A 57,671-nucleotide genomic window follows, 5' to 3' on the forward strand; every position below is an offset into this window, starting at 1 on the left:
CCTTGGCGCAAAACATTTACAAATGGTTGAAACCGAACGGACATTTTGTGTTTTCAGTGGAACATCCTGTTTTTACAGCACAGGGAAATCAGGATTGGGCTTATAATGAAAATGGAGAAAAGCTGCATTGGCCTGTGGATAATTATTTCATAGAAGGAAAAAGAAATACTACTTTTTTAGGTGAAGACGTTGTAAAATACCACAGAACTTTAACAACGTATCTCAACAGCCTTTTACGACAAGGTTTTAAAATCAAAGAAGTAATTGAACCAGAACCGAGTGAAGAAATGCTGAAAGAGTTTTCAGAAATGAAAGATGAATTGCGCAGACCGATGATGCTATTGATTTCTGTAGAAAAGTAACTCAGTTTTTAAAATTAACTTACACTGAAAAAAACTATATTTATCTAAAAAAACGTAACTATTATGTTCAACTTCTTAAAGAAAAAGAAAGCTAAAGTACATATTAATTCTGTTTCTATTCCTCATTTCGGATGGGATAAAGTAGAAGAAAATGAGTCTAGAATTATTTGGGTAAATCCTGAACAAAATGCTTTAATTTCATTATATTTTTTTGACCTTCAGCCTGATCTACCTACCATAAAAGATACTAATCATCTGAGAGATTTTCATAGGAAATCTATTGCTGCATCAGGCGGTGGAATTATTGAAGTAAATACTTTCAAAGTACAAAATATCCCTAGTGTAAAAACTATTTTTAAAATTCCTCAAGCCGAAAGTGGAATGACTTATATTGCTTCCGTGACAATTCCTTTTAAAAACTGCAGTTTCGTGATCAAAGTACAAGCAGTTGAAGCGGGAACAACCGGAATTCGAGATACCGTTATTTTAAGTAAATTATTAGAAAGCGAAGAAGTTTCTTTTGATAATGATGATCTTCAAAACTGGTTCGAAGATCCTTATGATCCTACTTTTAAAGAAGGAACTTTAATGAACAAATCTGAGCAGGAAAAATATGATGCAGAATTCCCTCAGCATCCTTTGACTATTGCACGGATTTCAATTAGCAAAGCCATCCAGGAAGTCGTTTTCAAACCTGAAATAAAAGATCTTCCTGCTTTTAAATAATTTTAAAGACCTATGAACTTCTCACTTATAAAGAGAGCCAAATATCATGTGTAAACAAGAACCGCTACATACGCTATAGAATAATATCATCAACAAGCTTTTGAGTTTTCAAAGGCTTTCTTTTTTTTTTAATGAATATATCCTGATTTTTTCATACTTTTATTTCAACAATCTGTCAACACAAACAGGTGAAAATCTAACCCATGAAAACAATCAAAAAGCTATTCCCTATATTTTTTATTTCTTTCCTTTTATTATCCTGCAATACCGTTTCTGAAAAGAATATAAGTGAAAACGAAAAACTGATTACCAATTATTTTGAGCTTTTCAACAAGCATCAATGGGAAAATTTATCCAATCTATATATTGACAATGCTGAATTCAAAGATCCTTCATTAGGAACCGGAATTGTAAAACAGACCAAGAAAGATTTTGTGAAAAAATATTCAGAACTAAACCAACTTTTTCCTGATTTAAAAGATAAAATCATTCAGATTTATCCATCCGGAGAAAATAACATCATCGTAGAGTTTATTTCTACGGGATCAGGTCCTGGTAATTCAAAATTTGAGCTTCCCATTTGTACCATATTCACTATAGAGAATGGGAAAATTACCAAAGATTTTACGTATTATGACAATATTGAATAATTAAAAAATATCAAAAAAACAATCTGAAATTTATCCCTAATTTTTATGAACAGTATGCATACAAGAAAACTTGAACAGAATATAATCATCCTTTTGATGATCTTCACCATCAATCCAATTTTTGGACAAAAAAAAGAATTTCGGGATACAAAAGTTGATACACTTACTTTTTTAAACAATAGAAAAATATTAAACAGCTTAAACACCAATAAATTTCAAAAGAAAATATTCATAGATAATGACATTCAAATTCCTTACAGATTTTTAACGCCTAAAAATAATCTCGTAAACAAAAAATATCCGTTGGTTATTACATTTCATAACTCTTCAAGAATTGGCAATGATAATGAAAATCAGCTTGAGCCCTTTGCTAAAATCTGGTTACGCGATGAAATTTATGAGAAATACCCTTGTTATGTTGTTGCACCACAATTCAATACACGATCCACAAATTATGAGATCAATGGAGAAGGTATTCAAGTTTCAAAACCATCCAACGAGGTTTTTGCTTTATTGAAATTGATTACAAATCTTAAAAAAGAATATCCCAATATAGATACCAACAGAATCTATCTGATTGGTTATTCAATGGGAGGTTCCACAGCTCAAAATTTAATGAGTTTACAACCTAATACATTTGCTGCGATGGTTTCTGTTGCCTCCGTTCCGGATTTGTCGAATCTTAATGCAATTAAAGAAAAAAACATCTGGTTAATCCACGGCAAAAATGATGATGAAAACCCATATATTGGCAGCGTAGAATTATTCAATAAACTTCCTTCCGACAAAAAATTGATTTTCACAACATTCACCAATCTTAATCATAACAATATTGTGATTCCGTTTTTGATTACAGATGAAATTCCGAAATGGTTATTTGAAAAACGCAAATAAAAAATATTTTACTTATTACGATAATTTTGACGAAAAAAAACTGCATAAAAAGATAAGTAATGATTGATTACCAATTATTGGACTGTAAGTAAAATTGCATATCAACTAAGATTTGAATATCAGCCGTCAATTACTCAAATATTAATGGGTTGCTTCAGGAGATTGTTTTTCCTACCTTCGTTTTTAATAACAAAGGAAATTTATTACATCATAAAATGTAATATAAAAAAGCATTGAACTGTCTTATACAAAACCCCCATAACCAATTGATTATGAAAACACTGATATCCTTTCTTGCTTTTTTTTATTCCGTACATACTTTTTCTCAAAATAATAACAATTATGAACAAAAATTAGACGAGTATTTCTTAGCTTTAACGGAAATTAAAAATTTCAATGGAAATGTAATTGTAGCAAAAAACGGGGCAAAAGTTCTCGACAAAACATATAATATTACTGGAGAAAATGATAGTTTAAAAATAAATCATAACAGTAAATTTATTATTGCATCAGTGTCTAAGATCTTTATACGTTACGGGATATTAAAACTTTTAGAACAGGGGAAAATAAATTTGTCAGACAAAATAACTAAATTCATTCCAGATTTTCCAAACGGCAATAAAATTTCGATCGAACAATTGATGGATCATAAATCTGGCCTGCCCAGAGAAATTAAAGATTATGAAAAGTACGATCATCTTAAGCTAGACAAAATCATAGAACTTGCAAAGCGAGAATCTTTAGAGTTTGAACCTGGTACTAAAACTTTATATTCTAACGTTGGATACTTCGTTTTACATTATATTATTGATAAAGTTTCTAATAATGGATATTGGGATTTTATGCAGTATGAGATTATTAAAAAATATAAGCTGAATCATACCGGAGAGTTCAATAACACCCAATCTATTTCTGATTTTGCATATGGCTTCTCAACTGAAAATGGCAAAATAGTTCCTGTTTCCCGAAATAGTATCAATAGATTTGAAACCGGAAATTATTTTTCTACCATTGATGATCTTTATCTCTTCAGTCAACAACTCCTTACAGGAAAATACATTAAAAAATCTCTAGCTCTTAAAATGTTTGGAGAAAAAGGCGTGTTGATACAGGCTGGAGGAAGACCAGGCTACAGAGCATATTATTATCAAAATATTACTTCTAAGATTACGTTTATCTTTGTATCAAATTATACTGATATTCCATTCCAGGAAGTTACTGGTGATGTCATCAATATATTGGATGATAAGCCGTATGAAGTTCCAAAGAAAATTTATAAAAATGCCATTGCTCTTTCTCCTGAAGTTTTAAAAAGATATCTCGGGAAATTTGAATTGGAAGCAGACAAAACGCAAACCTTTACTGTTTCTTTAGAGAATGAGCAGTTAAGCATTACAGATAGTGACGGCGAAAAGACAAAGATCTATCCGGAATCAGAATTTTCTTTTTTTGATAATCCTGAATCTAAAGACAGTTATAATTTCATTAATCATGATGGAAAGTATAATCTCGTTATTATTTCAACTGGGATTACATTGAAAACTATAAAAATTGAATAATAAATACATCTATATTTTTAAATAATGAATATAATTTCAAGACTAGAAAACGTAAAAAAACTTCAGGCAAAAAGATGGGAAAATGAAGATCACTGGGATGACATCAATGATCTTTTAGTTAAAGAATTAGATGAAATTTTACTCATCGAACCTGAAAATACAGCAGCTTTAATTAATATCGGCGCAGTCTATTCTGATATGGGAGAAAATGAAAAAGCCATAGAATATTTGAAGACCGCCCTCAACTTAGGTTCAGTAGATAAAAACTTATACATCAACTTGGCCATTGTCATGGTTTACATGGAAATGCATCAGGAAGAGTATCACGAATACCTTGAAACGGCTGAAAATAAAATGGAAGATCCGTTGACTTTTAAAGCATATTTCGACCCTAACTCTCAGTAAGAATTTATTTTAACTATTAAAAAAAATTACTTATTTTTATTTATAATTTAAATTCTAAAAACCATGTTACTAGCTATTTTATTACCCTTTTTATCCTTCATCGTTCGTGGAAAAGTCTTAACAGGAATTATCTGTTTAATTTTACAAATTACTTTAATTGGTTGGATTCCGGCTGCAGCCTGGGCAGTATTATCATTGAACAACGAAAGAGCAGAAGAGCGAAATGATAAATTGATTAAGGCCATGCGAAATAATCAGAGATAATTAAATGCTCGATTTTTATTCCATAAAAGATCATCAGCCTACTCCCAGCTTTCCTGAAAAACTGGAATTGCAATTCGTTGGAGATCTTGATGATAAAACATTCGGTAATTTACAAAATAAAAATATTATTGAAGAGAAATTTTACTATTATTCAGATTTCAGATGGAATACTGCAGAAATAAAAATGATCCACCAAAATATTTTAAAACATCAATTACAAAAAGATATCGAAGTACAAAAGTTGATTAAAATATTAGAGGTAGCCGACAAAGAAAAAAGCGGGCTCATTGCCTATGGAGATTAAACGGAATCTACTTTTTCACAGGCAAAATACTTTCTGGGACTTTCACAATCAAAACGATAACTGCAATCAAGCATATAATATTGGTGGCTAAAGCAATTTTGAAGGCTTTTTGATAATCTGAGACTAAAGGCTGTTGTCCTAAAAAATAATAGAACAGACTTCCAACGATGATAATTCCGATAATCGCCGCCGTCTGCTGCAATGTAATATATACACCTGAAGCATTTCCCATAAGATCTTTCGGAATTCCTGACAAGGCAATATTGGCTAAGGACGGGATTATACTTCCCACACCTACTCCATGCATAAAGAGTAACAAATAGAGGATAGGAATTGAGGGAGTTTCTGTAAAAAAATATCCTTGAAGCATTAAAACAGTAATGATTAATATTAATCCCAAGATCAAAACTTTTTTGCCATATCGTAAAATGAGTTTTGCAGAGAAAACAGATGCGAGAATAAAACCAAATCCCTGAAAAACAATAATTTCTCCGGAATCTAAAGGATTAATTTTCAATCCTTCCTGAAAGAAAATAGACAAGACATAGAAATAAGAATCCAACATAATAAAGAAAAAAGAAACGGCAAGAATTCCTATGTTGAAGTTTTTAAATGTAAATAATTTGAAATCAATCAAATAAGGTTTATTTTTCAATATTCTATTTTTTTGATTTTTAATAAAGTAAGCCAAAAGTATTACAGAAATCACCATCAAAACAATACTTTCAATACCAAAGCTTCCATGCTCTGAAATGGTTAATGCATACGTAAAGCAAAATAATCCTATCGCTAATAAAGCAACGCCTAAAAAATCAAACCTTTCTGTAATCGTTATTTTAGATTCATCTAATAACTTAAAACCTAGAACAACAGCGAAAAGGCAAATAGGAATATTAATAAAGAAAATCAACCTCCAAGCTTCATTGATGAATGTTAGAGATGAAAAATAGCCACCCAAAAATTGTCCTAAAATCGTTCCGATTCCAATCGTTATTCCGTACCAGCTCATTGCTTTTGTACGTTCATGATGTTCGGGAAATAAAATCTGAATCATTGATAAAACCTGCGGCGACATCAAGGCTGCACTAAACCCTTGCATAAACCGAGAGATAATAAGAAATAAAGAATTCGTTGAGAATCCACAAGTGATGGAACTAATCATAAAAAGAATCAACCCTACAATAAACAATCGCTTTCTACCATAGAGATCTCCCAATCTTCCTCCAGTAATGAGAAAGGAAGCAAAACCGATAAGATAAGCAGCAATGATTAATTGCATTTGTCCGTTGGAAGCATGAATATCCCGCTGAATAGACGGTATGGAAACATTAATAATAAAAATATCCATGATGCTCAGAAGCTGGGCGAAAAGGATAACGGTTAGTTTCAGATAATTTGATCTCATTTTTATATAGAGTTATCTATTTATTTCGGAGTAAAAAAAATTAGGAAACAATTTCCTGAATTATTTTTTTAGCATGGTCAAAGCCTTTTGTATTTTTATTAATTGTTGAAATCACCAATGCTCCTTCCAATACTATAAAAATGGTTTCCGTGACTTCATCAATATCGATAGATTCTTGTTCAGGCAATTCACGTACAATATCATTAATTAATGTTTTCTGTTTTTCTTTATGCTTCTTCACAAAATCGCTTATCGCAGGATTGCTCTCTCCCACTTCAGAAATGATCTTTATAAAATGGCAACCTGCAAAATTTGTAGAATCTTGAAGTTTTTTGCGGTAATCAACTAACGCCAACAATTTATCTTTTGCAGATGAAAGGTTTACAGCATGCTCTTCGAATCCATTGAACCATTCCAATTCTTCCTTGATAAGATACGCCTGAAGAAGTTCATTTTTAGATGAGAAATGGTTGTACAAAGAACCAATTGCAATATCAGCTTCGGCAATAATCTGATTAATTCCGGTTGAATTAAAACCTTGCTTATAAAACAAATCTGAGGCAACTCTAATGATCCTTTCTTTAACTTTTTCAGTCTTCATCTTAAATTTTTTACAAATCTACATTAAAAATAGATAAGTCTATCTATTTTTATATTTTAGAAAGAACTAATTAAGTCAAAGCCTTATTTATCAATATTTTAAATTGACATAGGGAATAATCAATCAACAAGAGAAAAATTAAAACAACCTTTATACCACCAACAGATTAAAATAAACAACGTAATTTTAGGGTCGTAAGAATGTATCCCATAAAATAACGATATGAATTTAAGAAAAACCATTCACCCAAAAGTAATTATAGGGCAAATTACAGGCTTTTTAATGATCTGTATATTACTAAATCTTTATAGCTGTAAGGCAACAAAAAAAGAAGCATCAACAGATATTAAAACTTTAATAGACAGCCTTGCCAAACCTCTCATGAGCGAAAATAAGATTCCCGGTATGAGTATCGCCATAACGGTAGATGGTAAACATTCTTTTTTCAATTATGGAATACTCTCTAAAGAAAGTAACCAACCCGTTACTAATCAATCTTTATTTGAACTTGGTTCGATAAGTAAAACGTTTACCGTAACCTTGGCGAGCCTCTCCCAAATTAATGGCAAGCTGGATATGCAAGCTCCTGTAAGTAAATATTTACCTTATCTAAAAAACACAGTGTTTGATTCTGTAAAATTGTATTATTTAGGAACGCATATAGCAGGAGGACTTCCTTTGCAACTACCGGATAATATTACCACTGATGAACAATTAATGAACTACTATAAAACTTGGATTCCCCTGTATGCTCCAAACACCAAAAGGGTATATTCAAATCCCAGTATCGGCTTATTGGGAGTTATAGCCGGAAAAACAATGAATGAGCCTTTTACTAAAGCCATGACAGATCATGTTTTTTCAAAAATAGGAATGACCAACACTTTTTATGACGTTCCTCAAAATAAAATGGGTGATTATGCACAAGGTTATAATAAAGAAGATCAACCTGTAAGGCTAAACCCTGCTGTATTGGCTAATGAAGCTTATGGTATAAAATCATGTACACAAGACATGCTGAAATTTGTAGATCGCAATATGGGAGTTGGTACTACAGATACTCCATTGTCTAAAGCTTTACAGGCAACCCATACAGGCTATTTTACAACGGGATCAATGACACAGGATCTTATTTGGGAGCAATACAATTATCCGGCATCTCTATCTCAACTGCTTGAAGGAAATGCAGCTGAGATGGCATACAAAGCCAGTGATATCAAGCCATTAACCCCTCCTATGAAGCCACAGCCTAATGTGGTGATCAATAAAACAGGTTCAACAAATGGTTTTGCATCATACGTCATCTATATTCCATCAAAAAAGATTGGTATTGTGATACTGGCGAATAAAAATTATCCCATCAAGCCAAGAGTGGAAACCGCCTATAAAATTCTTTCATATCTGGATAATCCCAAAAACAAGCTTTAATAAATTCATATTTTTTATCAATCAACAAATGACAACTTAGCGGTTGTCATTTTTCTTATAAGAACAGTCTAATACAGACTTTATTACATTTTAGAAAATAGTATTTTTGTTATATGACATCCAACAAAAATATCCTACTCACCTCAGCTTGCTTACTATTACTATTCTTTTATTCATGCCAACCAACCGAAAAACAAATACCAATAAAAAATATGAATACATCTAATCCTGTTATCTATTTTGAAATTCCGATGAATGATCTGGAACGTGCCCAGAAATTTTATACATCCGTTTTCAATTTTAGTTTTGAAAAAGAAATCATTGATGAGTATGAAATGGCATTATTTCCCTTTGAAGAAAAAAATAGCGGAATCACAGGCGCTTTGGCAAAAGGTGATGTTTATAAACCCACTAAAGAAGGTGTAATCATTTATTTTAAAACAGAAAATATTGATCATACTTTGCTGCAAGTGATACAAAACGGTGGGACCATTTTATATCCTAAAAAAATCAATGAAAAACTCGGTTTTGCTGTAGCCGAATTTGAAGATTCAGAAGGAAACAGGATTGCAATACATGCAACTCTTCCGACTCAATAAAAATCCAACGTATAGCATATTATTTTTTTAATTGAAATGGATACATATTTTGTATCTTTATTAGCCGTTATACCAGTTTTAACAACATAATTGGCAAAAATATATGCCAGAAGAACTTTATTTTATAAAGACCAATCCTACTATTGCGAAAATAAATTTGTATAATAAGCTATGTCGTGAAGAAAAAAACATATTAGATTTCTTACCTGACGACAAACAAACGAGCCTGGAAATTATTAAAAATAAATTAACAGATTCTCTTGAAACCCTTACCAGAGAAGAATTGTTACCCATTTTTTCATGGTTTAACAATCAATATAAAGCAGATCGCGAAGAATTAAAAACTCAACTCTTTATTAACGGGTTTGATTTTTTTTATGAAATTTTATCCGAGAATCATGTTAAAAATTTTCATCAAATACTTTCAGATTACGAAAAACATTCTAAACATCATTTAAATTACGTTACCGACTCTCAAAAATTTAATCAGTTTCTGATCTACGGAATTTTTTATACAGATATGATAAAACGGGACGAGAAAAATATCCTCAGAGATTTTCTAAAATCAGATTATAAAGACCTTTATGCTTTTGCTGAAAGTCAGTTCAATGCAAATGAAGGAAATTTAGCCATTGAAGATGATGCTTCTACGATTTACACTTACTTCTCCGATTTATATGATATGACTAAATATTACAAAGGATCTATTATCAAACTTCATATCCCAAAATAAAAAGAGACCTTTTGTGGCCTCTTTACAGTAATTCTTTATGTTCCATTAAATACTCCAACGCTTCTTTTACAGCGTACTCAGGTTTTTTAGGGTTAAAACCTAATTCATTTCTGGATTTAGAAATGTCAAAATTCTGCTGCAATCCTGAAAACATGGCAATATCTTTTCTGGTAAGAACGGGAGCTTTGCCATTTAATTTTGCAGAAAATTCCATAATTCCGGCAATCGTATAAAGCAAAAATTTGGGTACAGCACTCGGAACTTTTAGATCGAGCTCCGGATATAGTTTATGTGCCAAAATCGTTGTATCGGTAATCGTCATGCAGTTTTCATTCGCAAGAATATACCGTTCTCCGCTACGTCCTTTTTGTGCAGCAAGATAACAGCCTTCAGCAACATCTTTTACATCAATCCAGTTCAGGGTTATTTTGGTATCAACAGGAATTTGTTTGTTGATGATTAATTTTAAAACACCATAAGACACATTCAAAGGAAGAGAAGCTTCACTTCCGATCATCGCAGAAGGCATTACGGCAACTAATTCTATTCCCAGTTTTTTTGCCAATTCAAAAGCCAGTTTTTCGCCGTCATTTTTAGAGTTATAATACATATCTCTTCGGTCCGGATTATATCCATTGCTTTCCTTCGTTGGAAGTTTTGTATAATCTAATGCAGCAATTGAACTTACATAAACAATTCTTTTCACACCGGCTTCAGCGGCTGCCTCAATGGTGTTACGCGTTCCTTCGATATTTACATCGTAAATTTCTTTCTTAGGATCTTTTGCCCACAACTTGAAAGAAGCGCCAACAGCATAGAACGTTTCCACGCCTTGAAGCGCTTTTACAAATGATGCTTTATCAGTAATATCAGCCTGTACCACTTCACAGTCTAATCCTTCAAAAGGCTTTCTATTATTAATATTTCTCACCGTTGCACGAACAGGAATACCTTTTTGTAATAAAAATCGTACTAAATTATTTCCTAAATGTCCGTTTGCACCTGAAACTAAACTTAAATTATCTCGTATCATTTTACTTAATTTTTGATGATACAAAGTTCATTCTCACAGGATAAAAAGCACTTGACTTTTGTTAGTTAATTAATTTTCTTCGGATTCGGCTGAGACTTTCAGGTTTCATTCCTAAAAATGAAGCAATGTATTGGATAGGGACATTCTGAATAATTCCGGGATAGTTTTTAATGAGTTTTACATACCGCTGTTCAGCATTTAAAGTAGATAATTCTTTGGACCGATTTTCATTATACGTAATCGATTCCTGGAATACCGAAATACTAAAATCCTTCATTCCAGGGCTTTCATTGGTGAGTTTATCCAGATTTCCTTTTGTTATCCTTAATAGTTCACACGCTGTAATACACTCTACATTTTCCTCAGACTTGGTTTGATTGATAAAATTAAAATAAGAGGTGAAAAATCCTGGTGGACAATTAATATGGGTCGTTATTTCATTTCCAAGTTCGTCAAAATGAAACAACCTCAAATAGCCTGAAACAATGTAATACAAATACTGCGGAATATCTCCTTCGGCTTCAATAATTGTATTCTTGGGAAATTCAACGGGTTCAAAATAAATTTTGAGTCTCTCAACCTCATCAGCGTTGAAGTGGTAACCAGATTCTATGAATTTCAAAAGCTTATCGTGCATTGTTTTTTGGAATTATGTACAAATTTACTCAAAGTGTTTTTAAGCTATTTAAAATTTAATCACAAAAGGGAATACAAAAGTTTTATTTTAACACTTTAGAACACTTTAGTTTTTAAATACTTTGAAAATAAAAATTTTACATAAGAAGAAAATCAAAGATTTTCAAAAAACTTAAGTGTTCTTGTCAACAGCATGATTTTTACTTAAATAAATCTTAAGTGTTAAAGTCTGTTGTAACTTTTGTGGTTAAAATAAAGTCTATTCAAACTAATTTTAAATTTAACTGCAAAAGAGTCAAAAGATGTTTTCACAATTGTTAATAGATGACTAAAAGTTTTCAAAAGAATAATATTTCGACTCCGCTCAATATACAAAGATTTTTAAAGGCTATGTTTTCTTTTTTTTACTTTAAGGATAAGCTTTATATTATATCATCTGATCTTTTGTGCCTTTTGTGGTTAAATAAAATGTTTAAACAAGTTTATAAATAACGTAAAACTAAATTTTAAAATTTTTCACTCAATCATGTAATATTTCTCATTGATTAACTGTCATTAGAGTAAAGCATTACCATGAATCAAAAAATATTATTTCTATTAAGTCTCGTTTTCTCTTCATTTCTGTTTTCCCAAAGCATTGAAGGAACGATCACCAACAAAGAAAATAAACCGGTTGCAGATACAGAAGTTCTTATTACAAAAAACAATGTGAAATTTTCTACCATCACGGATGAGAAAGGAATGTTTAAGATTGCGCTTAAAGAAAATGGTAATTATGTATTGGAGATCATCAAAGATGGCGTTAAAACCAACAGCGAAAATATATCTGTAAAAGGAAACGAAAAGAAAGATATTCAGATTAAGGAAGAAGCTCCTGTTACAGAACAAAAAATAGATGGCGTAACAGTTACCGTTAAGAAAAAACTATTTGAAAGAAAAGTTGACAGATTGGTTTTTAATGTTGAAAATTCTGTGGCTTCACAAGGAATTGATGTTATAGAAGCTTTGGCAAAAACTCCGATGGTGCGTACCACAGATGACGCCATTACCATTGCAGGAAAAAGCAATGTTGCCATTATGGTGAATGATCGGTTACTAAATTTATCGGGTCAGGAACTTATCAATTATTTAAAAACATTGCGTTCCGATGATGTTGCAAAAATCGAGGTCATCACAACTCCACCCGCCAAATATGAAGCAGAAGGGAAAAGTGGATTAATTAATATTATTTTAAAGAAAAATACGAGCCTTGGCTGGAACGGATCTATCCAAACTTCAGGAAGTTATTATGGTGGAAGACCTGCCACTTCTACAAGAAGCGGACTAGCTTTTAATTATCAAGGAAGCAAATTATCCCTTACCGCAAATTTATCGGTGGGTGATAATTACTGGGAAAATACCTCTTACAATTATTTAACAGGAAACGGAAATTCCGATTACTGGAAAACAGACAGCAAAAGCTCAAACAACTACAAGTATAAAGGCGGAAATGTAAAAGCAGAATATAAAATCAATGATAAAAATCTGATAGGAATTAATTATAATTACTCGTTTAGCAATCCGCTTGAGCAAGCACAAAATTACACGTCTATTTCCAATGAAGAAGGAATGACTAATTTATTCTCAGACAGTAAAAACAGAAACCGTAGAAACGTTCATAATACCATCGCTTTCTATGATATAAAACTTGATACGCTGGGAAGCAAACTGAGTATTTCTGCCAATTTATTAATGAACGACGCCAATGCCCGAAACTTTTATAATACCGTAACCTCAAACACCATTTCTACTTTTGCCAATCCTATCAGTAAATACAGAATTTATTCAGGGCAGGCAGATTTAGAGAAAAATTTTGCTAAAATAAAAACAGAAGCCGGATTAAAATATACCAAGATCAAAAATGATTCTGAGTTTAATTTTTTCAACATCAACAACGGAGAATATATTGTAAACAAAGACAGAACGAATACTTTCTTCTACAATGAAGAAAACTACGCGGCGTATGTTTCTACCAGCTTCAAGATCAATGATAAATGGGATGCAAAAGCCGGACTTCGTTATGAATACACCAATCTTGAAGGAATTTCTTTAAATGATGATACTTCTGCAAAATTCAAATACGGAAAGTTTTTTCCAACAGCTTATGTGAGCTATAAACCGAATGAAAACAATACATTCTCATTAAATTACTCAAGAAGAATTAAACGTCCGTATTTCGGAAACCTGAATCCCTTCAGATATTACACATCCGAATTTGAATACAACACAGGAAATCCTTACCTGCTTCCCTCATTTTCTGATAATTTTGAATTTGGATATGTCATCAAAAACAACTTCAATATTACCTTATACTACAACAGAAATAAAGACGATTGGGACAGGATTCAAATGGTGGAAGGCAATCTAAAATACAGCATTGTAAAGAATTTCTACAATGAAGATCAAGCCGGAATCAACATCAGTTATAATTACAACAAGCTGAAATGGCTGGAATCTAATATTTTCGTGAATGGGTTTTATGCTAAATCAAAATCTTATCTGCCGGAAGCAGTTTCGGCGCCTGCAGGATATAGCGCTAACTTTAATCTTGATAACAATTTCTTCCTCAACAAAGATAAAACAGTTACGCTCATGCTTGGTTTGTGGAGTAACATTCCAAACAGAGACGGAAATACCTACTATTATGGAAATGCTTCCTTGTACACTGGAGTGAAACTGAATCTGATGAAGAAAAATCTTTTGATCAATTTATATGTCAATGATTTTCTGAATACCAACCGATCCAAAGGCATAGAATATTATCCCAACTATAATGTAGAATATTATTACAAAGGCATCACAAGGAATATCTATCTTTCTGTAACCTACAAATTCGGGAATAATGATGTAAAAGGAAGTACGAAAGAAGTGAAATTTGAGGAATCTAACAGAGCTGGAGGTGGAAATTAAAAATACGTCTTTTTAAATTCATTAAAAATTCAACCATAAAAGGTACAACAGACTTCAACACTTAAATAGCTTCCTATTTAAAAATTAGCTGTTTCAGAATTCCATTGTTTATCTTTAAAATATAATAGATTATTCCTCCCACAGCATAAGCCACAACATCCAAAATATCTCCTGTAAACCGAGTGGATATCGAAGGGCAAACCACTTCAAATAATAAAGACAAATACAAAACTGAGGTTAATACAAATTGAAAATTGGGTTTCCATTGGAAGCCCAATACTGTATTCATGACGTATTCTATCAGATAACAATACATTGGAACTGTGATAAGATCTGTAAAATAATTGTTCACATAAGGAATGATGATTTCCTTGCGTCTCAGCACAATAATTAAAAGCCAAGCCAGCAATCCCAGTAAAAACAAATAGGAAATTTTATATTTCTTAAGCATGTAAAATAGCCATCAAAATTCCTAAAAGAACCTGTAAAACTTTCACAACCGTTTCCTGCATATCTTTTTTTGCAGGATTCTTTTTAGCTTCTTCATAATCAAACATTTTTTTCCCTTCCATTTTATTTGATTTAATCATGCAAATATACTTAAATTAGAACAATTGTTCTAATTTTTAAAATATTATCTAAAACTCTCTTATATTTGAATCATGAAAACCAAAGATAAAATAGTATCAAAAGCACTTAAACTATTTAATGAAAAAGGCTACAACAATATAACGACAAGACATATTGCTGCGGAACTGAATATCAGTCCCGGAAACCTTCATTATCACTTTAAGCATTCTGAAGATATCATCAAGCAACTCTTTCTGGAATTAATTTCCCAGATGGATCAAATGATGACAGATTTGAAAAAGAATGAATCTAAAGATCTCGAAAGTCTTTATAATTTCACATACGCAACTTTTGGAATATTTTATTCTTATCAGTTTATATTCCTGAATTTTCTTGATATTTTAAACAAACTTCCTGAAATAGAAGCTCAATACGAAATATTGAATATCAGAAGAAAGGAAGAATTTAATATTATTTTTGAAGGTTTTCAGAAAAATGCAATTTTCAGAACAGATATTCCAGATTTTATAATGGATCATCTATTGACCCAAATGTTTATATTTGGAAATAGCTGGATTCTCCACAACAAAATCACTTTGCAGCTCAACAAAGAAGAAGCCGTAAAACATTACACCTTGGTACAAATGAATTTATTTTATCCGTTGCTGAATGATGAACAACAGAAATTGTATGAATCGAAATATATCAGATAGAAAATGATAACCATTAGAAAAGGGAATAAAAATGATCTTGCCCAGCTCCAACAACTCTTTGTAGATACAATCCATTTTGTGTGTCATAAAGACTATAATCAAAAGCAAATTGAAGCATGGAGTTCAGGCATTGAAAATAAAGAAAGATGGCAGCAAGTCATACATCACCAATATATTTTAGTGGCTACTGAACAAGATAAAATACTTGGTTTTTGCAGTTTGGATAATGGTAATTATATCGATTTATTATTTGTACATAAAAATCACCAGCATCAAGGAATTGCATTACAATTATACACCCTTATAGAACAAGAAGCAAGACAACAGAATCAGAAATATCTGACCGCCGATGTAAGCAAAACTGCTCAACCTTTTTTTGAGAAAATAGGTTTCAAATTGATAAAAGAACAAATAGTAACAGTAAAAGGAGTTGAGCTCACTAATTTTAAAATGAAAAAAGATTTAATATAAAAAATCAAGATAATGCAAGAATTACAGCCAGAATACAATCAGTTCAGGATTTCAGTCCCCATAGAATTTGAAAGTATATTCTCGCATTTCTACTTTGCCGAAAACAATTCTGATCAACCTGTTACAAAAACATTATTACCTACTTTTCAAACCATTTTATTATTCTGTTTCGGAAAAAATGCGTCTATGAAAACTAAAGAAAAGACAATCATTTCAGTAGATAAATGCATTACTTTTGGTCCCATAAGACATTCCTTTGAATATACGTTACCTTCAAAAACTTCCATTTTAGTTGCTAATTTTAAAGATGATGCTTTCTATCGGTTTTTTGGAAAAGCCATGATCTCCAATCATTTTGCCATACATCCTGATCAACTTTTAACGGAAAACTGTTTTACAGATCTTTGGTATGAGCTATCCCAAATAAACTCGACGCAGGAACAGGTTAATCACATTCTCAAATTTTCTCAGCCTTACGTTCAAGATCAGGATTCTACGAGTCAGCTTTTAAGTAATTTTAAAGATGAAAATGTAAATCCGATCAAAGCTATTGCAGAAAAAACCAATCAGTCTGAACGGAATATTCAACTCAAACAAAAGGAAAAATTTGGATATTCTTCAAAAGAAATCAATCGCTACAACCGCTTTCTAAAAGCCATCCACCTCATTGAAAAGGAAATAGAAAATCAGCATAAAGTTGAATGGTTCAATATCATCAATGAATGTAATTACTACGACCAAAGTCAGCTCATTCATGATTTCAAACATTTCCTAAGCATTCCACCTTCTCAATATGTAAAGTTCCAGCAAGACATTTGTAATCCGAGGTCTGAATAATCTCATTTCGTTTTCTTACAATTTTTGCGACCTCAACTCCTCTACTTTTGTCTTATAAAATTTAAAAAGTAGAAACAATGAGACACTTAATTATTTACGCACATCCGAACGAAAACAGTTTAAATCATCAACTTTTACAAACCGTTACTCAAACTCTGGAAACTGAGAAACATGAAATTGTAATACGGGATTTAAACAAAATTAATTTCAATCCGGTTTTCTCCTTAGAAGATATGGAAGGCCAAAGAATGGGTAAGGTTTCTGATGATGTAAAAGCAGAGCAGGATTTTATTTCTTGGGCAGAACACATTACTTTTATTTATCCAATTTGGTGGACAGGAATGCCGGCAATCATGAAAGGTTATATTGACCGAGTTTTCAGTTATGGCTTTGCCTATCGCTATGATCAGGGAATTCAAAAAGGGTTATTAACCGGCAAGCAAACCGTTATCATCAATACCCACGGAAAATCTAACGAAGAATATGAACGCATCGGAATGGATAAAGCTCTTTCTCTAACTTCCGACAAAGGAATCTTTACGTATTGTGGTTTTAAGATCAATCAACATTTCTTTTTTGATAAAGCAGATAAGGCAACTTCCAATGATCTTGAAATTTGGAAAGAACAGATTAGAAATACGTATTTGGAAAAAATTTTTACCTTTGCAAAGCAATGAAGCATTTAAATAACATATTACGTCTTCCGTTTTTTAACGAGTATTACTACCCGACTTATCGTTCGGGAAGACTTCTATATCTGTAATTCAATAAAAATAATTCAAAATATTATAGAGCCCGAACAGTTTTGTTCGGGCTTTTTTATGCTAAAAATTCAACAACAATGATCAATCAATTAAAAGAAAACGTAGAAATTATTCTACCAGAAAACGGTTTGGAACACAAATTAAAACAAGCCGAAGAAGAGAACCGAAAACTTACCATCAAACTAGGCTTTGATCCCACTGCACCAGATTTACATTTGGGTCATGCTGTTGTACTTAAAAAGCTGAAACAGTTTCAAGATCTCGGACATCAAATCATTATTATTGTCGGAAGTTTTACCGCAAGAATTGGTGATCCGACAGGGAAAAACAAAGCCAGAAAACCTTTAAGTACAGAAGATGTTCAACATAATGCACAGACTTACATCAATCAACTTTCAAAAATAATCGATGTTGAAAAAACTAAAATTGTATTCAATTCTGATTGGTTGGATGGACTGAGTTTTTCGGAAGTCATTCAACTGATGTCTAAAGTTACAGTTGCTCAGTTGATGCATCGAAATGACTTCAACAAAAGGTTTACAGAGAATACTCCGATTGCCATGCATGAGCTTGTTTACCCTATTTTACAAGGTTTTGATTCTGTGAAAATTGAATGTGATATTGAAATGGGCGGAACTGATCAGCTATTCAATTGTACGATGGGAAGGCAGTTGCAGGAAACTCACAGTATCTCGCCACAGATCGTCATGTGTATGCCTTTACTGAAAGGACTTGACGGAAAAGAAAAGATGAGTAAATCTTTGAATAATACCATTGGCCTGACGGATGAACCGAATGAAATGTTTGGGAAAACCATGTCAATTCCCGATGCTTTAATCGATGAATTTATTGAGCTGACCACCGATTTTTCACTGGAACAAAAACAAGACTTAAAATTAAGAATACAACATGGTGAAAACCCTATGAACATTAAAAAATTGATCGCTAAAAATATTATCAAGCAATACCATGATTTAGAATCAGCAGAAAATGCAGAACAGTTTTTTATCAATCAGTTTCAGAATAAAAATTTTGAAGAGAAAGCTTTTGAACCCGTTCTTATTGCTTCTTTACATCACACTAAAAATAAAATACTATTAATTGAACTCTGTCATCAGCTTAAAAATGATGTAAGTAAATCTGCTGTTAAAAGATTAATTGAAAGTGGCGGAATACAAATCAATACTTTAAAAATAATAAATCCTAATCAAGAAATTGATTTAAAACCAAACCTGAAAATAAAGATTGGCAGAAGAAATTTCTTTGAATTGGTGTGAGGATGATAGGGTAAAGAATAATTTTTTGATATATTCGTTTTGCATAAAATAATTTAAACAGAAACAGCGTCAATTAATTTTCTTACCCGCTAACCACATGAACACTGAAATACAATATAGAAAAGCCTCAGTAAGCGATCTCGATTTCTTACTTAATCTGAGAATGAAAACCATGAATGAGCATTATGCAAATTCCAGTCTTCCCACAGATAGAGAATCTACTTTACAAAGAGTCCTTTATCAGTTTGAGAAGGCTAATATTATTCTTTTAAATAATGAACCTATCGGGTTATTAAAAATCGACAAAAGTGAAGATAAAATTGAGGTACTTCAACTTCAGGTTGATCCCAGCCAACAAGGAAAAGGACTTGGAAAAATGATTTTAAAAGAAATTATTGCGGAAGCATTATCTTCTCAAAAAACTGTTGTATTAAGTGTTTTAAAAACCAATAAAGCGCAAAACCTATATTCCAGCTTAGGCTTTATAACCATTGAAGAAAATGAACATTCTTATATCATGGAATTTCCAAACTAAAAAGTATGCCCAAAAGCATACTTTTCTTTATTTATAGGTATATGGAACAAGAACATCCATAAAATTATCGGTCTGAAGTGGCTCTCCTAATGCCCGGAATTTCCAGTCTCCATTATGACGGTAAGCTTCTGCAAATACCATAGAACACATTCCGTTCATGCTAGAATCTCCAGAAAGGCTGTATTTTGTAATTTCTTTTCCATTAGCGTCTACTGCTCTAATGAATGCATTGTCTATCATGCCGAAATGTTGGTTATTTTTTCGCCCCATATAAATAGAAACTACAAATAATATTTTTTGATAACTCTGGTCCAGTTGGTCAAGCTTTACAATAATCTGTTCGTCATCTCCATCTCCTGCTCCGGTTCTGTTGTCTCCGGTAAGCCAAACATTTCCACTTGAATGCTGCATTGAATTAAAATAAACAACATCCCCTTTGTAAAGAGCGATCTGTCTACCATCATTGGTCATACCAGTTTTTCCTAAGTTAGCCACCTTCCCGTTAGCATCTAAAAGGAATGCAATGGCATCTAGATCATATTCTGCTTCTTTACTGAATATTTTACTAAGAAAACCACCTTGCTTTCTTACGTCCCATCCCAAGCCAATTGTTACTTTGGATAGATCATAAACACTTTCTCCACGGTCGTTTTTCCTTAAATCGATCGTTTGACCTTTCTGTAAGTTAATTGCCATAGTTATCGTTTTTTTATTTTGTATATCTCTTTTATTTAATGATTTGCCCTTTATAATATTTTTCTAAAAAGAATCCAAGATCTGCTCTGTATCCAATTCCTGATGCTTCAAATTTCCAACTTCCATTTCTTTTATAGAGCCTTCCGAATTCTACACCCGTTTCAATAGAAAAATCTTCATCAAGCTCATATTTTGCAATTTCCTGATGGTTTGAATTGTCCACTACTCTGATATAAGAATTTCTTACCTGCCCGAAATTTTGTTTTCTTCTTTCAAAATCTTCAATGGTTACTACAAATAAAATTTCTTGAACTCTGGGATCCACTTTCTCTAAATCTACAATAATTGCCTCATCATCATCTCCGTCGCTACTTTTACCATTTGGATCATCTCCTGTATGACTTAAGGCTCCATCCGGAGAATATAAATTATTATAAAAAACAAAACATTCTTCGCTTACCAATTTTCTGTCAGAATCTATCATGATTGCAGAAGCATCAAGGTCAAAATCATATCCTGTTCCCTCATTTGGGTCCCAACCTAAACCAATGGTCATTTTAGTAAGTCCTAATTCAATTTTTTGCCCTTTTTGTAAATTAATCGCCATAGTGTATATAATTATTTTCCCTTAAGTTAAATTTGATTTATGAAATAACCAAATATATTAATAAAAATAATTTGTTATGTATGATGTATCAAAAATTGAATTCTTTATATAAACCAAAAAAATCTCAACTATTTAAAGTTGAGATTGTATATTATTAAAGTTAAAGTATCAAATGAAATTATTATTCCTTCTCAACCACTTCATTTCTGGCTTTGGCTAACATCGGAATGGAGATCAGCCCCATTACTAACATAATTGTTATCTGCAGTGGCAATGAGATAAATGAATAGGTTAATCCAATCTCTCCGCCAACTTCTCCACTTTTCCCCATAGAAATAAATAAAGCCATAAAGCCGAATTTCATTGCTAAGTTAAAAGCTCCTATTCCTCCGCTTGCAGGAATAATCATCCCGAACGTTCCTACTACCAAAATCAAAAATCCATCCGCAATAGTAAAATTTGAAGTTTCAGGAAGAGCAAAACATACTAAATAGGCTGCAAAATAATAAGAAACCCAAATTCCTATCGTGTAAAGAATAAATTTCTTCTTTTGTTTAAGATTAAAAATTGTTTTTAAACCTTCACCAATTCCTAATAGAATACTAATGACCTTTTTATAAAAAATATTACTTTTTATTTTAGACTTAAAAATGAAAAAAACAATCAATAGTATTACTATAGAAATTAAAAAAACATAGAAATAAAAAACCAAATGTTCAATTTTCTTTAAGAATTCTTTTTCTATGTATTTCCAAAAAGAAGCAATAGTATTAAATTTAAAAATCAATGTTAGCCCTAAAAACCCAACCATACACATCAGGTCTACTACCCTTTCAAGAATAATTGTTCCAATAGATTTATCAACCGGAACTTTTTCTACTCCGTATAAAGCTGTAGCTCTAGCTACTTCCCCACTTCTTGGAATGGTAAGATTCATTAAATATCCAAAAGATATAGACCAAAGCGCATTAGAATTTGAAATACGGTGACCCATTGGTTCCAACATCAGATTCCAGCGAATTGCTCTGAACCAATACGCTAAAAGTCCAAATACAGAGGCAAACAAAACCCAAAAATAATTGGCTTTTGCCAGAGATTTTTGAATTACTTTAAAATCGAGCCCTCTAAGAGCAAGCCACAAAAAAAAACCTGCAAAAGCAAGAGAAACTGCTATTGTAATTATTGATTTTAATGGATTTGGTGATTTTTTTGCCATGAATTAAGTAAGAAGGTTAGTTTTTTCGTCCGGGAAAACAATCTTCGGCTGAAAATCCTTCGCTTCTTCAGGTGTCATCTGAGCATATGCTATAATGATAATAATGTCGTCCTTCTGAACTTTTCTGGCAGCAGGACCATTCAGACAAACTTCTCCTGATTTTCTTTTTCCTTTAATAACGTAGGTATCAAAACGCTCACCGTTATTCACATTTACGATATACACTCTCTCTCCAACTACCAAACCGGCACCTTCAATAAGATCTTCATCTATCGTTATACTTCCAATATAATTAAGGTCTGAAGCCGTAACTCTTACCCTGTGTATCTTAGACTTGAAAACTTCTATTAACATACTGCAAATTTATTAATAAAAATTAAATAAAATAAGGTTTTATACCATTTTTCAAACTCTCAGATACACAGTTATTTAATTTTAAATTATTAAAATATCTTCAGTTTAATTGCAGAATTTACAAACATATTATCAAAAATTTAATTCTTTTCATCCAATTTTGGATTTGATAAACACAAAAAATAATATTAACTTTTCGCTAAAGTCAATACACATAAGCATTTGGCATGATTTTAGTAACGGGTAACGTAGATTTTACGTGAAACATCAAATTATCATATTTTAACTGATTTCACCCAAAATCAAAAAAATTATACATATTTTTATAAAAAAATTGCACAATTAGAAAATAGTATTATATTTGCTATAATTACGAACTAACTTTAATATTAAAAATTATGAACAAGTCTGAATTAATCGACGCAATTGCAAAAGATGCAGGTATTACTAAAGTAGCAGCTAAAGCGGCTCTAGAATCTTTCATCAGTAACGTAACTTCTACTTTAAAGAAAAAAGACGGAAAAGTTTCTTTAGTAGGTTTTGGTACTTTCTCAGTAGCTGAGAGAGCGGCTAGACAAGGTATCAACCCTGCAACTAAAAAGCCAATCAATATTGAAGCTAAAACTGTTGCTAAGTTCAAAGCTGGAGCTGATCTATCTACTGCTGTAGCTACTGCAAACGTTCCTGCTGCCGCTGCTAAAAAGAAAAAATAATCATTCAGATTATACAAAATTCAAACCTCACCGATTGATGAGGTTTTTTTATGTCTTATTGTTTAAAGATGCTTTGAATATGCTCAGCATTACATTCCTAATAACAACCGCTTTATTCTAATCATTTTTTAGCGATATCCATACACTAAAAATATATTCAAATTATGGTGCTAAACGGGAAATTTTCCAGTCTAGATCATCTAAAGTATAGATAATTCTATCATGTAACCTGTTGGGTCTCCCTTGCCAGAATTCAATTTCATAAGGTTTTGCGATGTAACCGCCCCAATTTTCAGGTCTTGGAACTTCACTATTCTCAAACTCCTTTTCCAAGTCTTTTAATTTTTCTTCCAAAAATTCTCTGTTAGGAATAATCTCACTCTGGGGCGAAACTGCGGCTCCAAGCTGACTTCCTTTGGGTCTGGAATGAAAATATCCATCACTTAAGTTTTCAGCAATTCTTTCCAGATTCGCTTTAATGATAATTTGTCTTTCCATATTTGGCCAGAAAAAATGAAGACAAGCTTTATGGGTTTTCTCTATTGCTTTACCTTTTCGGCTGTCGTAGTTGGTATAAAAAATGAAACCTTCAAATGTATATGCTTTCAGCAGAACCATTCTTGTTCGCGGGCAACTATCATCCTCTATTGTTGAAACAGCCATAGCATTGGATTCGGAAATAGCCGGATTCTCACTTGCTTCCAAAAACCAGTTCCTAAATTGTTCTATTGGATTTTGTTTTATCTCACTTTCAATAAGTTGGGATTTATCGTAAACTTTTCTTTGGTCGTGCAGGTTTTCCATAAATATTTTTTATTAAATTTGAGTATGAATTACTCATACAAAGGTAAAATATTAATTTCCACACCTGACATTTCCGGGGATATTTTTTCCAGATCTGTAGTACTCATCGTTGAACATAACGAAGGCGGTGCATTTGGGTTGATATTAAACAAGAAAAACAACCAGATGAGTGGTAAGTTCAAAAACTTTTTTGACTTTAAAATTGAGGTCTATGATGGCGGTCCTGTGGAAAACGACAAGGTCTTCTTTATTGTGAAAGGTAAAAAAGTTACAGAACTCTATTCTGACATCTCGGATGAGTTTTATTTAACGGAAGATATAGAGAATATCATAAGCTCCGTTCTTAGTGGAGAACTGAATATTGATGATGTTAAGATTTTCTCTGGCTATTCAGGTTGGGCAGCTGATCAGTTGGATCAAGAAGTTGAAAGAAAAATGTGGACTGTGGTTGACATCTATAATTTAGATTACACATTACCTAATGATCAAACCTTATGGAAATCTATCATGCAAAATTTAGGCGGAGAATATCTTCTTTGGGCCAATTCACCTGAAGATATTTCACTGAATTAAATCATACTATTATTCTAATAAACAAGAGATAAAACATTAACAAACTTTAAGATTCTCTTAACCAATTTTTTGGAAAATAATCCCGTTATTTGATAAACCAAAAACAAGAAAATGAAAGTACTTACAAACCTTATTTTATTTTTCTTTCCAAGAGTGAATGTCGCTCTAATTCCTATTAAAACAAGACGAAAATTTAAATAAGCAAAAAAAATTGCTCAATAATTCGTGGAGTAATTCCAGTGAATTATTAAACAATACAATTTCTGATTTATTCAGAATAAAACCCGGTAAAGGACTTTGGAACTTTTGTTGTTTACCGGGTTTGTCAATTTAAAAACTTTTCTTCCAGCTTTCTACTAATTCTAAGAAGCGAGCGTTTCCAAAAGTCTTATTTCTTATTTTACCTACAGAAAATATGCCTTTCTCATCAGAAATCATTAATATTTCTTCTGCCTTCTGAGATTCAAATGCAATAATCTCGTGTTCTTGGGTATCTGCAAGTTTATTTTTATGTAAAAAAGTTACAAAATTCTCTAATAAAGGAGAAATGTAAGCCCCTTCAGATTGCTTTGGAACTTTTATCACATCACCTTCTAAAAATAATAAATTTCCAGATGTGGAACGTGCAATTCTTTTATTAGGATTAAGCAGGATCACATCATCCAGATCATTTTCCTGAGCGTAAATTTCACCATAGATATTTTCCGAGCTATGAACTCTGATATTGCTCAACAAATTATTATTAACATTGATTTCTTTAATTAAATCAAGATCCAATGGTCTTTGATGTACAGACAGGATATCATCCATTTCATCAACTTCATAAAAATATGAAACTGATGACTTGGACAATGTAATACCGTCTGTATTTCTGAAAACCTGGAAGTTAATAATTCCGTTATTTATTCCTTTTTCTTCAATAATATCTTTTTGAAAAAGCGACTGAAAAAATTCCAACGTGTACGTTAGTGGAATATTCAGTCTCATTTTTCTCATGGAAGCCATCAAATAAAAATAACATTCTTCATCCATGATCAGTTTTCCTTCTCTTATAAAAAAAGAAACCTTCACCGCGTCTCCCATAAGAAACGCTCTATTCTTTACATTTAAGTCGTCTGATGTAAAATATTGATTTTCCAATGCCAATCTGAATTTATTATAAAAAAAATAATGAACGATAAATCGTTCATCAGTTTTATCATGGAGTACAGCTTACATTAAGCTGCACCTAATTTAATTTTAAGGTTCTCAATAAGGTTCTCCCAATACATTGCGTTTTCCTCTTCATCTCCTTCTTCACAGAAATCTGTAATATTCAAGGCTAAGTCCTCAGTAATATCGTCAATAGTAATGGTCATTTCAAAGAAATGCTTAGTTCCTTCATCTTCTTCCCATCTGAAACGAACGAAGCCTTCAGGCTTATATCTTATCAAAGTGGCCTTTTCTTCAGGACCCCCACCCCAACTGAAAAAGAAATCGTCGCCTTTCTCTACTACCTCATCCGCAAACCATTCAGACAACCCCTCCGCAGTCGCCAGATATTCATATAAAATCTCTGAAAGACAATGCATTGGAAATTCGTAATGGACTTTATGTTTAGCCATATAATCTTTGTTTTAATCGTCCCGCAATATATAAATTAATTTTTTTATTACACAAAAAACTAAATACATTTTTGTGCAATCTTCATGATATTTATCACAAAAATTAAATGCTTGTTTAACTTGTTCTTTAAACTGATACTTAAAGCATTAAAAACAATGGTATATTTTCTGTTGAGAGCCTTTTTTTGTTTTACTTTCCGTCTAAAACCTGTAAAATAATACCACATCCTTCTCTAATCTCATCAAGTGAAAGGGTAAGTGGTGGAGATATTCTTAAATATTCATTTCTGTATAATTGCCAGAAAACAATAAGCCCTTTATCCATACATTTTTTAGCTACTTCCAGTGTATATTCCGGTGAACCTAGATTTACAGCCAGCATCAATCCTTTCCCATTGATATTTTTAATTTTCGGATGAACTAACAGCTCTCTGAATAACCTTTCTTTTTCATCCACTTCATTCATCAAACCACTTTCCAACACTTCTTTTAAAGTGGCGTGACTTGAAGCCGCAATTAAAGGATTCCCTCCAAACGTTGTAATATGGCCAAGTTTAGGAGAATGAGATAATGACTCCATAATTTCTCTTGAACTCATAAAAGCCCCCACGGGAACTCCACCTCCCATTCCTTTTCCCATCACCAAAATATCCGGAACAATACCGAAATGCTCAAAAGAAAATAACTTTCCTGTTCTTCCGAATCCCGGTTGAATTTCATCTAAAATTAAAAGTGCCCCAACTTCTTCACATCTCTTCTTTAGCTTAATTAAATAATCATCATTCGGAACTAAAAATCCGGCAGCTCCTTGAATGGTTTCCAAGATAACGCAAGCTGTTTTTTCGGTGATCTTATCAAAATCATTTTCATTATTGAACTCGATAAAAGAAATCATAGGCAACAACGGACGAAATTCTCTTTTATGCGTTTCATTTCCTGAAACACTTAAAGCACCGTGTGTATTTCCATGATAAGAATCTTTAAAAGAAACAATTTCTTCTCTTCCCGTATATCTTTTAGCTAATTTCAAACTTCCATCAATAGCTTCTGCTCCACTATTAACCAAATAGGTAATCTCCAACGGATCCGGAGTAGCTTCTGCTAATAATTTACATAATGCTACCGGCTTTTCCTGAGCATATTCTCCATACACCATGACATGAAGATATTTATCTGCCTGTTCTTTGATTGCATTAACAATTTTAGGATGAGAATGTCCCAATGTATTGGCAGAGACACCCGCTACAAAATCAAGGTATTTTTTTCCGTTTTTTCCATAGATATAACTCCCTTCAGCTTTTTCAACCTCAAAACCTGCTGCAAATTTTGTGGTTTGCGCTTGGTATGTAAAAAAATCCTTTTGTATTTCCATTTTGTAAAATTTTAGCAAAGCTAAAAAACATTCATTAAACGCCGAAATTATCGTGACAGAATAAAAAAATCACTCTTAATTTTTCATTAAGAGTGACCCACCAAATCACAAAATATTAATATATATTTCCACTAATCACAGTGAAAAAAAACTCAAAAAAGGATCTTGCTCAAATGCTTGTTACAAGACTCTTTCATTGCATTAAATATATAAAATAATATCATTCATTATAAGAATAACTCAAACTTTAACATCAAATTTTAAAAACAATATATCTCATTATCATTTGAAATAAAAAATCACCAATAGAAAAGCCCGTATTAATAAATGTTTTTCATTCACAAAATTTTGAATAATTATAAAAAATAAATTTTGAAAATATTTGAAATCGTTTATATTTTATACAGAAAAAAGCCCATTTCCGAGATGAAAATGGGCTTTTTTTAATTGTAAGGTCTTCACCTTTTTATCTTTCAGTAGTTATTTTCTGGTACGTTTAGGTTTTTTAGCTTCTTCTTTAGCTTTCTCTTTGTCTATAGCTTCTTGAGCCTTATCATAAAGAGAACTTTCAGTTTCGTACTTTATTTCCTCATAATTTGGCGTATCTACCAATATATCCTGCCATTTCCTTATCTTATCCTTTGTATTCCAGTTAAAATCTGGGAACTTACGTTTGGATGGCTCAATCTTACTCATCGGATAGGTATCTGAAGTAGCTCCGATATTACAGGAAACAATCTGCATTACTTTTTCCTCAAATAAAGCATCTATAATCCCGCAAGACGTAAGAGAGATCCCGATTCTTTCAGGTTGCTTTGTAGCCTGATCAACATCATCAGCATAGCTTATTGCCTGTGCATTTCCTATTACCGTAGCTTCTTTAATATCATTATTCTGATAATGAACAGTCATTAACCTTCCTTTTACTTGGTTAAATTCATCTTTCATACTTAATGAATCAACCTTGCTAATTGCAAAGGCATTTCCTTTTACTTTTAATGAATCTATATTTTCATTTTGAGTGTTAAAATAGGCTTCAATTTTATCTCCTGTCACTTGCTTTTCTCCACTCCAAAGAATAGGTTTTGTAAACATGTGCATAACACCGTCGGTTTCATTAAAAGCAAGAGAATCTGCTCTTCCCTGAGCGTTAGATTTATAGAATCGTCCTTTTCTGAAAGCCCTTAAGAAGCTTTTTTTAACTTTGATATCTAAAGAATCAGGTCTTTGGTAAGAAATAATTTTTTCTGCCGCAAAATACATTGAGTCTTTTTCAAACGCTTTTACTGCATAAGGATTCTTGGTCATCATCGCAGAATCTTTCTTTTCAAAAATTTCTCCATAACCTCCTTTTATCCATCTTCTTTCTTTTGGATCATCTAAGGTTACATTACCTGTAGCTTTTCCAAAACCTGTCAGCTGATTAAAATACATATCATCACCGGTAAGAATCTTATCATTATAAAAAATCTTAGAATTTTTATTAAGAAAAGCTTCTTTGGTGTTCATTTTATAAGTCCCTCTTTCAGTGTAAACACGGTTTTTGGGATTTGCACGATTGGTAATCGTAGTAGGTCCAAAGAACTCTGCGATCTTCGTAAGCTGATTTTGTTTGATATTGGGTCCTTCTATGATATAATCCGGACTATCAATTTTCACATTCCCAACAAAGTCTATTAGTTTTGTATCTAAAAAATACGTTGCAGATTTTGTGTACATTGTATTCTGGGCATCAGAAATAGTACCTCCTGTATTAAAATATGCCTGATTAGCAAGCTTATCATAATACAAAATCTCTGTTTTAATTGTCTGTTTAGGATCGGTAAGTATTACATTTTTTCTGGCAACCCCTTTTTGAGTGTTTCCATCATACTCCATCTCACCTGCAGTAATTACAGAACCATCTGGGTTTTGAAGCCTTGCATTTCCTATTGCTTTTACAAAATTTTCTTCATCATATAAAATCACTTCATCAGCAGTAAGAATAGAACCTTGATGCTCTAATTTTACATTACCCTTCATATAACGGTTACCGTCATACATTTTAGGATCTTTAATAATTTCATCAGCATTGATGATTTTTACCTTATCCTCAGGCTTTGCTTGCTGAACCTGTTGTGGGTTCTTGACTGGATTTTGTAAATACGGATCCCTTTGCGCAGGCTTTTGTTTGTCTTGCGCAAGAGTAATCGTTGAAATAAAAATGAATAGGAAAAAAAACAGTCTCATTGATTAATCATTCTTAGTGCCATAAAAATATAGCGAATGAGAATCAATTTTTACGCCAAATGCACCTTCAATTGCTTCTTTAATTCCCTGAATTCTTGGATCACAAAATTCTATGATCTCTTCTATTTCCTTATCTGAATCTTTTTTGTAGATCACCAAATGGTCATGCTGCTTATCAAAATAAGACTTCTCGTAAGATGAGGACGTTAATGTTTTTTCTCCAAACTGATGTTTACGAATCAGCCCTGCATCAAGGAAAATTTCGATTGTGTTGTAAATGGTAGCTTTAGAAACATGATATTTCTTTTGCATCATCAAAAGATACAGATCATCCACATTAAAGTGATGATCCATACCATAAATCTCTTCTAATATTGTATATCTTTCAGGTGTGTTTCTGAAACCCTTTTCTAATAAGTAGTTTCTTAAAACATCTTTTATTAAAGCAATATTTTTTTCTTTTTGTAAAGTATCCATTAAAAAAATTATCTACAAATTTATCGATTTTTATTTAAACAAAATATCAGACTCTTTCGTTAAAGGATATTAACTATTGTGGCGTAAAAATTCTGCCTGTTCAATTTTATTATCATAAACCGTTAATTCTGTAATCGGTGCAGATTCCACCACTACATTGTGTGAGGTAACTCCCCATGATTTGAAATCATCACTTCCAATATACTTCACAAAGTTGTATATATTAAGTGTAATTTTCTGTTTAACAGTTAAAAGTATATCGTTGATATAGGTATTGTCTATTACCACATATTTTAAATCTGGCGGGATATTATGAGCTCTTAGAGAAGGGTGGCTACTTTTTGACGGAATTACACCATCCGCCATCAAATCCTTTAAAACCATATGGAAATAGTCATTAATTCTTCGGTCAACCTTAAACCCTAAAAGGAAGTTCACTTTATAAACCGTTCCTGGTAAAATCTCATCAACTGTATATTTAAAAGTAAATGGATCTTCCTGATTTACAATACTTAGAATAAAATAATGATCTGCTCTTTTCGGCTGTTTCTTAATGATAGAATAAATAATTTTAGATTCTACTTCATCATTTCTTTTAGCTCTGCTTAAATAGGCAAGATTGGTAGCATATTTAGGAATAGTTTCATCCAATTTCATATCCTTAATAATTGAAACATAGCTGTCTATCTTTACAAAGTTGATGAACTTAGTTTTAATTAATCTTCCGTTATACCAAGCGTACATACAAACTCCGATGAATCCTGCTAAGATAACTGTGATCCAACCTCCTTCGAAGAATTTGATAATATTAGCACTAAAGAATCCTAATTCGATAGATAAATAAACTAAAGCGAAAAATAAAATTAACAATTTATTTATTCTGTGTTTTAGCAACCAGAAAATTAACAATATGGTTGTCATTAGCATCGTTACTGTAATGGAAAGACCATAAGCCGCTTCCATTTTCCCCGATTCTCTAAAGTGAAGAACCACAATGATACAAAGAATAAGAAGTCCCCAATTGATTCTTGGGATATACATTTGTCCTTTAACTCCGGAAGGATAATCAATTTTTTGATTAGGCCATAGGTTAAGTGACATAGCCTCAGAAAATATGGTAAACGAACCTGTAATCAAAGCCTGACTCGCAATAATTGCTGCAGCAGTCGCTAAAATTACTCCCGGAACGATCATCCATTCTTCCATAATTCCAAAAAACGGATTTACTACAGAGAAACCAGGTTTCGCATAATTCGTTAAAAGCCAAGCCCCTTGCCCAAGATAATTTAAAATAAGCATGATCTTAACGAAGGCCCAACTCACTCTAATATTTTTAGCACCACAGTGCCCTAAATCTGAATAAAGAGCTTCTGCACCAGTTGTACAAAGGAAAACAGCTCCAAGAATAACAATTGCACTCGGAGAGTTTACAATAAGCTTGTAAGCATAATATGGATTGAAAGATCTTAAGATCTCAAAATTCTCAGTTAAATGCATAACTCCTAAACCTCCCAACACCAAGAACCAAACCACCATTACAGGGCCAAAAAACTTCCCAATAAAGCTTGTTCCAAATTGTTGCACAACAAAGATTAGAATCAGAATTCCAATAGTAATTGTAACAACAGGTGTATGAGGGTTATATATCTCTAGACCTTCAATAGCCGACATTACGGTAAGTGAAGGTGTGATGACACCGTCTGCAACCAATGCGGCGGCACCAACAATTGCTACAAGGTATAGCCAGCCTTTTTTAAGATTTTTAACTAATGAAAATAAAGCTAAAATACCTCCTTCCCCTTTATTATCTGCCCTTAAGGCAATGATAACATATTTTACGGTAGTTTGAAGGGTAAGCGTCCAGATGATACAAGAAAGAGCGCCTTCTATATATTCATTGAAAGGCATATTACTACTTGCACCTCTTGCATTCACAATTGCTTTCATTACGTAAAGCGGTGATGTTCCAATATCTCCAAAAACAATTCCTAAAGAAACTAGAACCCCAAAAAAAGAAAGTTTTTTAATGTCAAAATGATGACCACCTTCTGTAACTTCTGCCATATCAGCTTATATATTTTAAGTGCGCAAATTTATACTAAATTTATGACCTTAGGTGCTTTTCTTCATGCATAGAATAAATGAAAAAGCTTCCTTTCGGAAGCTTTTTTCTATTATATCTATTTAACGTACATCGCATTTTTGATCTCCTCTTTCACTTTTTCAAGTTTAGGGAACCATTCTGCAAATAATGCAGCTGAGTATGGTGCAGGAGCATCAGGAGTAGTAATTCTCTTGATTGGCGCATCTAAATAATCAAATGCTTTCTGTTGTACCATATAGGTAATCTCAGAAGAAATAGACGCAAACGGCCAAGCTTCTTCTAAAATAACTAATCTATTTGTTTTCTTTACAGACGTTAAGATGGTATCAAAGTCTAAAGGACGAACTGTTCTAAGGTCAATAACCTCTACAGAGATTCCTTCTTTAGCCATATCTTCAGCAGCCTGAATAGCCAACTTCATGATTTTTCCGAAAGAAACTAAAGTTACATCTGTACCTTCTCTCTTGATATCTGCTTTTCCGATTGGTAAATAGTACTCTTCTTCAGGAATTTCCATTTTATCACCATACATCTGCTCAGATTCCATGAAAATGATCGGGTCATTATCCTGAATAGCTGTTTTCAACAATCCTTTCGCATCGTAAGGATTTGAAGGAACTACTACTTTAAGACCAGGAACGTTTGCAAACCAGTTTTCGAAAGCCTGAGAGTGTGTAGCTCCCAATTGTCCTGCAGAAGCCGTAGGACCTCTGAAAACGATCGGACAGTTCCACTGACCACCACTCATCTGACGGATCTTAGCCGCGTTATTGATAATCTGATCAATACCTACTAATGAGAAATTGAACGTCATATACTCTACAATTGGTCTGTTACCATTCATCGCAGCACCTACAGCAATCCCTGTAAAACCAAGCTCAGCGATTGGTGTATCGATTACTCTCTTAGGACCAAATTCATCCAACATTCCTTTTGAAGCCTTATACGCACCATTGTATTCTGCAACTTCCTCCCCCATTAAAAAGATGGATTCGTCTTTACGCATTTCCTCGCTCATTGCTTGCGCAATTACCTCACGAAAAGTATATTCTGCCATATTTATTTGAAAAATTTAGACTACAAAAATAGTGTTTTTTTATTATTAACATAACAAAATTGAAATCTCATTGAGTGAAATATGGCTTTATTCATTTTATTTAAACCTCGTTTTCCTCTACTTTACTCAATTCTTTATAATTTTTCTGGAGATCAACGAGTATTTTCCCGTATGTTTTTTTGTAAATTATATATAATAAGTATGTCGTAATAATTAAAACCACTCCAAAGACTATATAATTTCCAAGTTCAGGAGTCATGCGTTCAGAATTCGTAGTATGAAGATTATTATGATTATATCCATCATTAAGCCCAGCCATGAAATCTTTGGTATTATGTTTAAAATCAATACTATTCATCAAAATAATCAAAAGGAAAGAAATTCCGGCATATCCAAAAATTATTTTTCTGGTATTTAAAATACTTTTCATTAGTGATATTGAGCTTTCTTCAGTTTTCATTTTAAAATAAAAATAAATAATCAAAGCAAAAAATACGGCAAACAAAACAATTCTGAGGATAGGAAGTTCTTCGTCAATATATCCGTAAATTGCCCAAAGAACAATTTCTATTAAGCCTATTAAACATAAAACTCTGGTAACCGAAACAGATTTTTGTTTTATCATTTCATAAAGTTCTTTTTCTGAATAGTTTTTAAATTCATCAGATTCTTTATTCCAGTCTTTCTTTAAAAGTTCTAATTCTTCCATCTTATTTTGTGTTGAGTTTTAATTTTAAATTGTTTTTGGCTCTATTCATTTTCACTCTAGCATTTCCTTCTGTTATTCCGAGAATCTCCCCAATTTCTCGATAAGGTTTATCCTCCAGATACATCATGATTAATGCTTTTTCAATATCTGAAAGTTCATAAATTGCCTTGTACATCTTTTTAAGTTTATATTCATCATCTTCATAGGTTTCATATTCTATTTTTAATGATGAAATATCTATATCCGAATGTTGAACATCTTTTTTCTTAGGCTTTTTAAATAATGTAATTGCTGTATTCAAGGCTACACGATACATCCATGTTGAAAATTTTGCTTCCCCTTTAAAACCCGGGAAGGACTTCCAAAGCTGAATGGTAATTTCCTGAAAAAGATCTTCATGATCTTGTACATTATCGGTGTATATCCTGCATATCTTATGTACAAGCCTTTGATTTTCTTTCAAAAAATGTATGAATGTCTTTTCCAAATTTGTGGTCATATACTATAAGTGTGCACTTTATTTTTTCGTTACAGATTTTTGCAAAATAAAAACGGCATCTCAATAATGAAATGCCGTTGTAAATTGTATAATAAACTTGATTAGTTAACTTTCTGCCAAGTTTGAGATCTTCCCATTAAAGATATTCCTACATATCCTCTCACATTTAACAGATCTCCGCTTTTTGTGATTGTACATTTATAAGTTTTCCCGGTTTTAGGATCTGTAATTGTTCCTCCCGTGAACTCATCACCATCTTTTTTCAAACCTCTAATGATTTCCATCCCTAAAATTGGTTTGTTTTTTCTGTCGTCTTTACAATCTACACAATTAGGATTTGCTGGTTTTATTAACAATTGAGAAACCTTCCCATAATATTGATCTCCTTTTTTATAGATCTCTACGATAGATTTTGGCTGTTTAGTTTCATCGTCAATTGTTTTCCACTTCCCTTCAATTTGTGCAAAAGATAATACACCAAATAAAGAAAATACTAATGTTAATAATAATTTTTTCATATTTCTTATCGTTTTAATTCCAATACAATATTTTGTTGTCTATATTAATGCTAAAAATATAAATTAATTTCAAACAAACAAAAATTTTTATTATCCAAAGCATATATAACAATATAGATACCAATTTTCAGAATTAAACACGTATTAAACGTTAATATAATTTTCTATTGATAATCTTATTCATGTAATCCTGATACCATGCTTTAGCAATCTGTTGACCTTTTTCAGCCTCTGGATTATTCTTCAACTGATCCATCAGATTCTTTTCTAAACCAAGATCTGATTTATCAAAAATTCCCACTACGTTTTTACCATCAAAGCGGTAAATGTAATTTCCAATCATAAACTGTTCTACAGTACCATCTGAATTCGCAATAATAGCAGGATATTTTTTATCGCTTACCAAACTTCTTCCCCAACTTCTTATTCTTTTATTATATCCTATAAGATCAGCCAAAGTTGGATAGATGTCAATCTGTTGTGCTTCTTCAGTATTTACTCCTTTTAAATTATATTCAGGGTTTGGCGAATACAAAATAAGCGGAACTGCGAAACGATTCATTGCCTTCTCGTATTCAGGATAGTAAATTTCATTAGGATGATCTCCTGTGAAAACAAAGATCGTATTGTTATACCAAGGTTGTTTTTTAGCCGTTTCAAAATACTTTTTAATGGAATAATCAGTATATTGAATAGGCTCATGCATTTGATTTTTCCCTTTTTTGAATTTACCATGATATTTTTCAGGAATTTTGAACGGATGGTGAGAAGATGCTGTAAAAACTGTCGCCATGAATGGTTGAGTTTTTCCCACATTTTTAGCAAAATACTGTAAAAAAGGTTCATCCCAAATAGCCCACATTCCATCGAAATCTTCATCGTGATTATATTCTGTTTTTCCGAAGTAATGTTTAAAACCCAAAATATTTCCAAAGCCTAAAAAGCCCATAGAACCGTTGGGTGCGCCATGATAAAATGATGTATCATAGCCTAAATCATTACAAACCGAAACAATGGACTGTATTTTCTGATTAGAATACGGTGAACTCGTAAACGCATCCGTAAGACTAGGAATACTCGCCAGAACACTACTCATCCCATGAATAGATTGTCTCCCGTTCGCAAACATATTAGGAAAAATCAAACTTTGACTTGCCAGACTATCAATAAACGGAGTATAAGAAACATAATCTTTTATATTTTTATCTTTATTAAAAGCTCCGGAATATTCTCTACCGAAAGATTCAACAATGAAAATTACAATATTAGGCTTATTAGCCACTTTTCTATCGTAAATTTTATAAGGCTGAATATTTTCATCAATAAATTTTTCATCTACAAAATGAACTTCCTTAAAATTATTTGTATTTAGGGTTCTGAAAAATGAAAAAGTACTATTCAGAACAAGATTTCCCTGTGATGGAACTTTTACAAAGCGGTTTGCATCCACCAAATTGATTGGCCTTGTACTATGTTTGAAATCCCCACGAATTCCACCAACACATAAAACCGCAGTCAAACAAAGCGTAACGATTGATAAAATAAAATAAGGAATTAATTTTACAGGTTTGCGTTCTTCAATTTTTACTTTTTTGTAAAGGAAAATCCACAGCCACATCAACACAACAAACCATATTAATATAAAAGGATTTTGAACAATCGAAGCTGTAAAAACTTTGAAAATATTAGATTCGTGTTGCGCTACCTGAAGCGCAGCAGAAGTCAACCTTGTCTGCGCAAACTTAAAATACACAAAATCACCAAAATTCATGGCATAAGCAATACCGTTTGTTACAAAATACAACCAGAAAAGCACTTTCTGATAGCCTTTCTTGGTATTAATAACAATCGGAACCAAACTTAGCAGAATAAACAGTGCATTCACATATAAAATCGCCGTTGTATCAAACGCAATCCCGTGAAATGCCAAGCCGAAATAATCGGATACAGAATCAACTTTTATCAGTTCTTTATTGAAATACCAAAATAAAAATCTTGCAATCTGATAAAAAAAGTATGCTAAAAAAATCCGGTATAAAAGTACCAGAACTTCCTGTTTTCTAAATTCTTTAAAAAATTTCATTTGGCAAATTTACATCAAATTCATATTAATCTATTTTTTAGTGCATAAAATTTTGAGTTAGAATTTTCAAAAACAGTAATTTTGCGATTATGAATTTCATTAAAAATAATCTGGCCAATGCATTAACGCTAGCCAATCTATTTGCTGGTTGTGTGGGTGCCATTCATCTTATTTTAGGTGATTATCAGACGACTGCGATCTGCCTTATTCTTTCTTCAATATTTGATTTTTTTGACGGATTTGTGTCAAGAGCCTTAAAATCAAATTCAAATCTAGGACTTCAGCTGGATTCTCTTGCTGATATGGTGAGCTTTGGTTTGATTCCCGGGTTAACAATGTATAAAGCATTAGAACCTTTCGGAACCGAATTATTAGGGCTTCACCTTCCTTTTGAAATCAAATATTTCGGATTGCTTGTTACTCTTTTTTCTTGTTTAAGACTTGCCATTTTCAATCTGGATGAAGAACAACGCTATTATTTCAAAGGATTAAATACACCAACCAATACCGTTTTACTTTTTGGCCTGTATTATGCATTCAAAGAAACCAATTCTTTCAGTTTCCTTTTTGAAAATGAACTGTTATTGGTTCTGTTAACCATTATTACTTCTTGGTTGTTGATCAGCCCAATAAAAATGATGGCAATGAAATTCAAATCAAAAAAGATTCAGGATAATTATGCTAAACTCATATTAGTCGTAGGCGGAATTGCTATTTTGGCTATCTTTCAGATCGTTGGAATTCCAATGCTTGTTATTTATTATATATTAGTATCATTAGTATTTCAAAAACAACTTAGTTAGAAATTAGATGCTAGAAGCTTTTAATCACATCATTTCAAATTAAATATATTATCAAATTTTCAAATTAAACAAAATGAATTTAAAACTATATAAACCTCTTTGTATTTTTGACTTAGAAACAACAGGAACCAATATTGCTAAAGACAGAATTGTTGAAATCTGTATTTTAAAAGTAAATCCTGATGCTTCAAGAGAAAGCAAAACATGGAAAGTAAATCCTGAAATGCCAATTCCCGTAGAATCTAGCCAAATTCACGGAATTTATGATGAAGATGTAAAAGATGCTCCAACTTTCAAAGAAATCGCTTCAAAAGTAATGGAAATGATTTCAGGTGCTGATTTGGGTGGTTTTAATTCAAACAGATTTGATGTTCCTTTATTGGCAGAAGAACTTTTAAGAGCTGAACTTGATTTTGATTTAAGTAAATTTAAACTTGTTGATGCTCAAACCATCTTCCATAAAAAAGAGCCTAGAAATTTAGGCGCTGCTTACCAATTCTATTGTGGAAAAGTTCTTGAAAATGCACATTCGGCTGAAGCTGATGTAATGGCAACTTTCGAAGTTTTAGATGCTCAGATAGGAAAATATGATGATATTCCGAATGAAATTGCTCCTTTAAGTGAATTCACTTTCCATAATAAGAATGCAGATTTAGCAGGTTTCATCGGTTATAATGATAAAATGGAACCCGTTTTCAATTTCGGAAAATATAAAGGTCAGGGGGTAAAAGCAGTATTCCAAAAAGATCTTGGATATTACGGATGGCTTCAAAATGCCGATTTCCCTCTTTACACCAAGAAGGTTTTCACCAAAATACAATTGTCAGGTAAATTCTAATCATATGTCAGAATTAGTTAAGTTTAAATTTTACGAGACTGCTCTTGAAGCCAATAGAGATAAACAGATCTTGACTGAAAATGAGATCAACAGCTTCATTGCTAATGAAAATCTTATTCAATCGGATTGGTTGCTTTCGCAGGCTGTAGGTGGAATTCAGTTGCAGGTTTTTGAGGAAGATGTAGAAAAAGCAAAAGAAGCTTTACAGAATTATGCAGAAAATGAAAAAATTTCACTAGAAGTAGAACATACCATTGCAGATCCTAAGTTTGATTTTGTATGCCCAAAATGTGGTTCCAACCATATTTACAGAGACGACAGCGCAACAAGCTTTTTTGGTGTTTCTCTTTTAACAAGTCATAAATTCATCTGCTATTATTGCGAGAACGAGTTTACGCATTAACATAAAAGTATGAAGATTGCTAAGCGAATCTTTATGTATATCTTAATAGGTGTTTTATCGATACCTATTTTTGTTATTGCTTACTTTTACATCACATGGAAAAGTATTATCATTGATGAAAACTTACCTAAACAAGCAATTTATAAAACGTTTGATCACCAAAAGCAAGAATCTATTTTTGGAGGAGAAAGTGATAAAAATAAAACAAATAATTTTAGAATAAAAATAGATAGTTTAGAGGGCCAATATTTCAGTTGTTCAGTCTATAATTATAGGCCTTTTTTGAAAATATATCTTTCGATAGGAGATGGATTTAGTGGTGGTGGATATGATATTGACATTGTAAATAACAGATATAAATTATCTCCTTATTATTATACGGATGTTATAAAACCTTTTGATTTTTTTGAAAGCGAAGAATATTATAAAATTCTAAATAAAAAGCTAATTCTTAACAAAGATTCTTATAAAAAAGGGGATAGTATTTTTGGATACATCGAGCTAAAGATCCAGAAAAGATACGGACCAGAAAAATATTTCGAAGAAGGGAAAGGATATTTTAAAGCAGTTGTTGAATAAAATCATTAACATTAAATAAAGTTGAGATTCATTTACTTCGGCAAACTCAGTACAGGTCTTCACAATATCCTTACTGCTCTCTACTTCTTTTGTTTAGGTACTCTTTTCAATATGACAAACGAAATGATGATTTGATGGTGATAGACTGAAATAAAGACTAAAACCCTAGCCCCGATTGCAGCGGCATCCTTTTGTGTAGCGCAGCGGAACAAAAGATAAAGCGGAAAGCGGGAAATTGCTTCAAAAATAAATAAAACAGCTATTCAAAAAAATAGTTCAATAGCTAAAAAATAAAGTAAAAATAATTGTGAGATTGCTTTACTTCGACAAGCTCAGCATAAACTTGCATTCGCTTCTCGCAATGACCTAAATAAAAAGTTATGAAAATAATCTGCATCGGAAGAAATTACAGTGAACACGCGAAAGAATTAGGAAACGAAATTCCTGAGAAACCCGTTATTTTTATGAAGCCCGATACCGCGGTTTTGAAAGGAAATGATTTCTATATTCCTGAATTTTCAAATGACGTTCATTATGAACTGGAAGTTGTTTTGAAAATTTCAAAAGGGGGAAAATACATCCAGAAAGAAACAGCTCATAAACATTATGAAGAAATTGGGTTGGGAATAGATTTTACGGCTAGAGATCTTCAAAGCGAGTTAAAATCTAAAGGTCTTCCATGGGAGCTTGCCAAAGGTTTTGACGGTTCTGCTGTGGTTGGAAACTTCTTTAAAAAAGAGAATTATAATCTTGACGGTCTTCAATTTTCATTATTAAAAAATAAAGAAAAAGTTCAGGACGGGAATACAAAAGATATGATCTTTTCATTTGATGATATCATTGCATTTGCTTCTCAATATTTCACGTTAAGAGTGGGTGACCTTATTTTCACAGGTACTCCAAAAGGGGTTGGAAAAGTAGATGAAAATGATATTTTGGAAGCTTATCTTGAAGATGAAAAAATTCTGGATATCCGAATATTATAAGTAATTTAATACCAGGTCTAACAATTTTTTGCTATCTTTAGATAACAAAATTAAAGGTTATGATAAATATTGTACTGCCCGTAGATTTTGGGGATAAAACAGAACAGCTTGTAGATGGGGCTATAAAATTCGCAAAAGAAATCAACGGTAAAATTTTTCTAATTCATGTTGCACCTTCAGATATTGGTTTTGCCATCGGAGATATGGGATTTCAGTATTTTCCTGAAGTGGAAGCTAATGAAATAAGGGAAGAATTGGTTCAACTAAATACAATTGAGCAAAGAATTATCGCCCATAATGTAGATTGTGAACACCTTTTGAAGCAAGGAATTGCAAAAGATATTATTCTGGAATACTGTAAAACAAAAAATGCCAATTACATTGTAATGGGATCACACGGAAGAAGTGGCATCTATGATGTATTTGTAGGAAGTTTAACCAAAGGATTGACGAAAGATTCTCATATTCCTGTTTTGGTACTTCCAATCCACGAGCACACTCATTAAATTTTAATCGTTACTCATAAAAAAACCGACCAAACACTTACGTTTTGATCGGTTTTTTACTATATAACCAATTAATTAACCTTCTTTTTTGTAGATCGTAGGATCATAATAAGGGTTTTTACCCTCTGTTGGAGAATAGTAGTCTTTATCTTTATCACCACCTAGTGTCGCTACTAGTACATAGCACCAATATGTGAACATCACACAGCAAACAGCAAATAAGATCCAGTTTAAAACATTTCCGAAAGACTCAAAAAAGCCGAAAGACCATTTGAAAACTTTGCTTAAGAATAGAAAGAAAGACGTCATTATTTTCCTTTTTTAAATTAACTTTGTACAAATTTATAAAAAATGTTTAAATTACTTTCAAAAGAAAGCAATATTTTTTCAATTCCTGTTTATATTGGTTTTCTTCTTTTAATCGTAATCGTATTTAACATATTGAATTTCAACACAAAAGAGACAATTACAGCAGGGATAACATTTCTGGGAATTGCCTTGGGATATTTTTGCTTTCATAGCATTGCTCTTAATTATCAGACACACCTGCCTTTATTTTTATATACATTCTTTATTTTCGGGTTGTATCCCGGCAATTTAGATATTGGAATTGCAGTTGCACTTCTTACCAATTCTTTTCTTTTATTACTTTTAACAAGCACAGATGAAGATCTTAGAAAGAAATCTTATGTATTGGTGGGCTCCATTATCGCATTGAATTTTATTTTTCTGCCAACAACATGGCCAATGGCGGTTTTTGTGATCATTCACCTTATTGCTACCTCGCAGAAGATTGTATTAAATATTTTCAGGTTTATTTTTGGGGTGTTACTAATAGCATTCAGTTACTTTTGCATCATGTATTTCTTTAGATTTACCTCTTGGAATCTTGATTATTTCCCATTTGGAAAAATGAGAATCATAACAGATTATACTCAACTGTTACCTTTAATCCCGATTGCTTTAATGCTGATTTACGCAGTATATGACCATTTCCAAAACTATAATAAAAAAAGCCCGATAAGCAGATATAAGTATACTTTTCTACTGGTCTTTTCATTAGCTCAGCTTGTTACTATTATATTTTATATGAATACGAGCTATGAATATTTATTACTATTGGCATTTCCTGCAAGTATTATTTTGAGCAGGATGCTAAAGTTTTTACCTAAATATTGGATGCAGGAAGTAAGCATATGGCTTATCCTTATTAGTTTAGTTACTTTTAAAGTAGTAAGTTACCTTTAAAACAGGTATTTATTTCGATTGAATAAAAAAAGATTATGATTCAGATAGACGAAAAATTGATTTCCGAGGATATATTTTCCGAAGAATTTGTTTGCAACCTTAGCAAATGCAAGGGTGCATGTTGTGTGGAAGGAGATGTAGGTGCTCCGTTAGATAAAGATGAGCTGGAAATTTTAGATTCAATTTTTGATAAAATAAAGCCCTACCTTACTCCAGAAGGGATCAAAGCTGTTGAAGAGCAAGGAACTTGGACAACAGATCCTTCGGACGGAATGTACGTAACGCCAATGGTTGAAGACCGTGAATGTGCTTATGTAACATATGATATACGAGGAATTACAAAATGTGGAATTGAAAAGGCTTACGAAGATGGCGCTGTAGATTGGCAAAAACCAATCTCATGCCACCTCTATCCTATCCGTGTCACAGAATATTCTGCATTTACTGCTTTGAATTATCATGAGTGGAATGTATGCAGCGATGCTTGTACACTAGGAAAAGAACTTCAGGTTCCTATTTACAAATTCTTAAAAACACCATTAATAAGAAAGTATGGTGAAGAATTCTACGGTGTTCTAAGTGAAGCTGCCGATGAATGGAAGAAAGAATATGGCAACTAAAAATAAAAGCCGCAAATCAGTGATTTGCGGCTTTTTTATCGTTAAAAATTAAATATTTCTATTTAAAATCTGCATCTGTAACTCCAGAATTGATTACAATTTTTGTTGTTTTAATTGTAATCTTCTGACCTTTTCCTTCAGCTTCAATTTCAGATGGGAATTGGATACCATCTACTGTCATATAGCTTTTGATTGTTGCTGTTCCTTCCTCAGAACTAGATTTATGCAATAAAGAAGTAGAAGCATCAAAATAATATTTTCCTTTATCTGAAGCTAAAACATTGTAATCTTTTCCATCTATTTTTTCTACTGTAACATTTGGAAATTTAGCAGGATCATACCCTAATGCATCAATTGTCTTGCTTTTTTTAAGTTCAACAACTTTGTCTGCAGGAATATCATTTTTTTGTCCCATTTGGTCAAAATATCCTTTCTCTCCATCAAAAAGCTGAGTCATTGTCTGTCCCATTACTGTTTGTACAGATTTGAATTTATTACCCATTTTTTTAGTCGTCATAGAGATTTCCATCCCTTGTACAGAAAGCGTATTATCTGTGATGGTACTTTTTACGCCTTCTAATTTATCTTTTCCACCCAAAACTTTAAGATAATTATCTATAACTTCTTTGGAGGTTAGTTTTGATTTTACAGCTTCCGTTTTAGCGGGAGCAGCAGTTGTTTTTTGCGCAGCTACTGATGTGGAAAATAGTACAGCACAGAAAAACGGGATGATGATCTTTTTCATATACGAATTTTAAAGCGTAAATATAGGAATATTGACTGATATAAAATCTGCTTGTTTTGTAATAAAAAAGTGTTAAAAATCTGTCTTATTAAACCAATTAAAATGATAATTTCCCCTATCTTCTTAAAACAATATAATAAAATCTTAAATTTGTTTGCATGAATATACTGGTAATAGAAGATGACTTACGCGTTGCAGATCTCATTCACAGAGGGCTGCAGGAGCATGGTTTTACTGCAACCCTGGCTTACGATGGGCTTTCAGGCAAAAAATTGGCTCTGCAAAACGATTATGATCTCATTATTACAGATATTATCCTACCCAAAATGGATGGCCTTGATCTTTGCAAACAGGTTCGCCAGACCAAGCCTGAACTTCCTATCATTATGCTCACCGCCTTAGGAACTACAGATGATAAAGTAGAAGGTTTTGACGCCGGAGCTGATGATTATCTGGTAAAGCCTTTTGAGATGCGTGAATTGTTAGTCCGTATCCGAGCTTTGCTTAAACGCAATCATAAAACCGTAAACAACACCGGTTTTATCCTCCGCTTTGCTGATCTTGAAATGAACTTAAGTACTAAAATTGTAAAAAGAGGAAACCAGGAAATCAATCTCACACCCAAAGAATTTAAACTGTTGGAATACATGATTCAAAACCCGGAAAGAGTATTATCCCGAGTAGAAATTGCAGAAAAAGTTTGGGACACGCATTTTGACACAGGCACGAATTTTATTGATGTATATATCAATTATTTAAGAAAGAAAATCGATAGAGATTTTGAAGAAAAACTGATCCATACCAAATCCGGGATGGGATTTATCTTAAAGAATAAATAATGCAGATTAAGACCAGAATCACCTTATTGTTTACCGCAATTACAGTCACTATTCTATTGGTGTTTGCTTTAGTGGTGTATACTTCTGCCAAAGAAAGCCGGGAAAAAGAATTTTATAATCTTTTGAAAAAAGAAGCTTATACCAAAGCCAATATCTTTCTCAATGCTCATGTGGATAAAAAGACGCTCCAGGAAATTTACCATAACAACCGAAATATACTGAACGAAGTAGAAGTCGCCATCTATGATACAGATTTTAACCTCATCTATCACGATGCTGTAGATAGCGATATTGTAAAAGAAACTCCTGAAATGCTGCAAAATATTCGGTTAAAAAAGCAAATCAGTTTTTATCAGGGAGAATGGCAGGTTGTAGGGATTGTTTACCAATACCAATACAAAGAATATTTAATTACTTCTGCAGCGTATGATCTTTACGGTTATAATAAGCTGAACGATCTTCTAAAGACCATCATCATTGTATTTTTTACGTCTTTAGTCATTATTTATATTGCGGGAACATTGTTTTCAAGTAGGATATTAATGCCTATCAAAAAAATGATGGAAAAAGTAACAACCATTTCTGCAACCAATTTGGATCTCCGCTTGGTAAGCTATAATAGTAAAGATGAGCTTTCCCAACTCGCGAACACATTCAATGAAATGCTGGATCGATTAGAAAACTCTTTTGACTCTCAAAAACATTTTGTTTCTAATATTTCTCATGAGCTCAGAACTCCCCTTTCAGCTATGATTGCAGAACTCGAAATTTCCGGCAATAAAGAACGAAATATTCAAGAATATAAAACGGTTATCCATAATGTTTTGACGGATGCTAAAAAACTGGTACGCCTTTCTAACAGTTTATTAGATTTAGCAAAAGCCAATTATGATCGTTCAGAGATCGGTTTTAAACCCATTCGTATTGATGAAGTTTTATTGGATGCCCGAAAACAAACCCTTCAAGCCAACTCCGACTATAAAATTGATATTCACTTTGAAAATGATTTTGAAGATGATCATCAGATTTCAGTGAACGGAAATGAATATCTTTTGAATGTAGCTTTTATTAATATTTTCGAAAACGGTTGTAAATTTTCCAATGACAAGCAGAGCATTGTTTCTATTTTATTTGATGCTAAAAAAATAATCCTGAAGTTTTCTGATAAAGGAATCGGTATTACTGAAACCGATTTAGAAAACATATTTACCCCTTTCTACCGCGGAGAAAATAAAACGTTCGCAGATGGAAATGGGATTGGCTTATCTCTTACCCAAAAAATCATCAACCTTCATGAAGGGAAAATAAGTGTTCAATCTTCACTCAATCAAGGCACTACTTTTATCATTGAGCTACCTCATCTTTAATTCTCTAATAAAATTCTAATTTTTTTCTGTAGATTCTCTAACTGCCTTTCAGGAAAGGGATACAGACCTTTGCACCCACAATTAAAAACGGTAGCAAATGGAACTATTAGAATTCACTACAAGACTTTTTAGCAGTCTGCTCCTTGGTGCTATTATTGGCATCGAGAGACAGTGGCGACAAAAAAGTGCAGGACTAAGAACCAACACACTGGTATCTCTTGGCTCTACTGCTTTCCTATTACTTTCCTTAGAAATTGGAGGGGATGCTGTAGGAAGAATAGCCTCATACATCGTAAGTGGAATTGGCTTTCTTGGTGCCGGAGTCATCATGAAAGATGGGCTTAATGTATATGGCCTCAACACCGCTGCTACCATCTGGTGCTCTGCAGCGGTAGGAACATTATGTGGGATGGGATTATATGGCCAGGCAGCCATTGTTACAGCCGCTATTATGCTTTCTCATATCATCCTAAGACCTTTAGGTATTCTATTAAATAAATTAAGTTTCCATACTTCAAACGGCGCCCAAACCGATTATTTATTTACCATAAAATGCAGACCCGAAGTAGAAAATCATATCCGCATATTGCTCATGCAAATGTTGGGAAATGATGAAAAACTTCTGATGAAATCATTATCCAGTGACGATACTGATGATTTGTCAAGCGTTATCATCACCGCGATTATTACAACCTTAACAGCACAAGATAGTTTAATAGAAAAAGCTGCCAGCAGGCTCACGATAGAAGATAAAGTAATGAAAGTCAGTTGGGAAATCATAGGCACACAATCTGATTTGTAGACCCTCCTATTCAATTATTGTCTATTGATTTCCCTTTTATTCAGCCCCTATTATTTTCTACAGTTCATACTAATTCTTACTTAATAATACACTCTATTATTATGAAACTAAACTTTAAAGCGAAAAACCCTTTTCATTCTGCGATTACATCCAACGGAATGAACGTAGGAACCATCACTAAGCTGCAAAATGCTTCCAAACAAAACGAGAATTTCATCTATGCTATGCTTGAAACCAGCGAAGAAGGAATCAGTGAGGTAACAGCTAATGACCGTATCCAAACCTTTGGAACCAACGAAATACAACATCAGAAAGCACCTGCATGGTATCTGCAGTTATTAAAATCATTTTTAAATCCGTTTATCTATATATTAATTATCATTGCCATTGTTTCATTTATCATTGATATCTGGTTACCCGCAAAAGAAGAACGTGATTTTAAAACATTGATCGTCATTTCTATTATGATTCTTATTAGTGCACTGCTCCGTTTCATTCAGGAATTCCGAAGCAACAGCGCTGCCGATAAACTAAAAAGCATGGTGAAAACCACCGCTACGGTAAAACGTAAATTTTTAGAAAAAAAAGAAATTCCGATCAGTGAATTGGTACCTGGTGATGTAATACACCTTTCTGCCGGAGATATGATTCCTGCTGACTGCCGCATTATGCAAAGCAAAGACCTTTTCATTAGCGAAAGCATGTTGACCGGTGAAGCGCTTCCGGTAGAAAAAAATCATCTTCCGATTCGGGACGCTGAAAAAAAGCAGATCATTGAGCTTAATAATCTTTGCTTCATGGGAACCAACGTAGTAAGTGGTTCTGCAACTGCTTTGATTGTAGCCACAGGAAAATACACCTATTTTGGAAGCATCAGCAAATCAATCATCACTGAAAGACCGGAAACAGCTTTTGATAAAGGTATTAATAAACTGAGCTTTCTTCTGATTCGCTTTATGCTTGTCATGGTTCCTGTTATTTTCCTAATCAATGGATTTGTAAAAGGCGATTGGTTAGAAGCTTTATTATTCTCAGTTGCCGTAGCCATAGGATTAACCCCTGAAATGTTACCCATGATTGTTACGGCTAATCTTGCCAAAGGAGCAGTAAACATGAGTAAGCATAAAGTGATTGTAAAAAGATTGGATGCCATCCAAAATATTGGAGCGATGGATATTCTTTGCACCGATAAAACAGGAACATTAACACTCGACAAAATTGTTCTTGAAAAACATTTGAATGTACTAGGCACCGAAGATGATGAAGTATTGAAATGGGCCTATCTAAACAGTTTTCATCAGACAGGATTAAAAAGTTTAATGGACAAAGCTATTTTAGAACACATCGAACTTCATGATTATCTGAAAGCGGATGAACAGTACATTAAAGCAGATGAAATTCCTTTTGACTTTCAACGAAGAAGAATGTCTGTCATCCTTAAAATGCACAATGGGAAACATTTGTTAATCTGTAAAGGTGCCGTAGAAGAAATGCTGGAATTATGCAGCCATGCCTTTGATCCGGGAGAAGACCGCAGCGTTCATATTGAAAATGATGTAGCCGTTAAAATGGATGATACCATGCGCAATACCGTTCTCAACACTTCAAAAAAAATGAATGAAGAAGGACTTCGTGTATTATTGGTAGCCATCCGAGAGTTTGATTCTCTTCATCCTTTAACCTACTCCATTGAAGATGAAAAAAATATGACGTTAACCGGATTTATTGGTTTCCTAGATCCTGCTAAACCTTCAGCACAGCCTTCTATTGAAGCATTGCATAAATTGGGTGTTACTGTGAAAGTGTTAACGGGAGATAACGAGATCGTTACGCAAAAAATATGTAAAGATGTTGGTATTCCGGTTCATCATATCATCAATGGACATGAGCTTGATGATATGTCAGAAGAAGCATTAACTGAGCAAATAGATCAAGTTTCTGTATTTGCAAAACTGAATCCGCTACAAAAAGTAAGAGTGGTACAAGCTTTACGAGACAAAGGACATACGGTAGGTTTCATGGGAGATGGAATTAATGATGCAGCCGCTTTGAAGCAAGCTGATGTTGGAATTAGTGTAGATACCGCCGTAGATATTGCCAAAGAAAGCGCAGATATTATTCTGTTGGAAAAAGATTTAATGGTGCTTCGAAAAGGAGTTATATACGGCAGAAGAACATTTGGAAATATCATTAAATACATCAAAATGACAGCCAGCAGCAACTTCGGAAATATGTTCAGTATGCTGGGAGCAAGTGCTTTTTTGCCTTTCCTTCCTATGTTGCCTGTACACATCTTAATACAAAATTTATTATATGATGTTTCTCAGATCTCCATTCCTTGGGATAAGATGGATGAAGAATTTTTAACTGAACCTAAAAAATGGGATGCAGTAGACGTTAGAAGATTTATGCTTTTTATTGGTCCGATAAGTTCCATATTTGATTTTATTACGTATGCGGTGATGTATTATTTCTTTAAAGCGAACAGCCCTGAGCATCAGACTTTATTTCAAAGTGGATGGTTTGTAGAAGGATTGCTTTCTCAAACATTAATTATTCACATGATAAGAACTCGGAAAATACCATTTATCCAAAGTTGGGCTTCTGCACCCGTTGTTGCATTAACTTCTTTAATTATGGTTATTGGAATTTTCATTCCGTTTTCTCCATTTGCTGCCGGGCTAAAATTACAGCCTCTGCCTTTAAGTTATTTCCCATGGTTGGTAGGGATTCTTTTATCCTATTGTTTATTGACCCAATTGGTGAAAAACTGGTTTATCAAAAGGTTCAACAGCTGGCTATAAATATAAAATAACATTTCATTCTTTTCTAATCAACTCCCATTTTGGGACAATTAATTTATATCAATAAAATTTAAAAATATGATGAATAATACCCTAGTCAAAATCATCAGCAACATGAAAACTGTTGTCGTATTGGCAGTGATTCCTTTTGCTTTACATTCTTGTAAAAATGAAAGTAAAGACAAGGATGATCAGGAAAATAATAAGAATTATACGGTGAGTAATGGAATCATTACTCTTGTTGAAAAATCAAGTATTAAAAGCCGCTTGAGCCTTTTAAAAACATCCGAACAATCTTTTAATTTAGAATTAACCACTGCAGGAACGGTACAATCTATTCCGAACAATCTGGCGGAAATAAGAGTTCCTTTTACCGGACGAATTCTAAAATCTTTTGTTCGATTAGGACAATCCGTGCAACCGGGTTCTCCCCTTTTTGAATTCAGTTCACCTGATTATTCCACTGCTCAAAAAGAATATTTTGACAGTAAGCAAGAATTAAAACAAGCCGAATTAACGAAAAAACGTCAACAAGATCTCTTCAAACACGGCGTGGGAGTCAAAAGTATATTAGAGGAAGCCAATACCGAATATGAGATCAAAAGATCAGCAATGCTCAATGCTGCCGCCGCTTTAAAGATTTTCAATGTAAATCCTGAAAAAACAAGTTTAGGAAAACCTTTAGTGATCACCTCTCCTATCGCGGGAGATGTTGTGATCAACAAAATGGTCATCGGTAATTATTCAAAAGAAGATGCGGATCCTGTAGCCATCGTTGCCGAGCTTTCCAAAGTTTGGGTGGTGGCTCAGGTAAAAGAAAAAGATATTCGATTTATCCACAAACTGGATAATGTTGAGGTGAATGTAGATGCTTTCCCGGACAAGAAAATCATCGGTAAAGTATATCACATCAATGACATCGTTAACGAAGAAACCCGAAGCATTGAAGTATTAATAGAATGTGACAACAAAAACAGAGATCTAAAACCGGGGATGTATGCTACCGTACATCTTACAGACGCTCCTTCATCTGCCATATTGCTTCCTTCAAAAGCAGTGCTTCAGGAAAATGATGATGAGTTTGTCTTTGTGGAAGTAGGAAAAAACAAATATCAAAAGAGAAAGATTGTAACTCAGGGAACTTCTGACGGAAAAATCGTAGTGAAATCAGGGCTAAAGGCAGGAGAAACCATTGTATCCAACGGTGGTATCTATTTATTGGAAGCTAAATAACTGTTTAAAAAAAAATCACATGAATAAACTTATCAATACTTCGATAAAAAAACGCATGGTCATGGCGGCCCTTTTTCTCCTGTTGGGATTTTTTGGATATTACTCATGGAAACAATTATCTGTTGAAGCCTATCCGGATATTGCAGATGTTACTTCTCAGGTAGTAACGCAGGTTCCTGGATTAGCAGCAGAAGAAGTAGAACAGCAAATCACCATTCCTGTAGAACGTGCCTTAAATGGTTTACCCGGAATGCATGTAATGCGTAGCAAAAGTACTTTTGGGCTGTCTATGATTACCATTGTTTTCGATGATGGCATCGATGATTATTTTGCCAGAACACGTATCAGCGAAAGGCTTGCAGAAGTAGCATTACCTTATGGCGCCGTGCCAGGTCTTGATCCGCTCACCTCACCTGTAGGAGAAGTCTACCGATATATTATAGAAAGTGACCATCATGATCTGCGTCAATTAACAGATCTGCAAAACTTCACAATCATTCCGCGCATCAAACAAGTTTCGGGGGTTGCGGATGTTACCAATTTCGGAGGAATTACGACTCAATTTCAGATTGAAGTTGATCCTAGAAAACTAGAGCAATACAATCTTTCATTAGATAAAGTGATTGCCACCATTGAAGAAAATAATGTAAATGCAGGAGGCAGCGTACTTCCCAGAGGAGATTTGGGATATGTGATAAGAGGAATCGGATTGGTAAAAAACCTTGAAGATCTTGGAAAAATTGTTGTAAAAACAGAACAGGGAGTTCCTATTTTCCTGAATGATATTGGGAAATTAAAATATGGGAACCTCGAAAGAAAAGGCGCATTAGGTTATAGCGACAGAAAAAGAAATTATTCCGAAAGCATAGAAGGAATTGTTTTGCTTCTTAAAGGGCAAAACCCTTCTGTTGTTTTGGAAGGTGTTCATCAGGCGATAAAAGATTTAAACAATGGCGAGCTTCCGGAAGGGGTAAAAATACACGCATTCCTAGACAGAACCGATCTTGTAAAAACGACGCTCGACACCGTTTCTCATACCTTATTAGAAGGCGTCGCGTTGGTTATTGTGATCTTAATTATCTTTTTAGGAAGCTGGAGAGGCGCTTTATTAGTCGCTATTACCATCCCGTTATCTTTATTAATTGCCTTTATTTTAATGCATTTCACCCATATTCCCGCCAATTTACTTTCATTGGGAGCCATAGATTTTGGGATTATTGTAGATGGAGCTATCGTTATGATGGAAGCTATTTTAAAGAAAAGAGAAGAAAACCCTAAAGAAGAATTAAAGGAAAAAAGTATTGCCAACATCGCTGCAGAGGTAGCAAAGCCTATTTTCTTCGCCACCATTATTATCATCACCGCTTATCTTCCTTTGTTTGCTTTTGAAAGAGTAGAGAAAAAACTATTTACGCCGATGGCATTTACGGTAGGCTATGCTTTATTAGGTGCATTAGGAGTTGCTTTATTGTTAATTCCGGGATTGGCTTATATGATCTATCGCAAGCCACAGAAAATATACCATAACAAATGGCTCGAAAAACTAACGAATATCTACTACAGCAGGATTCAGAAAATAATGAGTCACCCCAAAAAAGTATTTATTCCATTAGGGATTATCTTATCGTTAACAGCAGCATTAAGCTATTTTGTAGGCAAAGATTTCTTACCTCCTTTAGATGAAGGTTCCATTTGGCTGCAGGTACAATTGCCTTCCGGAATTTCGGTTGAAAAATCTAAGGAATTGAGTGATACACTTCGGGCAAGAACAATGAAACACAAAGAAGTTACTTATATCATGGTGCAGGCAGGTCGTAATGATGATGGGACCGACCCGTGGACCGCCTCCCACTTCGAAGTTTCTGTAGGAATAAAACCGTATAAAGACTGGCCATCAGGGAAAACTAAAAATGATCTTATTGAAGAACTTTCTCAAGAATATAAGAAGCTACCCGGCTATTCTGTAGGGTTTTCTCAACCGATGATTGATGGCGTAATGGATAAAATTTCAGGAGCTCACAGTGAACTTGTAGTAAAAATCTATGGTGCTGATTTTAAAGAAACCCGCAGAATTGCAGATGATGTGATGAAAACATTAAAAAAAGTTCCGGGCGCGGTTGATTTAGCCATTGATCAGGAGCCGCCGCTTCCTCAATTACAAATTCATGCCAACAGAGAGAAAATTGCACAATATGGATTGAACGTTTCTAAGGTTGCCGAATTAATAGAAGTTGCCATCGGAGGGAAAGCCGTCTCTCAAATTTTTATCGGAAATAAAGTCTACGACATCATCTGCCGATATAATGATGACAGCCGTAATACACCTGATAAAATTGCCAATCTGATGCTGACCTCAGAAACGGGTGCCAAAATTCCACTCTCTCAGGTGGCAGATATAAAACTGAGTACCGGAGAAAGCACCATCACCCGCGAAATGAATAAAAGACATTTAACCGTAAAATTAAATGTAAGAAACCGTGATCTTAATTCATTGCTTCAAGAAGCCCAAAGCAGCATTGAAAAAAATGTGAAGTATGATTATTCCAAATATAATATTGTTTGGGGAGGCCAGTTTGAAAACCAAAACAGAGCCTATACGAGATTGGCGTTTATTGTTCCTTTGGCATTAACTATTATGTTCATCTTATTGTATGCAGCATTTGGAGAATTTCGTCAGGCCGGGCTGTTAATCAGTATTGTTCCATTGGCTTTATTCGGTGGAATGCTTGCCTTAAATATTCGAGGAATGACCTTAAATGTATCTTCAGCCGTAGGATTTATCGCCCTCTTTGGCGTGGCTATTCAAAATGGAGTTTTGATGATCTCGCATATTAATCATTTAAGAAAAGAAGGAACAGATTTACTACAAGCCGTTATAAAAGGAGCAAAAGACCGTTTTCGCCCTGTTTTAATGACAGCCACCGTTGCCATATTGGGATTATTTCCGGCATCATTAGCAACAGGAATTGGCTCTGATGTACAAAGACCTCTCGCCACCGTAATTGTGTACGGATTGTTATTTTCTACCATTATTACGCTGTTTGCTTTACCCGCTTTGTATTATTTGATAGAAAGAAAATGGGGACAAAATTTTAATACACAAAAAGATTAAAAAATGAAAAAATATATAAAATCATTTTTCGGTATCATAATCTTAGGTTCAATATCTAGTTTACATGCTCAAATTATTGATACTGCTTTTGCCAAGCAACCTTTAGACTACCCTACTTATTTGAGTCTTGTGGGGAAAAATAATCTGGCGTATTCCGCAGAGAAATTTAATTTGAATATCGCTGATGCAGAAATACAAACGGCCGGTATATTTCCTAATCCGGAATTGGGTTTCGGGTGGGTAGATAACGGACAAAGAAGAATGAATATGGGGTATGGATTTAATTCTGAACTAACCTGGACATTAGAACTTGGCGGAAAAAGAAAAGCCCGAATAGATGTTGCCAAAAATCAAAAAGAATTGGCTCGATTATTATTAGATGATTATTTTCGAAATCTTCGTGCTGATGCTACGCTGGCTTTTTTATCGGGAATTCAAAATCGCTTGCTGCTGGAGGTTCAATCTTCCTCTTATCAACAAATGAAGCAATTGGCTGAATCGGATAATATCCGTTTTAAGTTGGGCGCTATTTCAGAAGTTGATTCCCGCCAAAGCAAATTGGAAGCAGGAACCATGCTTAATGATGTATTTGCAGCAGAAGCAAAATGGAAAGCCTCTTTATCAAGTCTTTCCTTACTTTTAGGAAGATCTCAAAATGATGCTTTCATTGATCCCAAAGGTGATTTTTCAGATTTTGATCGTGATTTTTCATTGCAGGAACTTATTCTTACCGCACAAAATAACAGGTCGGATCTTAAAGTAGCCCTACAAAATAAAAGTATTGCCGGAAGTGTATTAAAATTAGCCAAAGCCAACAGAGCCATAGACCTTGGCTTATCCATGGGAGCCAACTATGCATCGTATGTTCGTAATGCGATTGCACCTACTCCATCTACAACGGGCATTAATGTAGGTATTAGTATTCCGTTAAAGTTTTCAAATAATAAACCCGGAGAATTACTTGCTGCAAAATATACGTTGCAACAATCAGAACAGCAATATAAGCAGACAGAACTGGAAATTCAAAGTGAAGTAACACAGGCTTATTTTACTTATATCGCAGCTCAAAAACAGGTTAAACAGTTTAATACCGGATTATTAAAAGAAGCTAAAACAATTCTGGACGGCAAAATTTACAGCTATAAAAGAGGAGAATCTTCTATTTTGGAATTATTGACTGCCCAAAAGACGTATAATGAAGTCAAGCAAAACTATCACGAAGTGAATTACGAATTTGCTGCAGCTTTGGTAGAATTGGAAAGAACAGCCGGAATCTGGGATATTAATTTTTAATAAATAGCCTGTTTAAATAAATAGCCTGTTTAAATAAATTAAAAATTTAGCCGCAAAAAGTACAAAAGCGATTGTTAAACTATTTTGAAAACAAAAGGTTATAAAAGAATTAATTACAATCAAAACTTTTAAAATTCAACTTATATGAAAAAAATATTCATCATACTCATATCCTTTTTCATCTATTCAGTTTCGTATGCTCAAGTAGAAGAAAATAACAAGAATGATCTTTCCCCCGCTGATAACAATACAGTTTCATGGGGAATAAAAGCAGGTGTTAACATGTATAATCTATACGGAAAAGAAAGAGATTATATTTTTGCCGATCAGAAAACATCTTATCAACCAGGCTTTCATATCGGAGGTTTTGTAAACACCCGAATTAATGAAAGATTAGGACTTCGACATGAATTAATTTTCAGTCAAAGAAAAGCAGGCGTTCATCTTAGTGATTCCATTAACGGAATTTATAAATCTACCCTTACGATGTATTTTATTGATGTGGTTCCTGCCAACCTTACGTATCAGGTATCAAAAAACATTCAGGTATACGCAGGACCGTATGTAAGCGCCTTAGTAGCCGCCAATATTAAACGAAAAGATGAAAACGGAAATACTTTTAGAGACAAAAGTATTTATGGAGATCCTTCCAATGACGAAAAAGAAAGTCGCTATCTCCAAAAGTTTGATTTTGGATTGAACATCGGTGCGCAATATCAGATCAAGCATAATTTAGCGGTAGAATTAAAATACACGCATGGATTCCTAGATCTATTCCAATACGCCAACAGTTATACCAACGAAGATACCAAACATGATAAAATAAAAATTTTCAATAGAGGTTTTATGGCTTCTGTAGCATATAGCTTCAAGTAAATATATTTTATTAATGTAAAATAAACCCCATCAAATTGATTTGGTGGGGTTGTTAATTATTATGTTCTCTTTTCTAATATTTCTCTTTTACTTTTTCCAACCCAAAGTAATAAAAGTGCATCCATTATATAATACGACATGGTTTGTCGTGACGAGTGCTTAGCTTTGTATTAATAAAGAAAAAAGGAAATAACTTTCAAGTTAATTATTTTTAACAATCCTCAATTAGGTGAATTAAAATGATTATTTTCGCATCGCTTAAAACTAATAATCAAAGAGAACAATATATGAGAAAATTCTATATAGGTGCACTTTTTCTATGTGCAGTTGGCTACTCTGCTCAAGAAGTGGTTTGGCAAAAGGACATTAAATCCAATACTCAGGATTTTCTAAGCCAGGTCACTACAACAATCGATGAACAGTATTTAATTAGCGGAAGCTCCATCCAATCTAAAAAACTTTCTACAGACAACAAACAAAACAACGGTTACGATTTCCATTTGGTTAAACTTAACCAACAGGGCGAAGAAGTTTGGGAAAAGTATTTCGTCGGAAACAATCATGATTTCCTTTCAGCAACTGTATCAACCCAAGAAGGCGGATTTCTTTTAGCAGGCACTTCTTACAGCGGAAAAGGTCTGGATAAAAAAGATGATTCTAAAGGAGGATCTGATATTTGGTTGATAAGGCTTAATGAATTTGGAGACGAATTATGGCAAAAAACTTTAGGGAGTTCAGCCGATGAAGAAGCAAGATCAGTTATTCAAACGACCGATTTAGGATTCTTTGTTGCGGGTAATGTGCAAAACTCCGCTAAAGGTTATGGATCTAAAGATGTTTTAATTATAAAGCTCGATAAAAACGGAAAAGAATTATCACAATCTATTTTTGGAGGAAAAGGATTAGATGAAGTTGAAAAAATGATTCCAACAAAAGACGGAGGTACTTTGCTTGGGATATACTCCAGAAGTGGTATCAATGGTTCAAAGAAAACTGAAAACTTTGGCGAAGGAGATTATTGGATCATCAAGCTCAATAAAGAAGGCAAAGTAGAATGGGAGAAAAACTTTGGAGGAAAAGGTGATGACCATTTAAGAACGTTGGCTTTGACTTCAACAGGCTTTTTAATTGGAGGAGAATCGAGATCTGAACGCTCAGGAAATAAAACAGTTGGCATTGAAGAAGGTACGGATCTGTGGTTGATTTCGCTCAATGAAAGAGGTGAGGAAATCTGGCAGAAGTCTTACAACTTCAAGAACAGAGATGTTTTAATGGGAATGAGTGTTT

General features: G+C 33.2%; 61 protein-coding genes (2 of these 61 running past the window's edge). 37 read left to right on the top strand and 24 right to left on the bottom strand.

The features are described from left to right. The 8 genes from BUB80_RS05385 to BUB80_RS05420 all read left to right on the top strand — a co-directional run. Window positions 1–362, top strand: partial view of a class I SAM-dependent methyltransferase gene (locus tag BUB80_RS05385; RefSeq protein WP_073291640.1) — the 3' portion only. The gene continues 370 nt to the left of window position 1, outside the view; only the last 362 of its 732 coding nucleotides appear in the window; its start codon lies off the left edge, out of view; its stop codon occupies window positions 360–362. Between the two features lie 63 nt (window positions 363–425). Continuing rightward, window positions 426–1,088 (top strand): hypothetical protein, encoded by a 663-nt coding sequence (locus tag BUB80_RS05390; protein WP_073291642.1) that lies wholly within the window; start codon window positions 426–428, stop codon window positions 1,086–1,088. A 203-nt stretch (window positions 1,089–1,291) separates the two neighbouring features. Next, the gene (locus BUB80_RS05395) at window positions 1,292–1,738 is read left to right on the top strand and encodes a nuclear transport factor 2 family protein (RefSeq protein WP_073291644.1); all 447 of its coding nucleotides are present in this window, start codon (window positions 1,292–1,294) and stop codon (window positions 1,736–1,738) included. 54 nt (window positions 1,739–1,792) lie between these two features. Continuing rightward, complete coding sequence (locus BUB80_RS05400; protein WP_139262545.1) at window positions 1,793–2,632, top strand: carboxylesterase family protein; 840 nt, start codon at window positions 1,793–1,795, stop codon at window positions 2,630–2,632. 272 nt (window positions 2,633–2,904) lie between these two features. Then, window positions 2,905–4,191, top strand: coding sequence for a serine hydrolase domain-containing protein (locus tag BUB80_RS05405; protein ID WP_073291648.1), 1,287 nt, complete (start codon window positions 2,905–2,907; stop codon window positions 4,189–4,191). A gap of 24 nt (window positions 4,192–4,215) precedes the next feature. Beyond that, entirely contained in the window at window positions 4,216–4,596 is a 381-nt protein-coding gene (locus BUB80_RS23550) for a tetratricopeptide repeat protein (RefSeq protein ID WP_073291649.1), read from the top strand. Between the two features lie 63 nt (window positions 4,597–4,659). Then, on the top strand, window positions 4,660–4,860 hold the full coding sequence (locus tag BUB80_RS05415; RefSeq protein WP_073291651.1) for a YqaE/Pmp3 family membrane protein: 201 nt from the start codon (window positions 4,660–4,662) through the stop codon (window positions 4,858–4,860). A 4-nt stretch (window positions 4,861–4,864) separates the two neighbouring features. Next, a complete protein-coding gene (locus BUB80_RS05420; protein WP_073291653.1) occupies window positions 4,865–5,164 on the top strand; it encodes a hypothetical protein in 300 nt (99 codons plus the stop codon). Between the two features lie 7 nt (window positions 5,165–5,171). On the opposite strand, the gene BUB80_RS05425 is transcribed toward BUB80_RS05420, so the two are convergent. Both BUB80_RS05425 and BUB80_RS05430 read right to left on the bottom strand, forming a co-directional pair. Further along, window positions 5,172–6,569 (bottom strand): MFS transporter, encoded by a 1,398-nt coding sequence (locus tag BUB80_RS05425; RefSeq protein ID WP_073291654.1) that lies wholly within the window; start codon window positions 6,567–6,569, stop codon window positions 5,172–5,174. A 40-nt stretch (window positions 6,570–6,609) separates the two neighbouring features. Further along, window positions 6,610–7,170, bottom strand: coding sequence for a TetR/AcrR family transcriptional regulator (locus tag BUB80_RS05430; RefSeq protein WP_073291655.1), 561 nt, complete (start codon window positions 7,168–7,170; stop codon window positions 6,610–6,612). 222 nt (window positions 7,171–7,392) lie between these two features. Between BUB80_RS05430 and ampC the strand changes: the two genes are divergently transcribed. From ampC to BUB80_RS05445, 3 genes are all read left to right on the top strand, one after another. After that, window positions 7,393–8,598 carry a class C beta-lactamase gene (ampC, locus tag BUB80_RS05435; protein WP_073291657.1) on the top strand — a complete coding sequence of 402 codons (1,206 nt, stop codon included), beginning with the start codon at window positions 7,393–7,395 and terminating at the stop codon, window positions 8,596–8,598. Window positions 8,599–8,810: 212 nt separating this feature from the next. Continuing rightward, entirely contained in the window at window positions 8,811–9,197 is a 387-nt protein-coding gene (locus BUB80_RS05440) for a VOC family protein (RefSeq protein WP_073291659.1), read from the top strand. A gap of 103 nt (window positions 9,198–9,300) precedes the next feature. After that, window positions 9,301–9,930 (top strand): hypothetical protein, encoded by a 630-nt coding sequence (locus BUB80_RS05445; RefSeq protein ID WP_073291661.1) that lies wholly within the window; start codon window positions 9,301–9,303, stop codon window positions 9,928–9,930. 22 nt (window positions 9,931–9,952) lie between these two features. On the opposite strand, the gene BUB80_RS05450 is transcribed toward BUB80_RS05445, so the two are convergent. Beyond that, window positions 9,953–10,963, bottom strand: coding sequence for an NAD-dependent epimerase/dehydratase family protein (locus BUB80_RS05450; protein ID WP_073291663.1), 1,011 nt, complete (start codon window positions 10,961–10,963; stop codon window positions 9,953–9,955). Window positions 10,964–11,024: 61 nt separating this feature from the next. Beyond that, entirely contained in the window at window positions 11,025–11,600 is a 576-nt protein-coding gene (locus BUB80_RS05455; protein ID WP_073291665.1) for a Crp/Fnr family transcriptional regulator, read from the bottom strand. A gap of 572 nt (window positions 11,601–12,172) precedes the next feature. On the opposite strand from BUB80_RS05455, the gene BUB80_RS05460 reads away from it, so the two are divergent. After that, complete coding sequence (locus BUB80_RS05460) at window positions 12,173–14,548, top strand: TonB-dependent receptor domain-containing protein (RefSeq protein WP_073291666.1); 2,376 nt, start codon at window positions 12,173–12,175, stop codon at window positions 14,546–14,548. Window positions 14,549–14,621: 73 nt separating this feature from the next. Here BUB80_RS05460 and BUB80_RS05465 read toward each other — a convergent pair whose 3' ends face one another. Together BUB80_RS05465 and BUB80_RS23980 are read right to left on the bottom strand one after the other, a co-directional pair. Next, entirely contained in the window at window positions 14,622–14,972 is a 351-nt protein-coding gene (locus BUB80_RS05465) for a hypothetical protein (RefSeq protein WP_139262547.1), read from the bottom strand. Window positions 14,973–14,991: 19 nt separating this feature from the next. Further along, a complete protein-coding gene (locus BUB80_RS23980; RefSeq protein ID WP_262484431.1) occupies window positions 14,992–15,120 on the bottom strand; it encodes a hypothetical protein in 129 nt (42 codons plus the stop codon). Between the two features lie 90 nt (window positions 15,121–15,210). On the opposite strand from BUB80_RS23980, the gene BUB80_RS05470 reads away from it, so the two are divergent. From BUB80_RS05470 to BUB80_RS05495, 6 genes are all read left to right on the top strand, one after another. Then, window positions 15,211–15,831 (top strand): TetR/AcrR family transcriptional regulator, encoded by a 621-nt coding sequence (locus BUB80_RS05470; protein WP_073291670.1) that lies wholly within the window; start codon window positions 15,211–15,213, stop codon window positions 15,829–15,831. Between the two features lie 3 nt (window positions 15,832–15,834). After that, the gene (locus BUB80_RS05475) at window positions 15,835–16,302 is read left to right on the top strand and encodes a GNAT family N-acetyltransferase (RefSeq protein ID WP_073291672.1); all 468 of its coding nucleotides are present in this window, start codon (window positions 15,835–15,837) and stop codon (window positions 16,300–16,302) included. Between the two features lie 12 nt (window positions 16,303–16,314). Then, window positions 16,315–17,139 carry a helix-turn-helix domain-containing protein gene (locus BUB80_RS05480; RefSeq protein ID WP_073291673.1) on the top strand — a complete coding sequence of 275 codons (825 nt, stop codon included), beginning with the start codon at window positions 16,315–16,317 and terminating at the stop codon, window positions 17,137–17,139. Window positions 17,140–17,216: 77 nt separating this feature from the next. Further along, window positions 17,217–17,816, top strand: a complete 600-nt coding sequence (locus BUB80_RS05485) for an NAD(P)H-dependent oxidoreductase (protein WP_073291675.1) — start codon at window positions 17,217–17,219, stop codon at window positions 17,814–17,816. 164 nt (window positions 17,817–17,980) lie between these two features. Beyond that, window positions 17,981–19,180 carry a tyrosine--tRNA ligase gene (gene tyrS, locus BUB80_RS05490; protein WP_073291677.1) on the top strand — a complete coding sequence of 400 codons (1,200 nt, stop codon included), beginning with the start codon at window positions 17,981–17,983 and terminating at the stop codon, window positions 19,178–19,180. A gap of 97 nt (window positions 19,181–19,277) precedes the next feature. Further along, a complete protein-coding gene (locus tag BUB80_RS05495) occupies window positions 19,278–19,715 on the top strand; it encodes a GNAT family N-acetyltransferase (protein WP_073291679.1) in 438 nt (145 codons plus the stop codon). A 27-nt stretch (window positions 19,716–19,742) separates the two neighbouring features. Here BUB80_RS05495 and BUB80_RS05500 read toward each other — a convergent pair whose 3' ends face one another. From BUB80_RS05500 to panD, 4 genes are all read right to left on the bottom strand, one after another. Continuing rightward, window positions 19,743–20,411: a TerD family protein gene (locus BUB80_RS05500; RefSeq protein ID WP_073291681.1), complete on the bottom strand. Its 669-nt coding sequence runs from the start codon at window positions 20,409–20,411 to the stop codon at window positions 19,743–19,745. 31 nt (window positions 20,412–20,442) lie between these two features. Continuing rightward, on the bottom strand, window positions 20,443–21,018 hold the full coding sequence (locus tag BUB80_RS05505; protein ID WP_073291683.1) for a TerD family protein: 576 nt from the start codon (window positions 21,016–21,018) through the stop codon (window positions 20,443–20,445). Window positions 21,019–21,199: 181 nt separating this feature from the next. After that, on the bottom strand, window positions 21,200–22,234 hold the full coding sequence (locus BUB80_RS05510; protein ID WP_073291685.1) for a lysylphosphatidylglycerol synthase transmembrane domain-containing protein: 1,035 nt from the start codon (window positions 22,232–22,234) through the stop codon (window positions 21,200–21,202). A gap of 3 nt (window positions 22,235–22,237) precedes the next feature. Then, window positions 22,238–22,588, bottom strand: coding sequence for an aspartate 1-decarboxylase (gene panD, locus BUB80_RS05515; RefSeq protein WP_073291686.1), 351 nt, complete (start codon window positions 22,586–22,588; stop codon window positions 22,238–22,240). Between the two features lie 398 nt (window positions 22,589–22,986). Here panD and BUB80_RS05520 point away from each other — a divergent pair, with 398 nt between their 5' ends. Continuing rightward, window positions 22,987–23,301, top strand: a complete 315-nt coding sequence (locus BUB80_RS05520) for an HU family DNA-binding protein (protein ID WP_073291688.1) — start codon at window positions 22,987–22,989, stop codon at window positions 23,299–23,301. Between the two features lie 162 nt (window positions 23,302–23,463). On the opposite strand, the gene pdxH is transcribed toward BUB80_RS05520, so the two are convergent. After that, complete coding sequence (gene pdxH, locus BUB80_RS05525) at window positions 23,464–24,105, bottom strand: pyridoxamine 5'-phosphate oxidase (RefSeq protein WP_073291690.1); 642 nt, start codon at window positions 24,103–24,105, stop codon at window positions 23,464–23,466. 24 nt (window positions 24,106–24,129) lie between these two features. On the opposite strand from pdxH, the gene BUB80_RS05530 reads away from it, so the two are divergent. Then, complete coding sequence (locus BUB80_RS05530) at window positions 24,130–24,678, top strand: YqgE/AlgH family protein (protein WP_073291692.1); 549 nt, start codon at window positions 24,130–24,132, stop codon at window positions 24,676–24,678. Between the two features lie 330 nt (window positions 24,679–25,008). Here the strand turns inward: BUB80_RS05530 and BUB80_RS05535 are convergent, their stop codons facing one another. The 11 genes from BUB80_RS05535 to BUB80_RS05585 form a co-directional block, all read right to left on the bottom strand. Further along, on the bottom strand, window positions 25,009–25,818 hold the full coding sequence (locus BUB80_RS05535; protein ID WP_073291744.1) for an aminotransferase class IV: 810 nt from the start codon (window positions 25,816–25,818) through the stop codon (window positions 25,009–25,011). 77 nt (window positions 25,819–25,895) lie between these two features. Beyond that, on the bottom strand, window positions 25,896–26,282 hold the full coding sequence (locus BUB80_RS05540) for an START-like domain-containing protein (RefSeq protein ID WP_073291693.1): 387 nt from the start codon (window positions 26,280–26,282) through the stop codon (window positions 25,896–25,898). Window positions 26,283–26,472: 190 nt separating this feature from the next. Next, window positions 26,473–27,648: an aspartate aminotransferase family protein gene (locus BUB80_RS05545; protein WP_073291745.1), complete on the bottom strand. Its 1,176-nt coding sequence runs from the start codon at window positions 27,646–27,648 to the stop codon at window positions 26,473–26,475. Window positions 27,649–28,134: 486 nt separating this feature from the next. After that, on the bottom strand, window positions 28,135–29,883 hold the full coding sequence (locus BUB80_RS05550; RefSeq protein WP_073291695.1) for an OstA-like protein: 1,749 nt from the start codon (window positions 29,881–29,883) through the stop codon (window positions 28,135–28,137). Window positions 29,884–29,886: 3 nt separating this feature from the next. Continuing rightward, window positions 29,887–30,360: a Fur family transcriptional regulator gene (locus BUB80_RS05555; protein ID WP_073291697.1), complete on the bottom strand. Its 474-nt coding sequence runs from the start codon at window positions 30,358–30,360 to the stop codon at window positions 29,887–29,889. Between the two features lie 69 nt (window positions 30,361–30,429). Continuing rightward, window positions 30,430–32,424, bottom strand: coding sequence for a KUP/HAK/KT family potassium transporter (locus BUB80_RS05560; protein ID WP_073291698.1), 1,995 nt, complete (start codon window positions 32,422–32,424; stop codon window positions 30,430–30,432). A gap of 116 nt (window positions 32,425–32,540) precedes the next feature. Continuing rightward, complete coding sequence (locus BUB80_RS05565; RefSeq protein ID WP_054510417.1) at window positions 32,541–33,521, bottom strand: pyruvate dehydrogenase complex E1 component subunit beta; 981 nt, start codon at window positions 33,519–33,521, stop codon at window positions 32,541–32,543. 100 nt (window positions 33,522–33,621) lie between these two features. After that, the gene (locus BUB80_RS05570) at window positions 33,622–34,230 is read right to left on the bottom strand and encodes a hypothetical protein (RefSeq protein WP_073291700.1); all 609 of its coding nucleotides are present in this window, start codon (window positions 34,228–34,230) and stop codon (window positions 33,622–33,624) included. Window position 34,231: 1 nt separating this feature from the next. Next, window positions 34,232–34,729 carry an RNA polymerase sigma factor gene (locus BUB80_RS05575; RefSeq protein WP_073291702.1) on the bottom strand — a complete coding sequence of 166 codons (498 nt, stop codon included), beginning with the start codon at window positions 34,727–34,729 and terminating at the stop codon, window positions 34,232–34,234. A 101-nt stretch (window positions 34,730–34,830) separates the two neighbouring features. Continuing rightward, window positions 34,831–35,247, bottom strand: coding sequence for a DUF2147 domain-containing protein (locus BUB80_RS05580; RefSeq protein WP_073291703.1), 417 nt, complete (start codon window positions 35,245–35,247; stop codon window positions 34,831–34,833). Window positions 35,248–35,398: 151 nt separating this feature from the next. Beyond that, on the bottom strand, window positions 35,399–37,330 hold the full coding sequence (locus BUB80_RS05585) for an LTA synthase family protein (RefSeq protein WP_073291705.1): 1,932 nt from the start codon (window positions 37,328–37,330) through the stop codon (window positions 35,399–35,401). Between the two features lie 89 nt (window positions 37,331–37,419). Here BUB80_RS05585 and BUB80_RS05590 point away from each other — a divergent pair, with 89 nt between their 5' ends. The 6 genes from BUB80_RS05590 to BUB80_RS05615 all read left to right on the top strand — a co-directional run bounded on the left by BUB80_RS05590 (window position 37,420) and on the right by BUB80_RS05615 (window position 41,445). Then, window positions 37,420–38,133, top strand: coding sequence for a CDP-alcohol phosphatidyltransferase family protein (locus BUB80_RS05590; protein ID WP_073291707.1), 714 nt, complete (start codon window positions 37,420–37,422; stop codon window positions 38,131–38,133). Window positions 38,134–38,206: 73 nt separating this feature from the next. Then, window positions 38,207–38,971 carry a 3'-5' exonuclease gene (locus BUB80_RS05595; RefSeq protein ID WP_073291709.1) on the top strand — a complete coding sequence of 255 codons (765 nt, stop codon included), beginning with the start codon at window positions 38,207–38,209 and terminating at the stop codon, window positions 38,969–38,971. A 4-nt stretch (window positions 38,972–38,975) separates the two neighbouring features. Further along, window positions 38,976–39,374: a putative signal transducing protein gene (locus tag BUB80_RS05600; protein WP_073291711.1), complete on the top strand. Its 399-nt coding sequence runs from the start codon at window positions 38,976–38,978 to the stop codon at window positions 39,372–39,374. A 9-nt stretch (window positions 39,375–39,383) separates the two neighbouring features. After that, on the top strand, window positions 39,384–39,953 hold the full coding sequence (locus tag BUB80_RS05605) for a hypothetical protein (RefSeq protein ID WP_073291712.1): 570 nt from the start codon (window positions 39,384–39,386) through the stop codon (window positions 39,951–39,953). A 380-nt stretch (window positions 39,954–40,333) separates the two neighbouring features. Continuing rightward, window positions 40,334–40,939, top strand: a complete 606-nt coding sequence (locus tag BUB80_RS05610) for a fumarylacetoacetate hydrolase family protein (protein ID WP_073291714.1) — start codon at window positions 40,334–40,336, stop codon at window positions 40,937–40,939. 59 nt (window positions 40,940–40,998) lie between these two features. Next, window positions 40,999–41,445, top strand: a complete 447-nt coding sequence (locus tag BUB80_RS05615; RefSeq protein ID WP_073291715.1) for a universal stress protein — start codon at window positions 40,999–41,001, stop codon at window positions 41,443–41,445. Between the two features lie 75 nt (window positions 41,446–41,520). Here BUB80_RS05615 and BUB80_RS05620 read toward each other — a convergent pair whose 3' ends face one another. After that, window positions 41,521–41,754, bottom strand: a complete 234-nt coding sequence (locus tag BUB80_RS05620) for a DUF6341 family protein (RefSeq protein ID WP_073291717.1) — start codon at window positions 41,752–41,754, stop codon at window positions 41,521–41,523. Window positions 41,755–41,796: 42 nt separating this feature from the next. Between BUB80_RS05620 and BUB80_RS05625 the strand changes: the two genes are divergently transcribed. After that, window positions 41,797–42,693, top strand: a complete 897-nt coding sequence (locus BUB80_RS05625; protein WP_073291719.1) for a DUF6427 family protein — start codon at window positions 41,797–41,799, stop codon at window positions 42,691–42,693. 35 nt (window positions 42,694–42,728) lie between these two features. Next, window positions 42,729–43,313, top strand: coding sequence for a DUF3109 family protein (locus BUB80_RS05630; RefSeq protein WP_073291720.1), 585 nt, complete (start codon window positions 42,729–42,731; stop codon window positions 43,311–43,313). A gap of 58 nt (window positions 43,314–43,371) precedes the next feature. Here the strand turns inward: BUB80_RS05630 and BUB80_RS05635 are convergent, their stop codons facing one another. Beyond that, window positions 43,372–44,058, bottom strand: a complete 687-nt coding sequence (locus tag BUB80_RS05635) for a hypothetical protein (RefSeq protein WP_073291722.1) — start codon at window positions 44,056–44,058, stop codon at window positions 43,372–43,374. A 158-nt stretch (window positions 44,059–44,216) separates the two neighbouring features. On the opposite strand from BUB80_RS05635, the gene BUB80_RS05640 reads away from it, so the two are divergent. From BUB80_RS05640 to BUB80_RS05680, 9 genes are all read left to right on the top strand, one after another. Next, complete coding sequence (locus tag BUB80_RS05640; protein ID WP_073291724.1) at window positions 44,217–44,897, top strand: response regulator transcription factor; 681 nt, start codon at window positions 44,217–44,219, stop codon at window positions 44,895–44,897. Next, window positions 44,897–46,264: a HAMP domain-containing sensor histidine kinase gene (locus tag BUB80_RS05645; RefSeq protein ID WP_073291726.1), complete on the top strand. Its 1,368-nt coding sequence runs from the start codon at window positions 44,897–44,899 to the stop codon at window positions 46,262–46,264. The genes BUB80_RS05640 and BUB80_RS05645 overlap by 1 nt, the downstream gene beginning before the upstream one ends. Window positions 46,265–46,361: 97 nt before the next feature. After that, a complete protein-coding gene (locus BUB80_RS05650) occupies window positions 46,362–47,066 on the top strand; it encodes an MgtC/SapB family protein (protein WP_073291728.1) in 705 nt (234 codons plus the stop codon). 101 nt (window positions 47,067–47,167) lie between these two features. Beyond that, window positions 47,168–49,870 carry a magnesium-translocating P-type ATPase gene (mgtA, locus tag BUB80_RS05655; RefSeq protein WP_073291747.1) on the top strand — a complete coding sequence of 901 codons (2,703 nt, stop codon included), beginning with the start codon at window positions 47,168–47,170 and terminating at the stop codon, window positions 49,868–49,870. A gap of 78 nt (window positions 49,871–49,948) precedes the next feature. Further along, on the top strand, window positions 49,949–51,103 hold the full coding sequence (locus tag BUB80_RS05660) for an efflux RND transporter periplasmic adaptor subunit (protein ID WP_228433696.1): 1,155 nt from the start codon (window positions 49,949–49,951) through the stop codon (window positions 51,101–51,103). 19 nt (window positions 51,104–51,122) lie between these two features. Continuing rightward, window positions 51,123–54,215: an efflux RND transporter permease subunit gene (locus tag BUB80_RS05665; protein ID WP_073291751.1), complete on the top strand. Its 3,093-nt coding sequence runs from the start codon at window positions 51,123–51,125 to the stop codon at window positions 54,213–54,215. Between the two features lie 3 nt (window positions 54,216–54,218). Further along, a complete protein-coding gene (locus BUB80_RS05670; RefSeq protein ID WP_073291729.1) occupies window positions 54,219–55,508 on the top strand; it encodes a TolC family protein in 1,290 nt (429 codons plus the stop codon). 144 nt (window positions 55,509–55,652) lie between these two features. Next, the gene (locus BUB80_RS05675; protein WP_073291731.1) at window positions 55,653–56,384 is read left to right on the top strand and encodes a porin family protein; all 732 of its coding nucleotides are present in this window, start codon (window positions 55,653–55,655) and stop codon (window positions 56,382–56,384) included. A gap of 287 nt (window positions 56,385–56,671) precedes the next feature. Next, window positions 56,672–57,671, top strand: partial view of a T9SS type A sorting domain-containing protein gene (locus BUB80_RS05680; RefSeq protein ID WP_073291753.1) — the 5' portion only. It continues 539 nt past the right edge of the window; 1,000 of the gene's 1,539 nt are visible here — the first part of the coding sequence; its start codon is at window positions 56,672–56,674; its stop codon lies off the right edge, out of view.

The organism is Chryseobacterium polytrichastri (genome assembly GCF_900142445.1).
In the GTDB taxonomy this organism is placed as follows: domain Bacteria; phylum Bacteroidota; class Bacteroidia; order Flavobacteriales; family Weeksellaceae; genus Chryseobacterium; species Chryseobacterium polytrichastri.

Bases quoted from the DNA above. Each gene is read 5' to 3' on its own strand.
- BUB80_RS05390 (WP_073291642.1), top strand. From the start codon at position 426: ATGTTCAACTTCTTAAAGAAAAAGAAAGCTAAAGTACATATTAATTCT.
- BUB80_RS05395 (WP_073291644.1), top strand. From the start codon at position 1,292: ATGAAAACAATCAAAAAGCTATTCCCTATATTTTTTATTTCTTTCCTT.
- BUB80_RS05400 (WP_139262545.1), top strand. From the start codon at position 1,793: ATGCATACAAGAAAACTTGAACAGAATATAATCATCCTTTTGATGATC.
- BUB80_RS05405 (WP_073291648.1), top strand. From the start codon at position 2,905: ATGAAAACACTGATATCCTTTCTTGCTTTTTTTTATTCCGTACATACT.
- BUB80_RS23550 (WP_073291649.1), top strand. From the start codon at position 4,216: ATGAATATAATTTCAAGACTAGAAAACGTAAAAAAACTTCAGGCAAAA.
- BUB80_RS05415 (WP_073291651.1), top strand. From the start codon at position 4,660: ATGTTACTAGCTATTTTATTACCCTTTTTATCCTTCATCGTTCGTGGA.
- BUB80_RS05420 (WP_073291653.1), top strand. From the start codon at position 4,865: ATGCTCGATTTTTATTCCATAAAAGATCATCAGCCTACTCCCAGCTTT.
- BUB80_RS05425 (WP_073291654.1), bottom strand. From the start codon at position 6,569: ATGAGATCAAATTATCTGAAACTAACCGTTATCCTTTTCGCCCAGCTT.
- BUB80_RS05430 (WP_073291655.1), bottom strand. From the start codon at position 7,170: ATGAAGACTGAAAAAGTTAAAGAAAGGATCATTAGAGTTGCCTCAGAT.
- ampC (WP_073291657.1), top strand. From the start codon at position 7,393: ATGAATTTAAGAAAAACCATTCACCCAAAAGTAATTATAGGGCAAATT.
- BUB80_RS05440 (WP_073291659.1), top strand. From the start codon at position 8,811: ATGAATACATCTAATCCTGTTATCTATTTTGAAATTCCGATGAATGAT.
- BUB80_RS05445 (WP_073291661.1), top strand. From the start codon at position 9,301: ATGCCAGAAGAACTTTATTTTATAAAGACCAATCCTACTATTGCGAAA.
- BUB80_RS05450 (WP_073291663.1), bottom strand. From the start codon at position 10,963: ATGATACGAGATAATTTAAGTTTAGTTTCAGGTGCAAACGGACATTTA.
- BUB80_RS05455 (WP_073291665.1), bottom strand. From the start codon at position 11,600: ATGCACGATAAGCTTTTGAAATTCATAGAATCTGGTTACCACTTCAAC.
- BUB80_RS05460 (WP_073291666.1), top strand. From the start codon at position 12,173: ATGAATCAAAAAATATTATTTCTATTAAGTCTCGTTTTCTCTTCATTT.
- BUB80_RS23980 (WP_262484431.1), bottom strand. From the start codon at position 15,120: ATGGAAGGGAAAAAAATGTTTGATTATGAAGAAGCTAAAAAGAATCCT.
- BUB80_RS05470 (WP_073291670.1), top strand. From the start codon at position 15,211: ATGAAAACCAAAGATAAAATAGTATCAAAAGCACTTAAACTATTTAAT.
- BUB80_RS05475 (WP_073291672.1), top strand. From the start codon at position 15,835: ATGATAACCATTAGAAAAGGGAATAAAAATGATCTTGCCCAGCTCCAA.
- BUB80_RS05480 (WP_073291673.1), top strand. From the start codon at position 16,315: ATGCAAGAATTACAGCCAGAATACAATCAGTTCAGGATTTCAGTCCCC.
- BUB80_RS05485 (WP_073291675.1), top strand. From the start codon at position 17,217: ATGAGACACTTAATTATTTACGCACATCCGAACGAAAACAGTTTAAAT.
- tyrS (WP_073291677.1), top strand. From the start codon at position 17,981: ATGATCAATCAATTAAAAGAAAACGTAGAAATTATTCTACCAGAAAAC.
- BUB80_RS05495 (WP_073291679.1), top strand. From the start codon at position 19,278: ATGAACACTGAAATACAATATAGAAAAGCCTCAGTAAGCGATCTCGAT.
- BUB80_RS05500 (WP_073291681.1), bottom strand. From the start codon at position 20,411: ATGGCAATTAACTTACAGAAAGGTCAAACGATCGATTTAAGGAAAAAC.
- BUB80_RS05505 (WP_073291683.1), bottom strand. From the start codon at position 21,018: ATGGCGATTAATTTACAAAAAGGGCAAAAAATTGAATTAGGACTTACT.
- BUB80_RS05510 (WP_073291685.1), bottom strand. From the start codon at position 22,234: ATGGCAAAAAAATCACCAAATCCATTAAAATCAATAATTACAATAGCA.
- panD (WP_073291686.1), bottom strand. From the start codon at position 22,588: ATGTTAATAGAAGTTTTCAAGTCTAAGATACACAGGGTAAGAGTTACG.
- BUB80_RS05520 (WP_073291688.1), top strand. From the start codon at position 22,987: ATGAACAAGTCTGAATTAATCGACGCAATTGCAAAAGATGCAGGTATT.
- pdxH (WP_073291690.1), bottom strand. From the start codon at position 24,105: ATGGAAAACCTGCACGACCAAAGAAAAGTTTACGATAAATCCCAACTT.
- BUB80_RS05530 (WP_073291692.1), top strand. From the start codon at position 24,130: ATGAATTACTCATACAAAGGTAAAATATTAATTTCCACACCTGACATT.
- BUB80_RS05540 (WP_073291693.1), bottom strand. From the start codon at position 26,282: ATGGCTAAACATAAAGTCCATTACGAATTTCCAATGCATTGTCTTTCA.
- BUB80_RS05550 (WP_073291695.1), bottom strand. From the start codon at position 29,883: ATGAGACTGTTTTTTTTCCTATTCATTTTTATTTCAACGATTACTCTT.
- BUB80_RS05555 (WP_073291697.1), bottom strand. From the start codon at position 30,360: ATGGATACTTTACAAAAAGAAAAAAATATTGCTTTAATAAAAGATGTT.
- BUB80_RS05560 (WP_073291698.1), bottom strand. From the start codon at position 32,424: ATGGCAGAAGTTACAGAAGGTGGTCATCATTTTGACATTAAAAAACTT.
- BUB80_RS05565 (WP_054510417.1), bottom strand. From the start codon at position 33,521: ATGGCAGAATATACTTTTCGTGAGGTAATTGCGCAAGCAATGAGCGAG.
- BUB80_RS05570 (WP_073291700.1), bottom strand. From the start codon at position 34,230: ATGGAAGAATTAGAACTTTTAAAGAAAGACTGGAATAAAGAATCTGAT.
- BUB80_RS05575 (WP_073291702.1), bottom strand. From the start codon at position 34,729: ATGACCACAAATTTGGAAAAGACATTCATACATTTTTTGAAAGAAAAT.
- BUB80_RS05580 (WP_073291703.1), bottom strand. From the start codon at position 35,247: ATGAAAAAATTATTATTAACATTAGTATTTTCTTTATTTGGTGTATTA.
- BUB80_RS05585 (WP_073291705.1), bottom strand. From the start codon at position 37,330: ATGAAATTTTTTAAAGAATTTAGAAAACAGGAAGTTCTGGTACTTTTA.
- BUB80_RS05590 (WP_073291707.1), top strand. From the start codon at position 37,420: ATGAATTTCATTAAAAATAATCTGGCCAATGCATTAACGCTAGCCAAT.
- BUB80_RS05595 (WP_073291709.1), top strand. From the start codon at position 38,207: ATGAATTTAAAACTATATAAACCTCTTTGTATTTTTGACTTAGAAACA.
- BUB80_RS05600 (WP_073291711.1), top strand. From the start codon at position 38,976: ATGTCAGAATTAGTTAAGTTTAAATTTTACGAGACTGCTCTTGAAGCC.
- BUB80_RS05605 (WP_073291712.1), top strand. From the start codon at position 39,384: ATGAAGATTGCTAAGCGAATCTTTATGTATATCTTAATAGGTGTTTTA.
- BUB80_RS05610 (WP_073291714.1), top strand. From the start codon at position 40,334: ATGAAAATAATCTGCATCGGAAGAAATTACAGTGAACACGCGAAAGAA.
- BUB80_RS05615 (WP_073291715.1), top strand. From the start codon at position 40,999: ATGATAAATATTGTACTGCCCGTAGATTTTGGGGATAAAACAGAACAG.
- BUB80_RS05620 (WP_073291717.1), bottom strand. From the start codon at position 41,754: ATGACGTCTTTCTTTCTATTCTTAAGCAAAGTTTTCAAATGGTCTTTC.
- BUB80_RS05625 (WP_073291719.1), top strand. From the start codon at position 41,797: ATGTTTAAATTACTTTCAAAAGAAAGCAATATTTTTTCAATTCCTGTT.
- BUB80_RS05630 (WP_073291720.1), top strand. From the start codon at position 42,729: ATGATTCAGATAGACGAAAAATTGATTTCCGAGGATATATTTTCCGAA.
- BUB80_RS05635 (WP_073291722.1), bottom strand. From the start codon at position 44,058: ATGAAAAAGATCATCATCCCGTTTTTCTGTGCTGTACTATTTTCCACA.
- BUB80_RS05640 (WP_073291724.1), top strand. From the start codon at position 44,217: ATGAATATACTGGTAATAGAAGATGACTTACGCGTTGCAGATCTCATT.
- BUB80_RS05645 (WP_073291726.1), top strand. From the start codon at position 44,897: ATGCAGATTAAGACCAGAATCACCTTATTGTTTACCGCAATTACAGTC.
- BUB80_RS05650 (WP_073291728.1), top strand. From the start codon at position 46,362: ATGGAACTATTAGAATTCACTACAAGACTTTTTAGCAGTCTGCTCCTT.
- mgtA (WP_073291747.1), top strand. From the start codon at position 47,168: ATGAAACTAAACTTTAAAGCGAAAAACCCTTTTCATTCTGCGATTACA.
- BUB80_RS05660 (WP_228433696.1), top strand. From the start codon at position 49,949: ATGATGAATAATACCCTAGTCAAAATCATCAGCAACATGAAAACTGTT.
- BUB80_RS05665 (WP_073291751.1), top strand. From the start codon at position 51,123: ATGAATAAACTTATCAATACTTCGATAAAAAAACGCATGGTCATGGCG.
- BUB80_RS05670 (WP_073291729.1), top strand. From the start codon at position 54,219: ATGAAAAAATATATAAAATCATTTTTCGGTATCATAATCTTAGGTTCA.
- BUB80_RS05675 (WP_073291731.1), top strand. From the start codon at position 55,653: ATGAAAAAAATATTCATCATACTCATATCCTTTTTCATCTATTCAGTT.